The sequence below is a fragment of the Campylobacter concisus genome (assembly GCF_902460845.1).
GTDB lineage: Bacteria > Campylobacterota > Campylobacteria > Campylobacterales > Campylobacteraceae > Campylobacter_A > Campylobacter_A concisus_X.
Genome location: NZ_CABPVS010000001.1, coordinates 57672 through 115342 on the forward strand (window position 1 = coordinate 57672; position 57671 = coordinate 115342).

The 57671-nt window shown below is 38.6% G+C and carries 52 protein-coding genes, 3 tRNA genes and 3 rRNA genes (2 of these 58 cut by a window edge); 22 read left to right on the plus strand and 36 right to left on the minus strand.

Features of this window, described 5'->3' with window-relative positions; all coding sequences use genetic code 11:
• From F3H00_RS00285 to F3H00_RS00300, 4 genes are all read left to right on the plus strand, one after another.
• Positions 1–23: the 3' portion of a primosomal protein N' gene (locus tag F3H00_RS00285; RefSeq protein ID WP_148798888.1), read on the plus strand. The gene continues 1831 nt to the left of window position 1, outside the view; 23 of the gene's 1854 nt are visible here — the last part of the coding sequence; its start codon lies beyond the left edge, outside the window; it ends in the stop codon at positions 21–23.
• A 240-nt stretch (positions 24–263) separates the two neighbouring features.
• Positions 264–1322 (plus strand): flavodoxin-dependent (E)-4-hydroxy-3-methylbut-2-enyl-diphosphate synthase, encoded by a 1059-nt coding sequence (gene ispG / locus F3H00_RS00290; protein ID WP_148798886.1) that lies wholly within the window; start codon positions 264–266, stop codon positions 1320–1322.
• A gap of 11 nt (positions 1323–1333) precedes the next feature.
• Positions 1334–2746: a replicative DNA helicase gene (locus tag F3H00_RS00295; protein WP_107770219.1), complete on the plus strand. Its 1413-nt coding sequence runs from the start codon at positions 1334–1336 to the stop codon at positions 2744–2746.
• Entirely contained in the window at positions 2746–4020 is a 1275-nt protein-coding gene (locus tag F3H00_RS00300) for a ComEC/Rec2 family competence protein (protein WP_148798884.1), read from the plus strand. Before F3H00_RS00295 ends, F3H00_RS00300 begins: the two co-directional genes overlap by 1 nt.
• Here the strand turns inward: F3H00_RS00300 and F3H00_RS00305 are convergent.
• Genes F3H00_RS00305 through F3H00_RS00340 form a run of 8 tightly spaced genes read right to left on the minus strand, consistent with a single transcriptional unit; the run spans position 4017 to position 13413 of the window.
• Positions 4017–4880, minus strand: coding sequence for an EamA family transporter (locus F3H00_RS00305; protein ID WP_087586594.1), 864 nt, complete (start codon positions 4878–4880; stop codon positions 4017–4019). The two genes, F3H00_RS00300 and F3H00_RS00305, sit on opposite strands and share 4 nt — an antisense overlap.
• Positions 4873–6108, minus strand: a complete 1236-nt coding sequence (locus F3H00_RS00310) for a TolC family protein (protein WP_148798882.1) — start codon at positions 6106–6108, stop codon at positions 4873–4875. Before F3H00_RS00310 ends, F3H00_RS00305 begins: the two co-directional genes overlap by 8 nt.
• Positions 6105–9131 (minus strand): efflux RND transporter permease subunit, encoded by a 3027-nt coding sequence (locus tag F3H00_RS00315; protein WP_148798880.1) that lies wholly within the window; start codon positions 9129–9131, stop codon positions 6105–6107. Before F3H00_RS00315 ends, F3H00_RS00310 begins: the two co-directional genes overlap by 4 nt.
• A complete protein-coding gene (locus F3H00_RS00320) occupies positions 9128–9871 on the minus strand; it encodes an efflux RND transporter periplasmic adaptor subunit (protein WP_148798879.1) in 744 nt (247 codons plus the stop codon). Before F3H00_RS00320 ends, F3H00_RS00315 begins: the two co-directional genes overlap by 4 nt.
• Entirely contained in the window at positions 9868–11133 is a 1266-nt protein-coding gene (locus tag F3H00_RS00325; protein WP_103624088.1) for a TolC family protein, read from the minus strand. Before F3H00_RS00325 ends, F3H00_RS00320 begins: the two co-directional genes overlap by 4 nt.
• Positions 11133–11864, minus strand: a complete 732-nt coding sequence (gene fliP / locus F3H00_RS00330; protein WP_148798877.1) for a flagellar type III secretion system pore protein FliP — start codon at positions 11862–11864, stop codon at positions 11133–11135. Before fliP ends, F3H00_RS00325 begins: the two co-directional genes overlap by 1 nt.
• Before the next feature lie 2 nt (positions 11865–11866).
• Entirely contained in the window at positions 11867–12646 is a 780-nt protein-coding gene (locus F3H00_RS00335; RefSeq protein ID WP_087577924.1) for an OmpA/MotB family protein, read from the minus strand.
• Entirely contained in the window at positions 12646–13413 is a 768-nt protein-coding gene (locus tag F3H00_RS00340; protein WP_148798875.1) for a motility protein A, read from the minus strand. The genes F3H00_RS00335 and F3H00_RS00340 overlap by 1 nt, the downstream gene beginning before the upstream one ends.
• A 136-nt stretch (positions 13414–13549) precedes the next feature.
• Here F3H00_RS00340 and glmU point away from each other — a divergent pair, with 136 nt between their 5' ends.
• From glmU to F3H00_RS10435, 8 genes are all read left to right on the plus strand, one after another.
• Entirely contained in the window at positions 13550–14857 is a 1308-nt protein-coding gene (gene glmU / locus F3H00_RS00345; protein ID WP_148798873.1) for a bifunctional UDP-N-acetylglucosamine diphosphorylase/glucosamine-1-phosphate N-acetyltransferase GlmU, read from the plus strand.
• The gene (coaBC, locus tag F3H00_RS00350) at positions 14844–16016 is read left to right on the plus strand and encodes a bifunctional phosphopantothenoylcysteine decarboxylase/phosphopantothenate--cysteine ligase CoaBC (RefSeq protein WP_148799683.1); all 1173 of its coding nucleotides are present in this window, start codon (positions 14844–14846) and stop codon (positions 16014–16016) included. Before glmU ends, coaBC begins: the two co-directional genes overlap by 14 nt.
• Entirely contained in the window at positions 16013–16699 is a 687-nt protein-coding gene (locus F3H00_RS00355; RefSeq protein ID WP_148798871.1) for a hypothetical protein, read from the plus strand. Before coaBC ends, F3H00_RS00355 begins: the two co-directional genes overlap by 4 nt.
• A 3-nt stretch (positions 16700–16702) precedes the next feature.
• Positions 16703–17374, plus strand: coding sequence for a polyprenyl diphosphate synthase (gene uppS / locus F3H00_RS00360; RefSeq protein WP_148798869.1), 672 nt, complete (start codon positions 16703–16705; stop codon positions 17372–17374).
• 7 nt (positions 17375–17381) lie between these two features.
• On the plus strand, positions 17382–18170 hold the full coding sequence (locus F3H00_RS00365; protein ID WP_148799682.1) for a prepilin peptidase: 789 nt from the start codon (positions 17382–17384) through the stop codon (positions 18168–18170).
• Complete coding sequence (locus F3H00_RS00370) at positions 18163–19191, plus strand: LptF/LptG family permease (RefSeq protein WP_148798867.1); 1029 nt, start codon at positions 18163–18165, stop codon at positions 19189–19191. Before F3H00_RS00365 ends, F3H00_RS00370 begins: the two co-directional genes overlap by 8 nt.
• Positions 19191–19922, plus strand: coding sequence for a tRNA pseudouridine(38-40) synthase TruA (gene truA / locus F3H00_RS00375; RefSeq protein WP_148798865.1), 732 nt, complete (start codon positions 19191–19193; stop codon positions 19920–19922). Before F3H00_RS00370 ends, truA begins: the two co-directional genes overlap by 1 nt.
• A 66-nt stretch (positions 19923–19988) precedes the next feature.
• Positions 19989–20177: a helix-turn-helix domain-containing protein gene (locus F3H00_RS10435; RefSeq protein WP_223155223.1), complete on the plus strand. Its 189-nt coding sequence runs from the start codon at positions 19989–19991 to the stop codon at positions 20175–20177.
• A gap of 149 nt (positions 20178–20326) precedes the next feature.
• On the opposite strand, the gene F3H00_RS10725 is transcribed toward F3H00_RS10435, so the two are convergent.
• The 7 genes from F3H00_RS10725 to F3H00_RS00415 all read right to left on the minus strand — a co-directional run bounded on the left by F3H00_RS10725 (position 20327) and on the right by F3H00_RS00415 (position 27061).
• Positions 20327–20773: a ComEA family DNA-binding protein gene (locus tag F3H00_RS10725; RefSeq protein WP_148798958.1), complete on the minus strand. Its 447-nt coding sequence runs from the start codon at positions 20771–20773 to the stop codon at positions 20327–20329.
• A 216-nt stretch (positions 20774–20989) separates the two neighbouring features.
• Positions 20990–21108: ribosomal RNA gene (gene rrf / locus F3H00_RS00390) — 5S ribosomal RNA — on the minus strand.
• A gap of 132 nt (positions 21109–21240) precedes the next feature.
• Positions 21241–24144 (minus strand): 23S ribosomal RNA (locus F3H00_RS00395).
• Positions 24145–24471: 327 nt separating this feature from the next.
• Positions 24472–24547 (minus strand) — tRNA-Ala (locus tag F3H00_RS00400).
• A gap of 12 nt (positions 24548–24559) precedes the next feature.
• Positions 24560–24636 (minus strand) — tRNA-Ile (locus F3H00_RS00405).
• Between the two features lie 94 nt (positions 24637–24730).
• A 16S ribosomal RNA gene (locus tag F3H00_RS00410) occupies positions 24731–26241 on the minus strand.
• Together the 16S, 23S and 5S rRNA genes with 2 tRNA genes alongside form the textbook arrangement of a ribosomal RNA operon.
• A gap of 445 nt (positions 26242–26686) precedes the next feature.
• Positions 26687–27061 carry a RidA family protein gene (locus F3H00_RS00415; protein ID WP_148799626.1) on the minus strand — a complete coding sequence of 125 codons (375 nt, stop codon included), beginning with the start codon at positions 27059–27061 and terminating at the stop codon, positions 26687–26689.
• 96 nt (positions 27062–27157) lie between these two features.
• Between F3H00_RS00415 and cheQ the strand changes: the two genes are divergently transcribed.
• On the plus strand, positions 27158–27631 hold the full coding sequence (gene cheQ / locus F3H00_RS00420; RefSeq protein WP_148799624.1) for a cheVAW transcriptional regulator CheQ: 474 nt from the start codon (positions 27158–27160) through the stop codon (positions 27629–27631).
• Positions 27632–27663: 32 nt separating this feature from the next.
• On the opposite strand, the gene F3H00_RS00425 is transcribed toward cheQ, so the two are convergent.
• The 3 genes from F3H00_RS00425 to F3H00_RS00435 form a co-directional block, all read right to left on the minus strand.
• Positions 27664–28224 (minus strand): Fe-S-containing hydro-lyase, encoded by a 561-nt coding sequence (locus F3H00_RS00425; RefSeq protein WP_084109801.1) that lies wholly within the window; start codon positions 28222–28224, stop codon positions 27664–27666.
• A 9-nt stretch (positions 28225–28233) separates the two neighbouring features.
• Positions 28234–29079: a fumarate hydratase gene (locus tag F3H00_RS00430; protein WP_148799622.1), complete on the minus strand. Its 846-nt coding sequence runs from the start codon at positions 29077–29079 to the stop codon at positions 28234–28236.
• Between the two features lie 251 nt (positions 29080–29330).
• On the minus strand, positions 29331–30641 hold the full coding sequence (locus tag F3H00_RS00435) for a hemolysin family protein (protein ID WP_508610170.1): 1311 nt from the start codon (positions 30639–30641) through the stop codon (positions 29331–29333).
• Positions 30642–30842: 201 nt separating this feature from the next.
• On the opposite strand from F3H00_RS00435, the gene F3H00_RS00440 reads away from it, so the two are divergent.
• Positions 30843–32156, plus strand: coding sequence for a sodium-dependent transporter (locus tag F3H00_RS00440; protein WP_085658562.1), 1314 nt, complete (start codon positions 30843–30845; stop codon positions 32154–32156).
• 45 nt (positions 32157–32201) lie between these two features.
• Here the strand turns inward: F3H00_RS00440 and F3H00_RS00445 are convergent, their stop codons facing one another.
• Complete coding sequence (locus F3H00_RS00445; RefSeq protein ID WP_103628579.1) at positions 32202–32648, minus strand: DUF411 domain-containing protein; 447 nt, start codon at positions 32646–32648, stop codon at positions 32202–32204.
• Between the two features lie 108 nt (positions 32649–32756).
• On the opposite strand from F3H00_RS00445, the gene F3H00_RS00450 reads away from it, so the two are divergent.
• The 5 genes from F3H00_RS00450 (at position 32757) to F3H00_RS00470 (ending at position 37212) form a co-directional block, all read left to right on the plus strand.
• Entirely contained in the window at positions 32757–33725 is a 969-nt protein-coding gene (locus F3H00_RS00450) for a putative transporter (protein ID WP_148799618.1), read from the plus strand.
• Between the two features lie 494 nt (positions 33726–34219).
• Positions 34220–35023 carry a M48 family metallopeptidase gene (locus F3H00_RS00455; RefSeq protein WP_087577988.1) on the plus strand — a complete coding sequence of 268 codons (804 nt, stop codon included), beginning with the start codon at positions 34220–34222 and terminating at the stop codon, positions 35021–35023.
• Between the two features lie 191 nt (positions 35024–35214).
• The gene (locus F3H00_RS10445) at positions 35215–35337 is read left to right on the plus strand and encodes a GNAT family N-acetyltransferase (RefSeq protein ID WP_262367364.1); all 123 of its coding nucleotides are present in this window, start codon (positions 35215–35217) and stop codon (positions 35335–35337) included.
• Positions 35338–35490: 153 nt separating this feature from the next.
• A tRNA-Ser gene (locus tag F3H00_RS00465) sits at positions 35491–35578 on the plus strand.
• A 59-nt stretch (positions 35579–35637) separates the two neighbouring features.
• A complete protein-coding gene (locus tag F3H00_RS00470; RefSeq protein WP_148799616.1) occupies positions 35638–37212 on the plus strand; it encodes a Na+/H+ antiporter in 1575 nt (524 codons plus the stop codon).
• On the opposite strand, the gene F3H00_RS00475 is transcribed toward F3H00_RS00470, so the two are convergent.
• The 14 genes from F3H00_RS00475 to F3H00_RS00540 form a co-directional block, all read right to left on the minus strand.
• A complete protein-coding gene (locus F3H00_RS00475) occupies positions 37209–37721 on the minus strand; it encodes a chemotaxis protein (protein ID WP_148799614.1) in 513 nt (170 codons plus the stop codon). The two genes, F3H00_RS00470 and F3H00_RS00475, sit on opposite strands and share 4 nt — an antisense overlap.
• 96 nt (positions 37722–37817) lie before the next feature.
• Positions 37818–39932: a TonB-dependent siderophore receptor gene (locus tag F3H00_RS00480; RefSeq protein WP_148799612.1), complete on the minus strand. Its 2115-nt coding sequence runs from the start codon at positions 39930–39932 to the stop codon at positions 37818–37820.
• A complete protein-coding gene (locus tag F3H00_RS00485; protein WP_223155210.1) occupies positions 39913–40980 on the minus strand; it encodes a PepSY-associated TM helix domain-containing protein in 1068 nt (355 codons plus the stop codon). Before F3H00_RS00485 ends, F3H00_RS00480 begins: the two co-directional genes overlap by 20 nt.
• 435 nt (positions 40981–41415) lie before the next feature.
• On the minus strand, positions 41416–41757 hold the full coding sequence (locus F3H00_RS00490; RefSeq protein WP_223155211.1) for a tetratricopeptide repeat protein: 342 nt from the start codon (positions 41755–41757) through the stop codon (positions 41416–41418).
• Positions 41758–41958: 201 nt separating this feature from the next.
• Complete coding sequence (locus tag F3H00_RS00495; protein ID WP_148799605.1) at positions 41959–42786, minus strand: ABC transporter permease; 828 nt, start codon at positions 42784–42786, stop codon at positions 41959–41961.
• Positions 42779–43432, minus strand: coding sequence for an ABC transporter ATP-binding protein (locus F3H00_RS00500; protein ID WP_103579996.1), 654 nt, complete (start codon positions 43430–43432; stop codon positions 42779–42781). Before F3H00_RS00500 ends, F3H00_RS00495 begins: the two co-directional genes overlap by 8 nt.
• A 9-nt stretch (positions 43433–43441) precedes the next feature.
• Positions 43442–44341: a NapH/MauN family ferredoxin-type protein gene (locus F3H00_RS00505; RefSeq protein ID WP_107695901.1), complete on the minus strand. Its 900-nt coding sequence runs from the start codon at positions 44339–44341 to the stop codon at positions 43442–43444.
• Between the two features lie 2 nt (positions 44342–44343).
• A complete protein-coding gene (locus F3H00_RS00510; RefSeq protein WP_148799603.1) occupies positions 44344–44805 on the minus strand; it encodes a c-type cytochrome in 462 nt (153 codons plus the stop codon).
• Positions 44805–45353: a c-type cytochrome gene (locus tag F3H00_RS00515; RefSeq protein WP_148799601.1), complete on the minus strand. Its 549-nt coding sequence runs from the start codon at positions 45351–45353 to the stop codon at positions 44805–44807. The genes F3H00_RS00510 and F3H00_RS00515 overlap by 1 nt, the downstream gene beginning before the upstream one ends.
• Positions 45350–46027: a 4Fe-4S dicluster domain-containing protein gene (locus F3H00_RS00520; protein WP_087577998.1), complete on the minus strand. Its 678-nt coding sequence runs from the start codon at positions 46025–46027 to the stop codon at positions 45350–45352. Before F3H00_RS00520 ends, F3H00_RS00515 begins: the two co-directional genes overlap by 4 nt.
• The gene (locus F3H00_RS00525; RefSeq protein ID WP_103601058.1) at positions 46020–47276 is read right to left on the minus strand and encodes a nitrous oxide reductase family maturation protein NosD; all 1257 of its coding nucleotides are present in this window, start codon (positions 47274–47276) and stop codon (positions 46020–46022) included. The genes F3H00_RS00520 and F3H00_RS00525 overlap by 8 nt, the downstream gene beginning before the upstream one ends.
• Positions 47269–48024, minus strand: coding sequence for a cytochrome C (locus F3H00_RS00530; RefSeq protein ID WP_072595072.1), 756 nt, complete (start codon positions 48022–48024; stop codon positions 47269–47271). Before F3H00_RS00530 ends, F3H00_RS00525 begins: the two co-directional genes overlap by 8 nt.
• An 83-nt stretch (positions 48025–48107) precedes the next feature.
• Positions 48108–50696: a Sec-dependent nitrous-oxide reductase gene (gene nosZ / locus F3H00_RS00535; protein WP_149703646.1), complete on the minus strand. Its 2589-nt coding sequence runs from the start codon at positions 50694–50696 to the stop codon at positions 48108–48110.
• A 12-nt stretch (positions 50697–50708) separates the two neighbouring features.
• Positions 50709–51527 (minus strand): ATP-dependent protease, encoded by an 819-nt coding sequence (locus F3H00_RS00540; RefSeq protein WP_148799599.1) that lies wholly within the window; start codon positions 51525–51527, stop codon positions 50709–50711.
• Between the two features lie 418 nt (positions 51528–51945).
• On the opposite strand from F3H00_RS00540, the gene moaC reads away from it, so the two are divergent.
• Genes moaC through F3H00_RS00555 form a run of 3 tightly spaced genes read left to right on the plus strand, consistent with a single transcriptional unit; the run spans position 51946 to position 53912 of the window.
• Positions 51946–52422, plus strand: coding sequence for a cyclic pyranopterin monophosphate synthase MoaC (gene moaC / locus F3H00_RS00545; protein WP_178140250.1), 477 nt, complete (start codon positions 51946–51948; stop codon positions 52420–52422).
• The gene (locus F3H00_RS00550; protein WP_021091143.1) at positions 52397–52663 is read left to right on the plus strand and encodes an HP0495 family protein; all 267 of its coding nucleotides are present in this window, start codon (positions 52397–52399) and stop codon (positions 52661–52663) included. Before moaC ends, F3H00_RS00550 begins: the two co-directional genes overlap by 26 nt.
• 10 nt (positions 52664–52673) lie before the next feature.
• Positions 52674–53912: a hypothetical protein gene (locus tag F3H00_RS00555; protein WP_148799597.1), complete on the plus strand. Its 1239-nt coding sequence runs from the start codon at positions 52674–52676 to the stop codon at positions 53910–53912.
• Positions 53913–54020: 108 nt separating this feature from the next.
• On the opposite strand, the gene F3H00_RS00560 is transcribed toward F3H00_RS00555, so the two are convergent.
• From F3H00_RS00560 to F3H00_RS00570, 3 genes are all read right to left on the minus strand, one after another.
• Entirely contained in the window at positions 54021–54815 is a 795-nt protein-coding gene (locus tag F3H00_RS00560; protein WP_107697884.1) for an undecaprenyl-diphosphate phosphatase, read from the minus strand.
• A gap of 57 nt (positions 54816–54872) precedes the next feature.
• Positions 54873–56783 carry a transketolase gene (gene tkt, locus F3H00_RS00565; protein ID WP_148799595.1) on the minus strand — a complete coding sequence of 637 codons (1911 nt, stop codon included), beginning with the start codon at positions 56781–56783 and terminating at the stop codon, positions 54873–54875.
• 133 nt (positions 56784–56916) lie between these two features.
• Positions 56917–57671, minus strand: the 3' portion of a protein-coding gene (locus F3H00_RS00570; RefSeq protein ID WP_148799593.1) for a polyprenyl synthetase family protein. Its footprint extends 145 nt past the window's final position; the window shows 755 of its 900 coding nt (coding positions 146–900); its start codon lies beyond the right edge, outside the window — the gene reads right to left on this strand; it ends in the stop codon at positions 56917–56919.

A 57671-nucleotide genomic window follows, 5' to 3' on the forward strand; every position in this document is an offset into this window, starting at 1 on the left:
TTGATCCGGTCAATTTTAGTTAAAAATGCTAGTCTAAAAACTATCCAACAAAAACATGGTAAATTTTAAAATAGATAATAGAGAAACCTAAGGCTTATGAAAGCATTATGAAATTTGATAAGTTGGCTATAAAGAGTAAGTAAAATTTTAGAAACTACATCCAATAAAAATACTAATTTTTATAAACTATTAAAAATAAATTTTCAAGCCTTTTAAAAGCCATTTTTCTTTATAATCCCCAATAAAAATTTAAAGGCAAAATTTTGCAACGATACCCAACAAAACAGATAAAAATTCGCAATGTTTTAATAGGCGGTGACGCACCAATATCCGTGCAGTCGATGACCTTTTCAAAGACAAAAGACATAAAAGGCACGTTAGAGCAGATACAGCGGCTTTATTTTGCAGGCTGTGATATCGTGCGCTGCGCAGTTTTTGATAAAGAGGACGCCAGCGCACTAAAACAGATCGTTGCGGGCTCCCCAATACCAGTCGTTGCAGACATACATTTTAACCACACTTATGCCTTAATCGTTAGCGAATTTGTCGATGCTATCCGCATAAATCCCGGCAACATAGGCTCAGCTAAAAACATAAAAGCAGTCGTTGATGCCTGCAAGCAGAGAAATCTGCCTATCCGCATAGGCGTAAATTCTGGCTCGCTTGAAAAGCAGTTTGAAGATCGCTACGGCCGCACGGTGGAGGCTATGGTGGAGAGTGCGATGTATAACATCAAGCTTCTTGAGGATTTTGACTTTACAGACATTAAAATTTCGCTTAAATCAAGCGACGTCGAGCGTACTATGCAAGCTTATAGGGCGCTTCGCCCAAAGACAAACTATCCATTTCACCTTGGTGTTACTGAGGCAGGTACAACATTTCATGCGACTATCAAGTCCGCGATCGCTCTTGGTGGGTTACTACTTGATGGCATTGGCGATACGATGAGAGTTAGCATTACAGGCGAGCTTGAAGAGGAGATCAAAGTCGCAAAGGCGATCTTAAAAGATAGCGGGCGACAAAAAGAGGGGTTAAATATCATCTCGTGCCCAACCTGCGGGCGTTTACAAGCTGATCTAATGGCAGCAGTAAAGCTCGTAGAAGAAAAAACAAAAGGTATAAAAGAGCCGTTAAACGTCTCGGTCATGGGCTGCGTGGTAAATGCTATCGGCGAGGCAAAAGGCGCAGATGTCGCCATAGCATTTGGCAAAGGCAATGGCATGATCATGCGTCACGGCGAAGTGGTCGCAAGACTGCCTGAGAGCGAGCTTGTAGATAGATTTTTACAAGAGATCGACGATGAGATAAAAAGTAGAGACTAAAGGAAAAAGTTGTGGCAAAGCAAAGAGTTAACGAGATAGAATTTACCAACCTTTACGACATTGATATGGAGCGAGCTATACTAAGCTCCATTTTGCAAAACAACGATATTTTAGGTGAAATTTTTGACATTGTTAAGGCAAAGGATTTTTATCTAAAAGGGCATTCGCAAATATACGATGCAATGGTAGCCTGCCTAAATAGTGATGATCCCATAACTATGCCATTTTTAAAAAATAGACTTGGTGAAAAATACGACGAAGAGCTAATACTAGATATTTTGGGCACAAATTCCCTAATAGACATTCAAAAATACGCAAACGAACTAAGAGAAAAATCTATAAAACGAAGTCTTGTAAAGATCGCTCACAATATACCAAGCAAAGTAAATGAAGATAAGCCAAGCCGCGATATGGTCGATGATCTTAGCCAGGAATTTTACTCTTTGATAGAAGGTGGAAGCACTGGAGTTATAAAAGAAGGCAAAGAGATTATCATGAAAATGATGGATCACATTAATGCTCAAGCCTTGCTTGGTGAAAAAGATATCGTTGGACTTGATACTGGATTTAAGAAGCTAAATGAGATGATAAAGGGCTTTAAGAATGGAGACCTCATCATCGTCGCAGCTCGTCCAGGCATGGGAAAAACGACACTTTGTTTAAATTTTATGAGTCAGGTTCTAAAAAATAATGCTGGAGTTGTTTTCTTCTCGCTTGAAATGCCAGCTGAGCAGATAATGATGAGAATGCTGGCAAGCAAGACCTCTATCCCGCTTCAAGACATAATGACTGCTAAGATGGATGATGAAGCGTTGGCTAGATTTAGTGATGCTTGCGAGGAGTTTGCGGCTAGCAAGCTTTTTGTGCATGATAGTGGCTATGTAAATATCCATCAAGTAAGAACGCAAATGCGAAAATTAAAGGCCATGCATCCTGAAATTTCACTTTGTGTGATCGATTACATCGGTCTTATGATGAGTACAAATAACTACGCTGATCGTCACGTCCAAATAGCTGAAATTTCTCGTGGGTTAAAGCTTTTGGCACGTGAGCTAGATATGCCAATCATCGCCCTTTCTCAGCTAAACAGAAGCCTAGAATCTCGCGCAAATAAACGCCCTATGCTAAGCGATCTAAGAGAGTCAGGTGCGATCGAGCAAGATGCTGACATCATTCTTTTTGTCTATAGAGATGAGTTTTATCTAGAACAAGAAGAAAAAGAGAAAGAAAAACGCGCAAGTGCCGAGGGCAAAGAGTATAAAAGCAATCACGTCTTTAATAAGCTTCAAGAAAAGGCCGAGATCATCGTTGGCAAAAACAGAAATGGTGAAACTGGCTCAGTTGATGTGCTCTTTCAAAAGCAACACTCAAGGTTTGAAGATATGTCTGTCATGCCCGTATCTGATGTTTCATTTGAAGGCTGATGCGTTTTAAAGCTTTAAAAAATAAAGAAATTTTTACTATATTTTGTCTGTTTTGCCTTTGCATTTTTTCTATAAATTTGGCTATTAGCTATCATAAATATCAAATTTTTATGGACAAAGGCGAACAAGAGCTAACAGCAACCGTGATTTCTAGCTACGAAAAGCTTGGGGATGACGGCAAGAAAAGGCAAATTTTAAAGCTTAAGACTGATGAGTTTTCATTTTATACGCTTGGAGCTAAAACAGATGACTTTAAAGCTGGAGATAATATATTTCTAAGTGTCATAAATTTAGACGTTAGTTTTAAAGACTATCTTGCTTCCTCCTTTTATATGCCTAGCTTTTCACGCGAAAAACTGCCACAAAAAGCCACGCAAAATATCAACCAAAAACTACAATCACTAATCTACGCCCAGCATGAAAATAGCAAAATTTCACAACTCTACTCGGCTCTATTTTTAGGCACAAGCATTGACGCAGAGTTAAGAGATGACGTCTCGCACCTTGGTATAGCGCATCTTATAGCCATAAGTGGCTATCATTTAGGTTTCATAAGTGCGGTTATATTTTTTGTATTTAGGCCGCTTTTAAAATTTTTATATGCGAGATTTTTACCTTTTAGAAACTACAACTTTGATCTAGCCATTGTCGTTTTTATAGTCTTGTCATTTTACTTTTTTATAATAGGCTTTATACCAAGCTTTTTGCGAGCGTTCTTAATGAGCATTTTAGGATTTTATTGCACGTTAAAAGGTGCCAAAATTTTAAACTTCAAAATACTTTTTATAGTAGCGCTTGTTAGCATATCGCTCTTTCCGCAGCTACTTTTTAGCGTAGGTTTTTACTTTTCACTTATGGGCGTTTTTTACATATTTTTATATTTTAAACACTTAAAAGATAAATTTTCACCCTTCATCCATCTTATACTTTTAAATTTATATGTTTGCTTTGCAATGGAAATTTGCGTGCTTTATTTCTTTCCGCTCATTAGCTTACAGCAGCTTAGCGTCCTTGCTATCAACTACATCTTTAGCGTTTTTTATCCATTAAGTGCTGCACTTCATATCGCTTCGTATGGCGACATCTTTGATGAATTGCTAAATAATGTTTTAAATTTTAGACTAAGCTCAACTAAAATTTTCGTACCAGCCATTATTTTTATCTTTTATAATATTGCTTCACTTCTAGCTATAAAATTTAGATCAATATTCTACATTTTGCCGCTGCTTGGGCTTTTATGCTTCGCTATTGCTAGCTATAAAATTTACGCCTAAGCGATCTTCATACCATAAAATTTCATTATCTTGTTGTGAATTATCAAAGATATATACATTATAACAGCGCCTAAAATTAGCCTAGTTAAGTCTGTATCCTTTTGCCAAAAGACTAAATTTACGATTATGGCAGCTGGAATGAGAGCGTTATTCATGATGGCAAGCACGCCACTATCGACCTCGCAAGCACCTTTGTTCCACATAAAATACCCTAGCCCACTAGCGACCACTCCAAGCCAGAGAAGCACTAAAATTTGCGTTGAAGTAAGAGAAAATTTGGCTGGATTGCCAAGAGTAAGAAGCGCAACGACAGCTACAAAAAATGCACCAAAGTGAAAGTAACCAAAGACATTTTTTTGATCCACGTCAAATTTTTCTAAAAGTGCCTTATATGCACTCTGCCCTGCTCCAAAGCAGATATTTGCCGCTTGCACTAGCAAAAAGCCTTTTAGTACACCATCATTTATAGCGCCGTATTTTATAACCAAAGCTCCAAAAACTGCAACGCCAACGCTAAATAGGTAAAGTGGCCTAAATTTAAAGCTAAATGCGTCGTAGATGAGCGTCACATAAAACGGCGTAAAAATGGTAAAAAGTGCGACTTCTGGCACGCTTAGATACAAAAATGAATTGTAATAAAATAGATACATAAGCCCTATTTGCACCGCTCCGATCGCCATGATGCCAAATGCTAGCTTTGGGCTGATGCCACGAAATTTTGTAAATGGTAAAAAGACTAAGCTCGCAAGCGCAACCCGAATAAAAACAGCCAAATAACTATCAACCTTGCCAGCTAAAAACTCACCTATCAAACTAAAGCTAAACGCCCACAAAATGGTTACAAAAATCAGTTTATTCAATTATCACCTCATTTATTTTTCTTGCACATTCAAAAAAGTACTCAAGTTTATTTAGCTCAAGTAAATCGCCATCAAGTATGAAATTTGCCCTATCGCTAAAATTTTTCTCACTCACAAATAAAAATTCTTCATATTTTATCTCGCCATCAAGATAGCCACTTAGCAGATCAATAAAATCACTATCAAGCTTATCTTGCTTCAAATCTTGCAAATTTAACTTTGCGCTTAAGCCTTTGATCGTACTTTCTAGCTCTTTTAGGCGAGTGATTATCCTATTTTCCTCATCGCTTAGATCAAGTGCCGCCTTTTGCTCTTCAATGCGCTTAACTTGACTTTGTTTGCTAAGACTTAAGCTATCAGGTAGCTTCCACTCAAACTCCACTCTAGGCCTGTTCGCATCAGCGTAAGCGCCTATCATCTGCGAAGTCGTCCTCTCACCTTTTTTAAAGCTGTTATTATTCACACTTTGCGTATCTTTTAAGTAAATTTTTGGAGCAAATTTACTCTTTTGCTTCTCATTTTCTTGCTCTTTTATAAATTTTTCTTGCTCCATCGCCCCAAGTTTTGCGCTTATATCATCTTTACTAAAATCAGGCATCATTATCTTTGAGCCAGCGTTAAAGCCGATCTCGCCGTTTGAGAGCAAATTTATCCTTGAGTTTAGCTCAGCTAGCTTAAGCCCAAGCTCGTCAAGCTCAGCTCTTTTTTTACTAAGAGTAAAATTTATCGCATCAAACTCAGCTTTATTTATCTCGCCATACTCAAACCAAAACTCATTTTCAGCCGCAGCCTTGGCAAAGCTATCAACAAATTTTGTCTCTAAATTTATAAGAGAATTTAGTGCAATGGCGTTGAAATAGACCTTTGCGACCTGAAAAGCAGTGAGATTCATCAGCTCTTCATCTTTGTAAATTTTCTCCACGCCCTTGTGGTCTAAAATTTTATCAGCAGCCTCGCTCGCACCGCCATCAAAGATAAGATACTCGACCTTTGCCGTGATCGATCCCGCCTTTGTCATATATCCGCCCTTTATCTCGTCAGGCACAAAGGTATATCTGCCATCAAGGGATAAATTTAGCTTTTTACTCTTATTTTTATTTATATATTCATTTTTATTAAATTCTTTCAAACTCTCAAGTCTCGCACTTTGCGCTAGAGCGATGATCTCTAGTAAATTTCCAGCCCAAAGAGGCAAGGCAAAGAGCAAAACTGTTAAAATTTTCTTCAAATTCTCTCCCTTTCATAAAATTTTCTTATAAATTTATCAAGATTATAGACCCATGCAAAAAGCACTGGCACGACAAGCAAGCTTAGCAAAGTCGAGCTAATGAGCCCAAAGATGATGCTTATAGCCATAGGCGAGTTGGCCTCATAGCCAGCACCCCTGCTAAGAGCAAGAGGCAGCATGGCAAATATCATCGCAAAAGTGGTCATCAAAACAGCCCTTAGACGCTTTTTAGCAGCCATTTTCACAGCTTCGTTTGCCTCTATGCCGCTATTTGCAAAGTGGTTTGCAAAATCAACCACCAAAATGGCGTTTTTACCGACCATGCCAAAGAGCAAGATGACACCGACCATGACAAATAGGCTAAATGGATTGCCGCTTATAAAAAGTCCGATCACCACGCCACAAAAGGCAAGCGGCATGGCTAGCATGATGAGAAATGGCAGCAAAAAGCTCTCATAAAGTGCGGCTAGCACCATGTAAATAAGCACTGCGCTCGCACTTACTGTAAAGATAAAAGAAGCGTTTGTATCGTCCATGAGCTCGACAAATCCAAGAAATTTATACTTGAAATTTGCTGGCAAAATTTCATCAAGCTTCTTTGAAATTTCACTTGCCACGCTATTTAGCGGAGCATTATTTTTGGTATTTGCTAAAAATTTTATCTCATCGGCTCTATTAAACCTTGAAATACTAGCTGGCTTTTGCTCAAAACTAATCGTCGCTACATCGCCAAGTGTGACAAAAAAGCCCTCTTTGCTTCTTATCTTGGTCTTTAAGATATCATTTGTATCGCTTCTAAATTTATCATCAAGGCGCATGTAAAGCTCATACTCTTTGCCATTTTCGTTTTCAAAAACAGAGACCTCATTCTGGCTAAATGCGCTATAAACGGCGCTTGCAACGCTAGCTTTGTCTAAATTTAGCCTCTTAGCCTTATCTTCATCGATAGAGATTTGCACGCGTTTTAGCAGATCTTCTTCGGGCGAATTTACATCCGTTGCGTCATTTATCTCTTTTAGCATCTTGCTGATTTTTGGTACAAATTTCTCTAACTCTTTGCCATTTTCAGATGTGATAGTAAGCTTAACTGGCTGCACATCGCCACCTTCAACCACTGGCAGATCAGCTACTATAACGCTCATATCATCACTTTTTAGCTTGTCACGAAACCTTTGCATGATAGCGTTTTGCCGCTCATGATTAGCTCTATCTTTTAGCTCTTTTAGCCTAACGTAAGCTTTTACAAGATAAGGCTGCTTGGCGTCTGTGTAGCCAAGGATGAAGTAGGCGTAAGAGACCTGAGGATCGGCGTTTATGAGTGAAATTTTATCTTTTAGCCTCTCTTTGCTAGCTTGCAGGCTAAGCGAAGGATCGAGCTTAAAGTAGATATTAAACTCCGAGTTATCCTCGCTTGGCATGAAGTCACCGCCTACAAATTTAGCCAGTCCAAACGAGCAAACAACGACCGCAATCGTTATAGCTAAAAATATGAGCTTAAATTTAAGCGCTAAGGTCAAAAGCTTCTCATAGCCATTTTCAAGCGCCTCAAAAAAGGGCTCACTCTTTTGAAAAAAGCTGCTTTGTTTGGCATTTACAAACCTAGCACTAAGTGTCGGCACAAGAAAGATACTCACAAAAAACGAGATGACGATGCCAGCTGCCACGCTCATCGCAAAGGAGTTAAAGTACTTGCCAACGATGCCGCTCATAAAAGCTATTGGCACAAAGACGCAAAGCAGCACGAGCGAGATCGCAAAGACGCTAAATGCTATCTCTTTTATGCCTGCAAAGCTTGCTTTTAGGGCATTTGGCTCATCTTTTAGCTTGCTAGCGATATTTTCAGTGACAACTATCGCATCATCGATGAAAATTCCAATACCTAGTGTGAGCGCTATGAGGCTTAGGCGGTTGATGTCGTATCCTAGGGCATTTATGATGAAAAACGTCGCTACGATACTAGTTGGTATCGCTACGACTGAGATGATGGTGATCGAGAAATTTCTTAAAAATAGATATACGATCACGATGGTTAGCAAGACGCCAAGGATCATATCAAAGGCGGTTTGATCGATGTGCTTTTGTATCACTTCGCTCTTATCATAAGCTATTTTTACGTCGTATTCGCTACCAAGTAGGCTTTTAAACTGATCTAGCTTTGACTTAGCTAGAGCGATCACGGTTAGAGCGTTTGCGTCTGGGGCTAGCTCAAGACCAAGTAAAACGCCACTTTTTTTATCCATTATCGCTGCTTCATTTGCGTCTTTGTAAGCAAGATCAACGCTTGCGATATCTTTTAAAAAGACCCCTTGTTTGATCGTTAAATTTCTTATCTCATCTACGCTTTTGGCGCTGAAATTTGACTTGATCGCCATTTGGATTTGTTCATTTTCTATCTTGCCAAGCGGCGCTTTTAAATTTTCAACCTTTATCAAATTTGCCACTTCGTTTGCACTAAGGGCGTTTTTATCAAGCTTAAATCTATCAAGTAAAATTTTCACCGCTGGCTCTAAAAAGCCATTTGTCTTGACCTTTGAAACGCCGCTAATGCGCTCCAAAAACGGCTTTGCCACGTCATCGATCTCTTGCATGAGCTTAGTTTCATTACCATCAAGTCTTGTGATAAAAAGGCTAAATACAGATGATGAGAGCCCATTTAGCTTTTCTATCTCGTAGTTTGCGTTTAACCTTACCTTTTGCATCTTGTCACGGACGTCATTTGTTGCACCCTCTAAGTCTTTATTTAGTTCAAATTCGATGCTAACCACACTTAGGTTATCAAAGCTTGTTGAGTAAATTTTCTTGATACCTTCAATGCTTGAAATTTCATCTTCGATCTTTTGCGTGATCTTAGTTTTTATATAGTTCATATCACCGTTTGCGTAAGTCGTGATCTTAACGATTGGGATATTTACTTGTGGATATAAATTTACATTCATCGTCTTTAGAGAATAAATTCCAAAGACAATAAGGCTTAAAAAAACCATTAATGTAGTTATAGGGCGGTTGATAGCTGTTTTTATCATTTTATTTTACTAACTAGCACTCTGCCTTGACCAAACATGCCAGGTTTTAGCCCGCTGTCATAAGCCTGGGCGTAAAATTTTCTAGTCTCTCGCTTGATCTCTGGATAGATAAGCGCGATTTTTACCTCTTTTTCATCGCTTGCTGCGTCAAGTTTAAATTTAAATGTATCGCCAACTTTTACTAAATTTGCGTATTTTTCATCGATTGCTATTAAAATCTTTACCTCATTTGAATTTAAAACAAAAGCTGGACTAAGCGGTGAAACACCCTCTCCAAGCTCAATGTTTTTACTAGCGATAACGCCATCAAAAGGAGCTTTTAAAAGAGCTTTTTTAAGGCGATCTTGCGCATTTAAAATGGCGATTTGTGCACTTTGAACCCGAAGTATCGCTTCGTCAAATTTATACTTTACTTCGTCGAATTCTTGCTTTGAAGTGACTTCCCTTACTTGAGTAAATTTGTTTAAAGTATTTTTTGCAAATTCACTAGCATTTTTTGCAAGCTCAAGATCATTTTTTGCCTTTTTAAGAGCGATCTCTAGGCTTGTTTGATCAAGACTAGCTAAAACGTCACCCTTTTTAACGTGGCTTGAGACATCTACAAAAATTTTATCCACCTTGCCGCTGCTCTCAAATGCAAGCTTTGAGCTTTGCTTGGCATAGACTTCAAAATCAGCAAAAATTTCCTCCCCTGCAAATGAAAAAATACAAAATATCATTAAAATTATCAGCTTTTTCAATCTTTAATCCTCTCCAAAATCGGCTCGCCATTTTCAAAAAAGAACTCCACTTTTTTGATCTCGAGCTCATCCTTTGCGCTCTCAAAAAGACTAATGGCATCAAATTTTTGAGAGAGTGCCTCAAGCAGGTCGCTATATCCCAAAAGCCCAGAGTTATACTTCTCATAGCTAGCTTTTAATGCCAAATCGCTTGCTTTTACATATTCGTTTAGTGAAGCGATTTTTGAAGTAAGCACCACGATTTCACTTTGCAAATTTTTAAGCCTTGTCTCGTTTTCACGCTTTTTATACTCCAAATTTAGCCTTGCCTCATCAAGCGCGATCTTTTGGGCCTGACTCATCTTGCTAGTGGCGAAAAAATCAAAAATTTTCCATTTAAAAGCGATACCAAATTTATTGCCATGAGTATCTTCTTTTAAGTATTTATCCACGTATGAGCGGTAAGAACTAAATCTGCCTAGATCGATATCGTAATTATTTTTATAAAATCCATATGTGTCATAAAGCAAAATTTGAGGCAAAAAACCAGCTCTTGTCTCGCTAAGCTTGGCCTCACCTAAAAATATATCTTGGCTTAGTCTATCAAGCTCAGCATTCTTTGAAGCTAAATTTGAGCTAATATCAGCCATCTTTGCTCCAGCTACTGGCAAAATTTTCTCACCAGTCAGCAAATTTATCTCATTTAAGATTTGCTCCATTTTGTTTTTGTATTCAAGCTGCGTACTATTAGCTAAGTAATATTTAGCCCTTACATTTTCAAGCTCATCTTTTGCGGCAAGCCCTGCAATGTTTGCCTTTTCAAGCTTATCTAAAACACCTTTTAAAAAATTTGTCTGAGCCTGTTTGGCTGTGATTATATTTTCAAGTGCAGCTGCGTTAAAGTATAAATTTACGGCCTTAAGTGCAAGGTAGTTTTTAGCTTCATCACTAGCGATGGCGGCTTTGTTTTTTAAAAGCTGGTTCGTCTTTAGCCTAGCCTCTCTCGCTCCGCCGTCATAAAGCAAAAAATCTATCCTAGCTAGCACACCGGCTGACTCTTTAGCGACTACACTTGGAAAAGTGCTTGCATTTTTGCCATATGAGCCCTCTAGGCTAAGACTTGGCATATATGAGCTTAATGTGGCTTCATCGTTTAAATTTGCTCTTTTTAGCTCAAGCTCTTTGATCTTTGAAATTTCATTTTGCGTTGCCTTGTTTGCGATCACGCTTAAATTTGAACCAAGCAAAAATACCGGCAAAAAAATGAATAAAAATTTTTTCATTAGTGAAAGCTTTTTACGAGATTTCCTATTAGTAAATTCCAGCCATCAACAAGCACGAATATGAGCAGTTTAAATGGCAGTGAGATCATTACAGGAGGAAGCATCATCATACCCATGGCCATCAGTACTGAGCTTACGACCATGTCGATGACAAGAAATGGCAAATAGAGCAAAAACGCTATCTCAAAAGATGTCTTTAGCTCACTTATTATAAAAGCTGACATTGCAATACTTAGCGGTATCTCTTCGATATTTGCTGGATTTTGTAAATTTCTAATCCTAAAAAAAAGTGCAAGGTCTTTTTCTCTTGTGTTTTTTACCATAAATTCTTTAAATGGCTTTAAGCTTTTATCAAGCATCTCTTCATAGCCTATCTGCTCAGCTATATAAGGCTTTATGCCATCGTTATAGCTTCTTTGCCCAACTGGCTCCATGATAAAAAATGTAAGAACCATCGCAAGCGAGATGAGTACTGTTGAAGGAGGAACTTGCTGCGTACCCATCGCTTGGCGTAAAAATGAAAATACGATAACAAGCCTTAAAAAACTTGTCATCATAAAAATGAGCGAAGGAGCGAGTGCAAGTGCGGTGAGAATTAGTAAAACATTTAAAGAATTTACAAGCTGCTCGGCATTTGTTGGAGAATTTAGACTTAAATTTATAGTTGGTAGCGCAGGATCAGCTCCAAAAACCGTGCAAAGTAAAACCGCTAAACCAAGCAGTACCTTCACGACTAATTCCTCATATCAAGGATACTTTTCTTAGTAGCCTCTTTATTTTTTGGCTCAAGCGATATGAAGTGAATTTCTACTCTATTGTTCTTGGCTCTGCCATCTTCTGTGCTGTTACTAGCGATCGGATCAAACGAAGCTTTGCCAGAAGCTATTATTCTATTTTGTGGCACGCCATCGTTGATTAGCTCTTCAACCACGCTTAAAGCCCTTGCAGTTGAGAGCTGCCAGTTATTTTTATAAGCTGAGTCTTTGCTTGGTTCTATATTATCTGTATGACCGATGATATCGGCTTTTACATCATTAGGCATTTTCGCTACAATCATGCCTATTCGTTTTAAAAATAGCTTCGCATCTTCACCAGAAATTTCAGCACTATCTTTCTCAAAAAGCATAGCCGCTGGAAGCCTTACGATAAAGCCATCCTCGCTCTCTTCCATAGTGATCTCAGGTGCTCCGCTAGCAGCTAGTAACTCATTTATCTTTTTAACATTCATATTTAGCTCACTTTGTGAGCCCTTTTGCTTGCTTATCTTTTTTGCACGAGTATTTTCTGGATCTGTCTCTTTTTCTATCTGATTTTCAGGTCTAGCGCCACCTTCAAGCACACTTAAAGCACCAGCTAGTGAGCCAACAGCAGCCTCCATCTTTTTAGCATCCATTGTCGCCATAGAAAGCAATAAAACGAAAAAACAAAGCAAAAGTGACATGAGGTCACCAAAAGCAGCTAGCCACTCAGGCATACATTTTGGACACTCTTCTGGTTTTATTAACTTACCCATTATTCAAACTGACTTTTTCTATCTTTTGGTGGTAAAAATGCTAAGAGTTTAGCTTCAAGCGTTCTTGGATTATCGCCTGCTTGTATCGACATGATTCCCTCAAGTACGACTTGTTTTTCAAGTGCTTCATCAGCATCGCGAATAGAGAGGATGTTTGCCACAGGCGCACCTATGATATTACCTATCATCGCACCATAAAGCGTCGTAAGCAAGGCAACCGCCATTGATGGGCCAATCGCACTAGGATCTGACATGTTAAGAAGCATCGCAACAAGACCAATGAGCGTTCCTATCATACCCATAGCACCCGCAAAACCGCCAATTTGCTCAAAAATTTTAATATTATTTGAATGTCTTGTACTAGTTTGATCGATATCGATCTCCAAAAGCGCTCTGATCGCATCTGGCTCATTGCCATCGACTGCCATTGAAAGGCCTCTTTTTAAAAACTGATTTGTCTCATTATTTACTTCGCTTTCAAGCGATAAGATACCATCACGTCTAGCTTTAGTTGAATAATCGACTATTTTTTTTATAGTCTCAGGTAAATTTACTACGACTGATGGCTTAACAGCAATGCCATAAAATTTACCAATACCTTTAAGCGTCTCCATCTTGAAGCCAACCATCATAACGCCGATAGTACCACCAAAAACGATCATTATCGAAGGTACGTCGATATATGGTCCTATACCAACGCCAATTGCCATTGATCCAAACAAAAGCACCAGGGTCAAAACCCAGCCGACGACGGTTCCTAAATCCATTTAAGCTCACTTTATTTATAAATTCTTAAGAATTGCTATTTTATTAGCTTTTTGTTGAAACAATCGTTAAATTAAAAAAATTGTTTGCCATTTTTTGATACAATCTGCGAAATTTTTAACGTTAAAAGGCTTAAAAATGAACAATACTTCAATCATAATTTTAGCAGCTGGTCTTGGCACAAGAATGAAATCAAAACGTCCAAAAGTATTATTTGAACTTTGTGGTGAGCCGATGATAATTCACATCTTAAAACAAGCCTATGCCATCACAAATGATGTTAGTGTCGTGCTTCATTACGAAAAAGAGTTAATTAGCAAAAAGATAAAAGAAATTTTTCCTCAAACTAAAATTTTTGAGCAAGATCTAGCAAATTTCCCAGGCACAGCTGGCGCGATAAAAGGCGTAAATTTAAGTGGCGAAAAGGTGCTTGTCACTTGCGGCGACATGCCACTTGTTAGATCAACTGACCTTATGCGTCTAGCAAATGCCGAAGCAGACGTAGTTATGAGCTCATTTGAAGCGGCAAATCCTTTTGGCTACGGCAGAGTTATCATAAAAAACGGCAAAGTTGAGGCCATCATCGAGCAAAAAGATGCGAGCGAAGCGCAGCTTGCCATAAAAAGCGTAAATGCTGGCTGCTACTGCTTTAAACGCGAGGCATTAGAGCAAATTTTACCGCTCATAAGCAACCAAAACGCACAAAAAGAGTACTACCTAACTGACGCCATAAAAATAGCAAATGAAAAGGGTTTAAAGTGCGTTGCAGTGAATGTTAGCGAGCAAAATTTTATGGGCATAAATGATAAATTTCAGCTTAGCATCGCTGAAAAAATAATGCAAGATGAGATCAAGCAAAATTTGATGAAAGCTGGCGTTTTGATGCGCATGCCTGAGAGCATTTTCATAGACAGCAGGGCTAAATTTGAAGGCGAGTGCGTGCTCGAAGAAAACGTAAGCATCCTTGGCGAGTGCGTCATCACAGAGAGCATCATCAAAAGCTCATCGGTGATAGAAAACAGCGTCATCAAAAACTCAGACATCGGCCCACTAGCTCACATTAGGCCAAATTCCGAAATTTCTGACACACATATAGGAAATTTTGTCGAGGTAAAAAAAGGCGTTCTTAACGGCGTAAAAGCTGGACATTTGAGCTATCTTGGCGACTGCGAGATAGAAAGTGGCACAAACATCGGTTGTGGCACGATCACGTGCAACTACGACGGCAAAGCAAAATACAAAACCAAAATCGGCAAAAACGTCTTTATTGGCTCAGATACACAGCTGGTCGCCCCTGTAAATATCGCTGATAACGTCATCATTGCAGCAGGAAGCACCATCACAAAAGACGTTGAAAGCGGTGCGCTAGCGATTAGCAGAGCTCGTCAAGAGAACAAAAGTGGCTTCTTTGAGAAATTCTTTGGCAAAGACGATGTTAAAAAATAAGAAAATTTTACTAGCAGTTTGCGGCAGCATCGCCTTTTATAAGGCATTCGAAATTTTATCGCTGCTTAAAAAGAAAGGCGCTGATGTTTACGTGGCTTTAAGTGACGGAGCGCTTGAATTTTGCAGCGTAAGCGGCTTTGAAGCGTTAAGCGAGCATAAAATTTTAAGCTCACAAACGCAAAACTGGCAAGACGGCGTAAATCACATAGCCTACTCTAAAATGGATCTGGTCCTCATCGCACCTGCCTCGGTAAATACGATAAATAAGCTAACAGCTGGCATCTGTGACGATGTCTTTATGCAAACACTAATCGCCGCCTCGCACGTGCCTTTAGTCGTTGCCCCTGCTGCAAATAATAATATGATCGAGCACTTTTCTACACAAAATTCGCTTGAAATTTTAAAGAAAAACGGCGCTTTGGTGGTTGAGCCAGTTCTTAAAACTCTAGCTTGCGGTGATGTTGGCAAGGGTGCTTTAGCAAGCCCTGAGGTGATAGTAGAAGCTGCCGTTAAAAGGCTTAGCAAGCCCATTTTCGCAGGCAAAAAAGTAGTGATAACTGGTGGAGCAACAACTGAAAAGATAGATGATGTGAGAGCCATTACAAATTTCTCAAGCGGAAAGATGGCAAGAGCCTTGGCTAGAGCCTTTTATTACGCCGGTGCGGAGGTAAAACTACTTGCTAGCTTTGAAACTAGTAGCGAGCCATTTGAGATTTTAAAATTTAGCTCAAGCAGTGAGCTTTTAGAGCTTTGTAAGAGCGAGTGTGAGAGTGCAAATTTACTTGTGATGTGTGCTGCAGTAAGCGATTTTGTTCCGACAAAAATTGATGGCAAGATAAAAAAAGAGGACGTTGGCGAAATTTTAAGCTTAAGTCTAAAGAGAAATGTCGATATTTTGCAAAGCTTAAAAGAGTTTAAATGCAAAAAGATCGGCTTTAAGCTTGAAATATCAAGTGAGAGCGCACACAAAAACGCTAGAGCAATGCTAGAGCAAAAGGGGCTTGACGCAGTTTGCCTAAATGTCTTGGGTGAGAAAAATGGCTTTGCAAGCGAGCAAAATGAGGTAAATTTCATCACGAAAAATAGTGAAACTTTGCTGCCGCTTGCCGCAAAAGACGAGATCGCAAGACATATCGTGGAGCTAGCGGCAAATTTATGATAGAGAAAATTTCTCGCATTCAAAAAATAGCAAAAAATGCAAATTCACCGTTAGTAGCTATAAATTCGTCACTTCCGCTTAGTATCTTAGTAAGCCAAAAGATCGGTTTTAACAGATACATTTTAAATTTTGCAAATAGAAATTTAAACACAAAAAGCGTAAAAGAGCTAAATGTGGGCTCTAGATACTGGGGCGAGGTGCATAGTCAGGGCGAAAATATCGTCATAAAAAATTTATACGAAAAGCCAAAAATTTTAGATGAGGACGTTTTGACTGATGGGCTAAATTTGATAGAAAATTTGGTAAAAAACGAGAATTTATCGTGGCTTTACAGCTATTTATTTAAAAACTTAGGCGAAGTTAAAACAAAAGACGAGATGAGAGTGCTAGCGAAAATGCTCTTTGCTCTACAAGAAAATGTCGTGCATATACCATTTATTTATAATGGCATAAACGGCGTTTTTCAGCTAAAAAAAGAGGAGAATGATATAAAATTTTTTTTAATATTTTCAAATTTTGCTCCACTTATTTTTAAATTTAAAGATGAAGCTTTATGCGAGATCACAACTCCATTTAGCAATGTTGCGAGCTTGCTAAAAAGAGAATTTAGTGCCAACATAACAGTGCAAAATGTGAGTGCTCTTTGGAGCAAAAAAGAACAAATTATTGATATAAAAGGCTAAAGATTGAATGAATTAAACCACCTTGCTATTATCATGGATGGAAATGGGCGCTGGGCTAAAAAACGTGGATTTTTGCGGACAAATGGGCACGAAGCCGGAGCAAATGTAGTAAGCGATATGTGCGAATTTTGTATCGATAATGGAGTGAAAATTTTAAGTCTTTACGCGTTTAGTACTGAAAACTGGAAAAGGCCGCAAAAAGAGATCAAATTTTTGATAAATTTGCTTAAGAAATTTCTAATTTTAAAGCGTGCTGATTTTACAAAAAATGATATCAAATTTAATACGATCGGCGATATTTCGCCATTTAGCGATGAGCTAAAAAATGAGATAGAGATCACCAAAAATGCTACAAGAGAGAATAAAAATTTATTATTAAATTTAGCGATAAACTACGGCTCAAAAGATGAGATCATTAGAGCTGTGAAAAAGCTAAATTTAGAAGGCTGCGATATAAACGAAGCAAGCCTGAATGCAGCACTTGATGAGAGTGAGCCGGTGGATCTTCTCATTAGAACTGGCGGCGAGAGCAGGCTTTCAAATTTCATGCTTTGGCAAGCAAGCTACGCGGAGCTATTTTTTACACCAACACTTTGGCCTGACTTTAGTAAGGATGAGCTTGCAAGCATCGTTAGCAAATTTAAAAACATAGAGCGAAGATTTGGCGGAGTTTAGCGAGATAATGGATAATCTAGTCATCTTTTTTGCCCTTTTTGCTTTTGTTTTGGGTATTTGCGTGGGCTCATTTTCAAATGTGCTGATATATCGCTTGCCACGAAATGAAAGTATAAATTTTCCAGCTTCTCATTGCCCAAACTGCGATCATAAGCTAAATTTTTATCACAATATTCCAATTTTTTCATGGATATTTTTAGGCGGCAAATGCGCCTTTTGCAAGCAAAAAATAAGCCTCATATATCCAGTAATCGAGCTAGTTTCTGGGATACTTTTTTTGATCTGTTTTTTTAAAGAATGTAGCGAAATTTTAAGTGTAGAAACATTGCTTTACGCGCTATTTTTAGGGCTTTGTCTTGTTATGTTGTTAGCTCTTAGCGTCATAGATATAAGATATAAAGCTGTGCCAGATCCTCTTCTTTTTGCGGCGCTATTTTTTGCATTTACTTATGCCCTGCTACTTTTTATCTTTAAAGGAAATTTTGCCCAAATTTTAAATTTTTTCCTTTTTGCACTTATCTTTTGGGTGCTTAGATTTGTCGTAAGTTTTGCCATAAAAAAAGAAGCAATGGGTAGTGCAGATATCTTTATAGCAGCGATTATCGGAGCTATTTTACCAGCCAAGCTAGCCCTTGTGGCGATCTATCTTGCAGCACTTTTTACACTTCCAGTCTATGCGGTCGTTCAAAAAAAAGGCTATGAGCTAGCCTTTGTGCCGTTTTTAAGTCTTGGCTTACTTATTACATACGCTTTTAAAGAGCAAATTTTAGAAATTTTAAGGTTTATTTATGAGTAGAGTGAATAGATATCTTTTATTTAATTTCCTAGGGACTTTTGCGTCGCTATTTAGTACGCTTTTTTTGATCATGTCGATCGTATTTTTCATCCAGATCGCGCGCATCACTTCTTACATTGAGATCAGCTTTGGCGAGCTCTTTAAACTCTACTCTTTTATGCTTCCACGCGTGCTACTTTTTGTCGTGCCTATCGCATTTTTTGTATCACTTGCGATGACTCTTTTTAGATTATCAAAAGAGAATGAAAGTATCGTTATTTTTACGCTTGGTGGCTCACCAAATAAGATTGCTAAATTTTTCTTAATATTTTCAGCATTTTTAAGCACCGCTCTACTTGTAATCGCTACCATAATGATACCAATAGCCGCACAGCTAAATGTAAATTTTATTGATTATAAAAAGACTGTTGCAAAGCTAAATTTAAAGCCAACTCAGTTTGGACAAAAATTTTCTGACTGGATGGTCTATGTGGGTAGTGAAATGCAAGATAATAATGGCACTACTTATAAAGATATCGTGATGTTTAATCCTTACATTAAAGACTCCCAACGCTTAATCACTGCAAAAAACGCAAAGATCACTAATACAAATCAAAGCATTGAGCTCTCTTTAGTAGATGGAAAAATGTATGATATAAAAGATGAAATTTATCATCAAAGCAACTTCAAATCTATGAAGATAAGGACTGCCCAAAGTGAAGAGATAAGTGATATAGGAAGTATAAAAGAGTACTGGACGGAGGCAAATAGTAGTGAAAAAAGAAGAAAAGACCTTAGCACATATGTGCTTGTTGCGCTATTTCCACTTGCCAGTACGCTTTTTGCCATAAGCTTTGGCATCGTTACTTATAGATATGAAAAAGGCATGGTTTATGTTGGTACGTTTGGCGTTTTATTTGGGTATTTTACACTCATAATGCTATTTTCATCAAAACCAGCTTTTGCGATCCCGCTCATATTTTTCGTCTTTTTATTGGCAGGAATTTTGCTTTTTAAAGCCAAAATCATACGAAGATACTAATGAAAATCCAACTAATTTATAGCTACGATGGCTCCAAATTCCAAGGCTCGCAAACTCAGCCGCATGAAAATGGCGTAGAAGATGAGCTTTCGCGTGCTCTAGCTCACGTTGGAATATTTGAAAAAATAGTCTCTAGCTCACGTACAGATAAAAAAGTTCATGCGATTAATCAAAGCTCAAGCGTAATTTGTGGCGATCATTTTAAAAATTTAGAGCATCTAAAAGAGCTAATCAACCGCCATGCTCATCCAAATATTCATATAAAACGTATAAATTTAGTTGATGAAAATTTTCAAGCAAGATTTGACGCCGTAGCAAGGTCTTATAGATACATTATAGATCATGAAGAATTTGATGTTTTTAGCTCAAATTATAAAGTCTTTTTGCCAAAATTTGATATCAAAAAAGCAAATGAAATTTTATCTAATTTTGTTGGTGAGCATGATTTTGGCTCCTATATGAAAACAGGAAGTGATACAAAAAGCCCAGTGCGAGAAATTTTTAAGGCATTTTGTTATGAATACAAAAACCAAACTATCATCGTTTTTAAAGCGAATGGCTTTTTACGCGCTCAAGTACGGCTTATGGTTGCAAATCTACTTAAAGCCTTGAGTATAAAAAATGGTGGTGAGCTCATCAATGCTTCACTTAACGGATGTTCCGCTCTAACTCGTATCCCAGCTCCAGCTGAAGGGCTTTATCTAAATAGAGTTTTTTATAAATTTAATTAGATATTTAGAATATTCAATAGTAAGCTTATTTAAAATATTAAATAAAGAATCCTAACCCTCCTTCAAATTTTTAACGCAGTAAATAATAAAGAAAAACTTTTTAAGATCCACTCTGACTCACCTAAAGCCTGCCCGCTCGGTAGCAAGATCGAAGGACTCTTAACCAACCACTTCCTAAAAGCACAAGAAGCTTTAGAGAATAGTTTAAGAAGTATTACTTTACAAGATCTATTAGATGAGCTTATTAATTTATAAAATTTAAAAAGTAGACAAACTAGGTTATAGAATTTAAAAAGCAGGCAGATATATAAAAACCAATCTATTTTATTTATTAGGAACACTATGTGCTCCTAACTATTTTTATGTATCTCTATGTAAGAATTTTTATAAATTTCTAGCTTTTATTACTCTTTACTCTTCTCTTTTTTAGCTTTACTCTTTTTCTCTGCTTTATCTTTTAGGCTTTCTTTCTTATCTTTTATCTCTTTTATACTATCACCTTTAGCACTATCTTTTTTCTCTTTTACTTCATCACTCTTTTTACTTGCTTTTTCTTTTATCTCATCTTTTTTAGATTTTATTTTTGATTTTGTGTCATCTATCTTTGTAGCACCTGATACTGATATATCTGATTTTAAATTTTCAAATGTCTTATCACCTATACCATTTACATTTTTTATATCTTCTATTGAGTTAAATTTATTTGCTTTTCTATACTCTATTATTGCATCTGCCTTTGAAGATCCTATGCCATCTAAACTCATTAACTCTTCTTTTGTGGCGGTGTTTAAATTTATGGCTGCTAGTAATGTAGAAGCTGCTACTAATAGTGAGAATATAATCTTTTTCATTTTTGTCCTTTTTAGGTAAATTTGGGTTTGGAGTCTATCATATTTGGTGTTTTTAGTCAACACTCGTATAAAAGCATAGACTAAAAGATATTTATAAATGTAAAGATATCTAATTATTTAAAAACATAAATAAATTTAAGATTTGATATTTTGTTATAAATTAAGAAATAATATTAGAAGTTGATTGTTTAGATAAAGAAGATTAAAAATTAACAAAGCCCGCAACGACCTACTTTCCCAACATCCCAGTAAGGGAGAGTATCATCAGCCAGGACGAGCTTAGCTTCTTGGTTCGAGATGGAGCAAGGCGTTTCCTCGTCTGTATAGTCACGGGCAGTGTTAAATAAAAGATACATTAGATAAATCTCTTATTTAACACTACGTGTAAAGTTAAAAGTCATAAACAAAGTTTTATAAAAACATATCTTATTAAGTTTTTATCCTTAACAAGGAAGTGATGCTTATTAAAAGATAAGCAGACGAGCTATTAGTACTGGTCAGCTAAAGGACTTTCATCCATTACACACCCAGCCTATCAAACACATAGTCTATATGAGCTCTTAAAAGAAGATTCATCTTGGAGTTGGCTTCCTGCTTAGATGCTTTCAGCAGTTATCACATCCCAACATAGCTACCGAGCGGTGCTCTTGGCAGAACAACTCGTACACCAGTGGTTGGTTCGACCCGGTCCTCTCGTACTAGGGTCAACTCTCCTCAATCTTCTTACGCCCACGGCAGATAGGGACCGAACTGTCTCACGACGTTCTGAACCCAGCTCGCGTACCGCTTTAAATGGCGAACAGCCATACCCTTGGGACCTGCTCCAGCCCCAGGATGCGATGAGCCGACATCGAGGTGCCAAACCTCCCCGTCGATGTGAGCTCTTGGGGGAGATCAGCCTGTTATCCCCGGGGTACCTTTTATCCTTTGAGCGATGGCCCTTCCACACAGAACCACCGGATCACTAAGACCGACTTTCGTCTCTGCTTGACGTGTATGTCTCGCAGTTAAGCTGGCTTATGCCTTTATACTCTACGAACGATTTCCAACCGTTCTGAGCCAACCTTTGTAAGCCTCCGTTACATTTTGGGAGGCGACCGCCCCAGTCAAACTACCCACCAGACATTGTCCTACTTGAGGATAACTCAAGCTAGTTAGCTATCAGAATAAAAAAGAGTGGTATCTCAACAATGGCTCACCATAAACTGGCGTCTATGGATCAAAGCCTCCCACCTATCCTGCACATTTTTATCCCAATAGCAGTGTCAAGCTGTAGTAAAGGTCCACGGGGTCTTTCCGTCTTGCCGCGGGTAGGAGGAATTTTCACCTCCACTACAATTTCACTGGATCCCTCTTCGAGACAGCTCCCATCTCGTTACGCCATTCATGCAGGTCGATATTTAATCGACAAGGAATTTCGCTACCTTAGGACCGTTATAGTTACGGCCGCCGTTTACTCGGGCTTCGATCAAACGCTTCGCAGAGCTAACGTCATCAATTAACCTTCGAGCACCGGGCAGGCGTCACACCCTATACATCCTCTTACGAGTTAGCAGAGTGCTGTGTTTTTGGTAAACAGTCGGGAGGGACTCTTTGTTGTAACCTTCAATGCTTACGGAGTAAATCCTTCACAAAGTTAGGCACACCTTATACCGAAGATACGGTGCTATTTTGCAGAGTTCCTTGAAGAGAGTTCTTCCACGCGCCTTAGAATACTCATCCCACCCACCTGTGTCGGTTTACGGTACGGGCAACTATAACTAAACTTAGAAACTTTTCTTGGCTCGACAGTATCGGCAATTCGCTATCCATTCCGAAGAACTTCAAACGCCTGTGGGGTCTCGGCTTAAAAAGATCCGGATTTGCCTGGATCTTAACCTACACCTTTCGACTAGCACTACCATCCGCTAGCTTGCTTAACTCTAAGCGTCCTTCCATCGCACATTATAGTTGGCATTGGAATATTAACCAATTTTCCATCGCATACCCCTTTCGGACTTTGCTTAGGACCCGGCTAACCCTACGATGACGAGCATCGCGTAGGAAACCTTGGGTTTACGGCGTTGGGGATTCTCACCCCAATTATCGCTACTCATGCCTGCATGCTCACTTGTATTCGCTCCAGCACTCCTTACCGGTATACCTTCAACGCAAATACAACGCTCTCCTACCACTTAGTAAAACTAAGTCTAAAGCTTCGGTACTCATTTTAGCCCCGTTATATTTTCCGCGCAGAATCACTAGACCAGTGAGCTATTACGCTTTCTTTAAAGGATGGCTGCTTCTAAGCCAACCTCCTGGTTGTTTAAGTAACTCCACATCGTTTTCCACTTAAATGAGATTTAGGGACCTTAGCTGTTAGTCTGGGTTGTTCCCCTCTCGACGACGGATTTTATCACTCGCCGCCTGACTGCCATGATTACACACTAGGTATTCGGAGTTTGATAGGGTTTGGTACATTGGTGTATGCCCTAGCCCATTCAGTGCTCTACCCCCTAGTGTTACTACATGACGCTATACCTAAATATATTTCGGAGAGAACCAGCTATCACGATGTTTGATTGGCCTTTCACCCCTATCCACAAGTCATCCCATAGCTTTTCAACGCTAGCGGGTTCGGTCCTCCACCGGCTCTTACACCGGTTTCAACCTGCTCATGGATAGATCACATCGTTTCGGGTCTGCAACGTCTGACTAAACGCCCTATTAAGACTCGCTTTCGCTACGGCTCCGGGTTTCCTTAACCTTGCCAGACATCACAACTCGCAGGCTCATTATGCAAAAGGCAGTCCATCACCCTGATAAATCATAGGGCTCTGAATGATTGTAAGCAAATGGTTTCAGGTTCTATTTCACTCTGATCACCTCAGTTCTTTTCACCTTTCCCTCACGGTACTTGTGCACTATCGGTCTAGTAGTAGTATTTAGGGTTGGATAGTGGTCTACCCAGCTTCAGACAGAATATCACGTGTTCCGCCCTACTCAGGATACTGCTAAGTAAAACAAAGCTTTCATATACGGGAGTATCACCCTCTATGCTTAATCTTTCCAGATTATTCTATTAGCTAAGTTTAGTCTATATCACAGTCCTACAACCCCGTTAGTAAACTAACGGTTTGCCCTCTTACGCGTTCGCTCGCCGCTACTAGCGTAATCTCTTTTGATTTCTTTTCCTGAGGGTACTAAGATGTTTCAATTCCCCTCGTTCGCTCCATATTAGGTAGTTAAGCTCGCGCTTAACTGGGTTGCCCCATTCAGAAATTCCCGGATCAAAGCCCCTTGACGGCTCCCCGAGACTTATCGCAGCCTGGCACGTCTTTCATCGCCTCTACTAGCCAAGGCATCCACCACTTGCTCTTTGTAGCTTACCTTTTCTATATTAGATTATTCTAATTCGCATCACTTCCTTGTTAAAGATAACTTTATGTTACTATATTTAAATTCTAGCTCTCAAGACGGAAAGCATTGACTACTATTTAGATAAGTTTTAAATCCTAAATAGATTGTGATATCAAACTTTTGCATTAAATGCAAAGAGAATAGAAATTTAAATCTTTAACAAGTCCTGTAAAATTGTTTTTAAAACTTGCTTGTGACTATTAACAATATTAATTAAAAGAACATTTAGACAAAAGTCTAATTAGAAAGTTTAAATTTTTAAGCTCTCTAATTAGACTTAATATAGTTAAACTATTTTATGGTGGAGAATAGCGGGATCGAACCGCTGACCTCCTGCGTGCAAAGCAGGCGCTCTCCCAGCTGAGCTAATTCCCCAATTAAATTCTCTGGTGGGCCTAACAAGACTTGAACTTGTGACCTCACCCTTATCAGGGGTGCACTCTAACCAGCTGAGCTATAGGCCCCTATAGGTCTATCAATCTTTCAAAACTAAACAAGGATGATTGAGAATATCTTTCTTATAGATATCTTGTGAGAGAATATCTATATGTACTCTAGAAAGGAGGTGATCCAACCGCAGGTTCTCCTACGGTTACCTTGTTACGACTTCACCCCAGTCGCTGATTCCACTGTGGACGGTAACTAATTTAGTATTCCGGCTTCGAGTGAAATCAACTCCCATGGTGTGACGGGCGGTGAGTACAAGACCCGGGAACGTATTCACCGTAGCATGGCTGATCTACGATTACTAGCGATTCCGGCTTCATGGAGTCGAGTTGCAGACTCCAATCCGAACTGGGACATATTTTATAGATTTGCTCCATCTCGCGATATTGCTTCTCATTGTATATGCCATTGTAGCACGTGTGTCGCCCCGGACATAAGGGCCATGATGACTTGACGTCGTCCACACCTTCCTCCTCCTTACGAAGGCAGTCTCATTAGAGTGCTCAGCCGAACTGTTAGCAACTAATGACGTGGGTTGCGCTCGTTGCGGGACTTAACCCAACATCTCACGACACGAGCTGACGACAGCCGTGCAGCACCTGTCTTAACATTTCTGCAAGCAGACACTCTTCTATCTCTAGATGATTTGTTAGATATCAAGTCCGGGTAAGGTTCTTCGCGTATCTTCGAATTAAACCACATGCTCCACCGCTTGTGCGGGTCCCCGTCTATTCCTTTGAGTTTTAATCTTGCGACCGTACTCCCCAGGCGGTATACTTAATCCGTTAGGTGCATTACTGCCAAGACTAGCTTAGCAACAACTAGTATACATCGTTTAGGGCGTGGACTACCAGGGTATCTAATCCTGTTTGCTCCCCACGCTTTCACGCATTAGCGTCAGTTGAGTTCCAGCAGATCGCCTTCGCAATGGGTATTCCTGGTGATCTCTACGGATTTTACCCCTACACCACCAATTCCATCTGCCTCTCCCTCACTCTAGATTACCAGTTTCTCAAGCAGTTCTATGGTTAAGCCATAGGATTTCACAAGAGACTTGATAATCCGCCTACGCGTCCTTTACGCCCAGTGATTCCGAGTAACGCTTGCACCCTCCGTATTACCGCGGCTGCTGGCACGGAGTTAGCCGGTGCTTATTCGTTAGGTACCGTCATTATTCTTCCCTAACAAAAGGAGTTTACGCTCCGAAAAGTGTCATCCTCCACGCGGCGTTGCTGCTTCAGGGTTTCCCCCATTGAGCAATATTCCCTACTGCTGCCTCCCGTAGGAGTCTGGACCGTGTCTCAGTTCCAGTGTGACTGATCATCCTCTCAGACCAGTTATGCGTCATAGCCTTGGTGAGCCATTACCTCACCAACTAGCTGATACAATATAGCCTCATCCTACACCGAAAAACTTTCCCTATCTAACTTATGTAAAACAGGAGTATAGAGTATTAGCAGCCGTTTCCAACTGTTGTCCTCTAGTGTAGGGCAGATTAGCTATACATTACTCACCCGTGCGCCACTAACTCATAAGAGCAAGCTCTTACTTGTCCGTTCGACTTGCATGTATTAGGCACGCCGCCAGCGTTCACTCTGAGCCAGGATCAAACTCTCCATATTAATTACCTAGCAAAATTTATTTGATAGGATTTTATTATGAAGTTTTTAATCAAAAAAACTTTTAGTTTTATTTATTAATTTGTCTAATCTATTATAAATTATAAAATAATAGACTGGCTCAATCGATCACTTGTTTAGATTTCAAAGATTGACTAATAGTTTAACAATTGTAAGTTAAAAGAACAACGATAAAAAGAAAAGGCTTTATTAACCAATGAAGTTAAAGGTGGTTTCTCGTTTCGTGAGCTGGAATTATATACGAGCAATACTTAAAGATAGTTGAAATAATTAGGGGATTTTAGAAAAAATTGTTAGGCGCTTAAAAATTTTAAAGTATGTATTTTTGTTATAGGTTTAAGGGGTTAGTTTTTGAAATATAAATTTGGAGAGTTTTTACTCTCCATTATTTAAACATTAAATTATGTGAACTTTTGCACAATGTCTATTAATAAGCCGCGATGAGCTCTATTTCCACAAGTGCTTTTTTTGGCAAGGTTTTAACAGCTACTGTACTTCTAGCAGGATAAGGCTCTTTAAAAAATTTAGCATACACAGTATTTACTTTAACAAAATCTGCCATATCTGCTAGAAATATTGTAGTCTTTACAGCATTATCAAAAGTAAGTCCTGCCTCAGCCAAGATATTTTTTAAATTTTCAAGTGATTGCTCAGCTTGGGCCTCTACGCTACTACCTGCAAACTCACCCACTGGTGTGACACCAAGCTGACCTGAGATAAATAAAAATCCATTTGCGCTAATAGCTTGAGAATATGGCCCAATCGCTTGTGGAGCATTTTTTGTTGAGATTTGTTTTTTCATATTTTCTCCTTTTGAAATTTTTTAAAATCCTACTATAAATTTTCTAAATTTTTAGTCTCCAAAAGCTATAATGGGCAAAATTTCAAAAGGATGAAGATGCAAAATATACTCGCACCAAATGAGTTTTTAGATGATTATATACTCGGTGCTGAATTGGCTAAAAATGCCGGCATCTCATCAAATGCTTATCTTTTTTGGAAAAACGTCATAAGTGCTAAATTTGAAAACTCAAGAATAGTTTTTCTTAGAAAAAATAGCATTCCAGCCAAATTTCAAAACATTATAAAAACTTGCACGCCTTTAAATGGCCTTATTCCAACAGGCGTATTTTGCTCTTTTACCTCGCTTGCTCCTTCTCATCTTGTAGCAAAAAATGGCTCTAAGATCTACGAGCTCTTTAAATTTTATGAGATTTGCGGCATCAAATTTATAGACTTGAAGAAATTTTATGATGATTTTAATCTTAGCTATTCTTATAGAATTTACATTGAAAAGTGTAAATTTTTCTCACCTGCTCCATTTGAAAAACGCATAAAATTAACTGAAACGATGTGTCTTGGATATTATTAAAGTCCGCTAGCTTGCTTGCTAGCGGAATAAATTTAGATCTTTTTGTAAGGTGCTTGGCCAACTTCATAGAAGTTATTACCTTCGCAGTCAATGGCTACTATTGCTGGGAAATCCTCAACTGTAAGCCTAGCAACTGCCTCTGGTCCTAGCTCTGGATAAGCTAACACTTCATATTTTTTGATACTTTGGCTAATGAGCGCTCCGATACCACCGATAGCAACCATATAAACACAGCATGATTTTTTCATAGCCTCGACTACTGCGTCACTCCTGTAGCCTTTACCAATCATACCATTTATACCAACTTCATTTATCATAGTTGGGGTGTATTTATCCATTCTACCACTTGTTGTTGGGCCTGCTGCGCCGATAGCTTGATTTGGCTTGGCTGGAGTTGGTCCGACGTAGTAGATAGTCTCACCCTTTAGTTCAACTGGTAGTTTTTCGCCGCGTGCCAATGTTTCAGTAAGTGCCTTATGTGCAGCGTCACGAGCCGCTATGATAGTGCCTGATATTAGGACATTATCTCCTGCCTTTAGGCTTTTTACCACCTCTTTATCAAATGGTGCTGTTATTCTTTTTACTTCTGACATTTTCTCTCCTTAAAGCTCAGCTTCTGCGTGGCGTGCAGCATGGCAGTTAATGTTTATAGCAACAGGAAGACCTGCTATGTGAGTTGGATACCACTCGACATTTACTTTAACAGCAGTGGTGTCACCACCAAGTCCTTGAGGACCAACACCAGTTTTGCAAGCAAGCTCTAGTAGCTCGTCTTCTAATTTGGCATATCTTGGATCAGAATTTTTACTATCGACTGAACGAACTGCTGCTTCTTTTGCCAAAAGTGCTGCCTTATCCATCGTACCGCCTATGCCAACGCCTATTGTTAGTGGAGGACAGGCGTTTGGTCCAGCGTATTTTACAGCCTCTAAAAAGACTTTTTTTACACCCTCTATACCATCAGCTGGTACAAGCATTTTTAAAACCGATTTATTCTCACTACCAAAACCTTTTGGAGCTACTTTTATCTTTAGCTTATCTCCTGGCACGATTCTAGTGTGGATGACGGCTGGAGTGTTATTTGTGGTATTTTTTCTCTCAAAGAGTGGCTCAGCAACGACTGACTTTCTTAGATAACCTTCAGTGTAGCCTTCCGCAATGCCCTCATTTATCGCATCTTCAATATAACCACCCTCGATATGCACATCTTGGCCGATCTGCACAAAAACAACCGTCATGCCTGTATCTTGGCATATAGGCGCAACGCCCTCTTCTGCTAGCTTAGCATTTTGTAAAATTTTGCCCAAAATATCTTTACCTAGAGACGAGCTTTCGCTACTTTGAGCCTTTGTAAAAGCAGCCTTTAAATCTGGCGTCACAACATAACAGGCCTGTTTGCAAAGCTTGGCAACGACTTCTCTTATATCTTTTACATTTATTATTCTCATCTTTACTCCTCGTAAAAAACAATTTTTAATTATATTAACTATATTTAAAATTTAAGATTAAATTTTACTGCTAGATATCTGCTAAAAAATTTATATGGATTTATTTTACTTGACTATAACTAGAAGACTTATCTAAAACAAAAATTTAGTGAAATAAGAGATGACAAATTTATACTAGAGCACCGTAATGTTTATAGAAATTTATATAGCATGGCTTATGTGAAAACAGTTAAAGCCATAAATACATAAATTTAAGACTGAATACTTTCCTCTTCATTTCTTATCTTTTTTCTAACTTTGACTCGTGAGATACTAGCTCCATCCATCTTTCTTACTTCGTAGTAGCAGTTTTCGTCCTCGATCTTATCACCTACAACTGGCAAACGACCGATTAGGTTGAAGACATATCCACCGATCGTTACTTGATCGGTCTCTTCATCAAAGCTTATACCAAGAACCTCTTCAACGCTCTCTAGGTCGTATCTGCCTTGAAATTCGTAAATATTGTCATTTATCTTTTTATAGTGCTGATCGACCTCGTCGTGCTCGTCATTAAAATCACCAAGCACCTCTTCCATTATATCTTCCATCGTAAGAAGTCCGGCTGTGCCGCCATACTCATCGACTACGAGTGCAGCCGAAATTTGCTCTTTATTCATCATTACAAGCACTTTTGAAATAGAAAGGCTCTCAGGCACTATGACAAATTTACGAACAATTGAGTCAAAACTCTTCTCTTTGTCTTTGCTAAAGTGAAGTTGCAAAATATCTCTAATGTGTATCATGCCCAAAATAATATCTTTTGAGCCGTCTATATAAGGAAAGCGAGTATATTTTGACTCAAATACGACTTGTAAATTCTCTTCAAAACTCTTTTGTTTATTTATGCAGATCATATCGCGCCTTGGCGTCATGATCTCTTTTGCGACTGTGTCACTAAAATCAACCGCATTTTTAATGATCTCAGTCTCAAAACTATCAAGCACACCGCCCTTTAAGCTCTCGCCAACGATGATTTTTATCTCTTCTTCAGAGTGCGCTAGTTCATTTTCTTTGGCTGGCTGGATGCCTAAAATTTTAAGTCCGATAGTTGCTAAAATATCAAAAAGCTTAATTACAGGCGAAAATAGCACCCAGAAAAAGTGAAGCGGACGGGCGATTTTAAGCACTGCTGATTCTGATTTGGCTATGGCGACTGACTTTGGCACAAGCTCACCGATAACCACGTGAAGTAGCGTGATAAGCGTAAATGCGATCGCAAAACCGACTGTATGAACTAAGATATCGCTAAAATTGAAAACATTTTTAAGTGGGGCTTCTATGAGTCTTGCGACTGCTGGCTCACCGATCCAACCAAGGGCAAGTGAGCTTAGCGTGATGCCAAGCTGAGTGGCGCTAAGATAAGTATCAAGCTTGTTTGACATCTCAAAAGCAAGCTGGGCGTTTGGCTTTTTCTCTTTGATAAGCTCTTCAAGTCTAGACTTGCGAACCTTGACAATGGAAAATTCCGACAAAACAAAAAATGCGTTTAGTAAAATGAATACAATGGCAAGTATTACCATTAAAAGCGAATTATCGCTACTGGGGTTCAATTATGATCCTTAAGAGTTAAAAATTTTTGCCTGATTATAGCGAATTTATATTTAGCGGTCAAATTATCCACGCCCAAAAGTAACAACATTTCTTAAATTTAAGATTTATAAAAAGTTCTTAAATCATATTTTGATAACATTATTTTTATCAATAAATTTATGGATTTCATAATGAGTAAAAAGAATTTTTCATCGCGTTGGGCGTTTATCTTGGCTTGCGTTGGATCCGCCGTTGGCATGGCAAATGTCTGGGGCTTTCCTTACAAACTTGGCACAAATGGCGGTGCAGCGTTTTTACTCATCTATGTTTTTTTCATAGCTCTTTTTTCATACGTTGGTCTAAGTGCGGAGTATGCGATCGGCAGACGTGCAAAAACTGGTACGCTTGGATCATATAAATATGCTTGGCAAAGTAGAAATTTAGGCGTATTTGGCAGTATCATCGGCTGGCTTCCACTTGCTGGCTCACTTTGTATAGCCATCGGCTATGCAGTCATCATCGCCTACGTACTAAAAGCCCTTACTCAGGCGCTTACTGGCTCATTTATGAGCGTTGATACGAACGTTTGGTTTAACTCATTTGCACTTCAAGATTACTCAGTCTTGCCTTATCATTTTATCATCGTTGTTGGTACGCTTCTTACACTATTTTTTGGGGCAAAAAGTATCGAAAAAACAAATCAAATAATGATGCCACTGTTTTTCGTATTGTTTAGCATCTTGGCTATAAATGTCGCAATGCTACCAAATGCATTTGATGGATATAAATTCCTTTTTATCCCTGACTTTAGTAAGCTTGCGGACCCAATGGTATGGGTTTCTGCGATGGGCCAAGCCTTTTTCTCACTCTCTATCACTGGTTCTGGCATGATCGTTTATGGGGCTTACCTTTCAAAAGATGAAGATATCGTTGAAAGTGCTAAAACTACGGCTTTTTTTGATACTATCGCAGCGCTTGTAGCAGCGCTTGTCATGATCCCAGCAGTCTTTGCCTACGCTATGGATCCAGCCGAAGGTCCAAAGCTGCTTTTTGTAACGCTTCCAAAAATTTTACAAAACATGATCGGTGGACAAATTTTTGCCATTATTTTATTTACAGCTGTTATCTTTGGCGGTATCACCTCGCTTCAAAATATGTTTGAAGTAGTCGCCGAGTCACTAATGCATAAATTTCCGTTTCTTAGTAGATTTTGGACACTCACGCTACTTTGTGCAGTTTGCTTTGGCATAGGAGCATTTATGGAGCCTATTAGCAGTTGGGGGCCTTGGATGGACTTTGTGTCGATCTATATTATTCCAATCGGTGCGGTAATCGGTGCTATTTCTTGGTTTTGGATTATTAAAAAAGAAGAAATTTTAGACGAGATAAATTCTGGAGCAAATAAATCTTATGGTAATTTCTGGTATTTTGTAGGCAAATTTATCTACGTTCCGCTAACATTTTTACTTTGTATCATAGCCGTAAGTAAGGGAATTTCTTTTTAAATTTAGCTCGCTAAAAAATGAGCTAAATTTAAAAATTTTTTGAAGTTATCTTAGTTTTTTTGTGCCGATGTAAGTAGCAAAAATTTCTTGCGAGCCATCTTTTTTAAATAAAATAACATCGTATTGCTCAGCTTTACTGCCTTGCTCCATACCTTGACTCTCCATCGGCATGCCAGGTACTGCGATACCAACTACATCTTTTGGCTTAAGCTCTAGTAGGCGCTTTACCTCATCGGCTGGAACATGACCTTCTATGATATATCCATCGATAATTGCTGTATGGCAGCTTGAAAGCTCTAGCGGTACGTTAAATTCTTTCTTAACTTTAGCTATATCATCTACTTTTATGACCTCTTCGCTAAATCCAGCCTTCTGCATCGCCTCACCCCAGCTAGTACAACATCCACAAGTTGGGCTTTTATAGACCTTCATATCAGCCGCGAACGCAAGTGTTGCAAAAAAACCAAGAGCCAAGAATACTAATTTCTTCATCATTTTCCTTTACGTAAAATTTGCAAAATGATATAGCTCACATTTAAATTTTATATAAATGCTTAATATTGCTTGCTATAATTCGACAAAATTTACAAAAGGCACTTTATGTTTTCATCATTTTTTAAAGATAAAAAATGGGCACTCTGGGCTTATGGCGGAGCGATATTTATCATCTTACTTCTTGTTTATCAAACACACCTAAATGTCCGTATAAACGAGTGGTATAAAAATTTCTACGACATCGTGCAAAACTCAAAAGATCATGATGTAAGTGAGTTTTGGCGAGAAATTTTTAACTTTATAAAAATCGCTATGCCTTACGTCGTGACTTATACTGTGATCTCGTTTTTTGCTAGCCACTGGGTCTTTCGCTGGAGAGAGGCGATGACGTTTAGATATCTAAAATTTTGGCAAAACTGCGAAAGTGATATCGAGGGCAGCTCACAGCGTATCCAAGAAGATATCTACCGCTTTGCCAAAATAATGGAAAGCCTTGGCGTGCAGGTTTTAAGGGCGATCATGACGCTAATTGCTTTTATACCAGTGCTTTGGGAGCTAAGCAAGAGCGTGAGCTTGCCTTACATCAAAGATATTGAAGGTTCACTGGTCTACATCGCACTTGTAATTAGTATCGGAGGTCTCATCATATCGTGGTTTGTAGGCATTAAGCTGCCACACCTTGAGTATAACAACCAAAAAGCAGAGGCGGCATTTAGAAAAGAGCTGGTTTACGGCGAAGATGATAAGATCAAATTTTGCGGGCCAAACGTCATGCTAGAGCTTTTTACAGGCGTCAAACTAAACTACTACAAGCTATTTTTGCATTATGGCTACTTTAATCTCTGGCTTATCTCCTTTTCACAAATTCTTGTCATCGTGCCTTATATCATCATGGGAAACGGCCTATTTAGTGGAGTCATCACGCTTGGCATTTTGATCCAAGCCAGCAACGCTTTTTCTCAAGTAAGAGAGAGCTTTAGCGTCTTTATTGACAACTGGACGACGATAACAGAGCTAAGATCAGTAAATAAACGTTTGAGAGAATTTGAGAGAAATATAGACTATAAGGCATAGGCGTAAATTTACATACCAAATAAACTCTAGTAAATTTTAAAATTTCATGAGCGAGTAATTTCGGCTCTAAAATTTGAGCTAAGCTATAAGCGAAGCCAAGAGAAAAACGAAACAAGACAAGTAAATTCTCTTTGATTTTATGGAAGTATCATACAAATTTTAGTAGTCAATTCTTGCGAGTGAATGAGATTTTAAAATTTGCAAAATAGCTTTATTAAATTCGTAAATTTCTTTTTATTTAAAAGGGAGACAAGGGGACTTGAATTACGAAGCCATCCCCTTATCCCCCTTTTTAATCCCCTAAACCCCTCGCACGTTAGGAGTGGCATGCAATCGTGCTGGCGCACTGCATGCGTTTTATTTTAGAAAATTTCTGACAAATTTTAAAATTTGCAAGCCGTTTCAGCTCCAAAAATTAAATTTCTCTCATCGTTTAACAATGCATATCTAACTCAGGCTATAATACGCAGAATTTTAGTCCAAAAAGGATAAAAATGAAAAAATTTCTACTTACATTGTTAGCAACTAGTTTGCTCTTCACTGGCTGCTCAAGCGTTACAAAAGCAGGCGTTGTTGGTGCTGATCGTAAGCAGTTTATGCTAGTCTCATCAGAAGCTATGGAGCAAAGCTCAGCCCAAGCCTACGTCAAGACGCTAACAGCTGCTAGGAGTAAAGGCGAGCTAAATGTTGATCCGATCCTTACAAAAAGAGTTCAAGATATCGCTAAAAGGCTCATCGCCCAAACTGGTGTTTTTAGAGATGACGCTCTAAAATGGAAGTGGCAAGTGAATGTCATTAATGAAGATACGCTAAATGCTTGGTGCATGCCAGGGGGCAGGATAGTCGTTTATAGCGGCATCATAAAAAGGCTAAATTTAACAGATGCACAGCTAGCTGCGGTCATGGGTCACGAGATCGCACACGCTCTTAGAGAGCACAGCAGGGAGCAAGCAAGTGCTGATCAGATGAAAAGTATCGGCATCTTTGCAATAGCCACAGCTACTGGCCTTGGCGATCTTGGAGCTAATGCTCTAAATTTAGCTAGCGAATACACCATATCTCTGCCCTTTTCTCGCTCACATGAAACTGAAGCTGATCACATCGGCACTGAGCTAATGGCAAGAGCCGGATACGATCCAAAAGAAGCGGTCGAAGTCTGGGTAAAAATGAGCAAGATGAGTGGCGGAAAGGTGCCTGAAATTTTAAGCACACACCCATCAAACGAGAGTAGGATAAAAGATCTAAAAGAGATCGCAGCAAAGCTTGAGCCAGTCTATCAAGCTGCTAAAAGAGGCTAGGCTTGCTCAAATTTATAATTAGTGTATTTTAGAAAAATTACGACTGCTTAATATGCAGCCAGTCGGCACAAAGAGCAAGAGCCTTGGTTTAAAGCTCATAACAACTCTCGCTTAATCTTTGTCTATAAAAAAATGGTGAAATTTTAGGTTACTGCTCGCTAAGTGACTTTAATCCCAAGATCGCTTACGATATAAGCGTAGGGATAAGCATATATGTCGCTAAAAAGACTCTTGACATGGGTATTGGTAAGCAGCTTTTAAGCCAAAGTCTAGATGAGGCAAAGAGGCTAAATTTAAAAAAATTATCGCTCTAATATTTAGTGAAAATGAAGAAACTCTTAGGCTATTTTTAAAATTTGGCTTTGATAATATAGTGAACTACCTAGAGTGCAAGGATGTTATTATCTTGGGGCTAAACTTTAAAAACCAAGCATTAAGCAAATAAAGATATAATTCCACTTCTTCATGGGTAGATGTCCGAGCGGTTTAAGGAGCACGCCTGGAACGCGTGTGTGGGGCAACTCACCGAGAGTTCGAATCTCTCTCTACCCGCCATAAATTTTGACAAAATTTACTCTATTGTTATAATACAAAAAGAAATTTAAAGGATAAAAATGATCGAACATTTACTGCTATTTTTGGCTTTGCTAGCTATCATTATCGCTTTAGTGATGATCTCAAACAGCCTAAAAGTAGCCTATCCGGTGCTTTTAGTTTTGGGCGGTCTTGCCATTAGTTTTGTGCCAAATTTACCCACCATCAGGATCGATCCAGAGCTTATTTTCATCATATTTTTACCGCCGCTTCTTTACGAGGCCGCATGGGCAAACTCGATAAAAGAGCTCTATAAATGGCGCCGAGTGATTGGAAGTTTTGCATTTATCGTCGTTTTTATCAGCGCAGCAGCTGTTGCCGTGATAGCAAATTTAGTGATCCCTGGCTTCTCGCTCGCCCTTGGCTTCATGCTTGGCGCCATCGTCTCACCACCAGATGCGGTGAGTACGGCTGCGATCCTTAAATTTGTCAAAGCACCGCGCAGGATCAGCGCTATTTTAGAAGGTGAGAGCCTTTTAAACGACGCATCATCGCTCATCATCTTTCGCTTTGCCGCAGTGGCCGTGACGACTGGGCAGTTTATCTGGTACAAGGCGGCTGCGAGCTTTGTCTGGATGGTGGCTGGCGGTGTTTTGGTCGGTCTTGTGGTGGCATTAGTAGCCTACTTTTTGCATAGGATCTTGCCAACCGATGAGAACAGCGATACGATCATGACGATCACGACGCCTTATGTCATGTATACTTTGGCTGAGGAGCTTGGCGCGAGCGGCGTTTTGGCGGTGGTTTGCGGCGGACTTTACCTCTCGACAAAACGAAACGAAATTCTCACCGCTTCAACAATGATCCACGCTGTGCCCGTTTGGAGCAACTTTATCTTCTTGCTAAACGGCCTTGCCTTTACCATGATCGGCCTTGATCTGCCTCAAATTTTAGACGGACTAAAGCATAGTGGCGTATCGCTGCTTGAGGCGCTATCTTACGGCGTTTTGGTGACTGCCGTGCTCATCGTCGTTCGCCTCATGGCATCATACGGAGCCGTTTATATCACGATGTTTATGAAGCGCTTTATCAGCGTGGCGGATGATCGCAATCCAGGCAAAGCTACGCCGTTTATAGTCGGTTGGGCGGGTATGAGGGGCGTAGTCTCGCTAGCTGCGGCGCTCTCTATCCCCGCTATGGCTGGTAGCGAGCCGTTTCCGCATAGAGATCTCATCTTGTTTATCACATTTGTCGTTATCTTGCTAACGCTCGTAGTTCAGGGACTAACTCTGCCGCTACTTATAAAAAGTGTCAAATTTCCAGACTTTAACGACCACATGCCAAACGAGCTAGCCAGAATCAAGATAAAAAAGGCGATCGCCGAGGCTTCGCTTAAATTTCAAAGCGAGAAATTTTTTAATGAGGAGATTTTCTTGTTTCAGAAACTCAAAGAAGTTTGGAATTTCGAGCTTTCAAATGAAAATTTCGAGATCAGCGACGAGGCCTGGCAGACCTATTTTGAGATCCTAAATGAGCAGCGAAAGGCGCTACTTGAGCTAAACAAAGACCCAAAAATCGACGAAGAGATCATCAGGACCTTTTTGTATCGCATCGACCTTGAAGAGCAGAGATGGCGGCCGAATAGCGAGCACTAAAATTTTCTTCCGACATTGCAACTTGCCGCACCGCAAAATCTCTTGCCAAATTTGGCCTCGACGATGAGCACGAGCACGAAAAATATCTTCTCATCGTTCATGCGTGCGATCTGACGCAAAGTCTGGCTGGGACTATTAAATTTAATATCATTTTCGCGCAAGCTCTTGCAAAACTCAGCTTCATCAAAGCCAAGCATGCGTGAAATTTCACTGATAGAGTAAGGCTCAAGCGAGGCGATGATGCGGTCCATGTTGCACATAGTTGGATTTTTGCGGTGCGTGGTGACGTCGATCATCTCATTTATGAGCTTTACTAGCTTTCTTCTACGGTTAAAAAGGTGCAAGATCGCCACGTAAAAGATCAAAATCCCTGCAAATTTGTGCGCGCTCATCATCCACTCATTATACTCGCCCATGGCGAAATTTAGCCCAGTAAATGCAAGCAGGCAGATCCCACAGGCAAGAGCACAGACGATACAAAATTTATATATCACTTCTACTTTAAGCAATGCAAATTCCTTATTTTTTTTGAAATTATACACCTACTATGCAAAAAATGAAGGGCGCCAACTAGAAATTTAGCTGGCGCATTAGAGTAAATTTAGCTAAAACTTATAGTTAAAGCTGAGATTAAAGGTGCGTGGATCGCCATAAACCATCATGTTTTTGCCGATGCCCTCGTAGTATTTTTTATTAAAGAGATTGTCGATATTTAGCTGCACGTCAAAGTTTTTGGCAAATTTATATCCAAACATCAAATTTGCCAAAGTGTAGCCCTTTTGTGTGATCTCACCTACGCCTTTGCCAGTGTAAATTTTGCTCTTATACATAGCTCCAGCCCCTACTCTAAAGTCCCTAAATTCATACTTTGCAAATAAATTTGCCGTGCTTCTTGATGAGTCGGTGGCGTATTTCTCACCACTAGCATCTTTTGCATTAAAGTGCGTTGCACCAAAGCTTAGGCTTAAGTTTTTAGTGATCTCGCCGTTTAGATCTAGCTCGACGCCCCTGCTTGTCACGCCTTTGCCAGATTCATATATTTTGGCATTTGTTGCTGGATTTATCTTGCCAGTATCTACGCCAAGCTTGTCTTGCACGATCTTAAAGACGCCAAGACTTGCTTGAAGCGCTCCGTCAAGATACTCGCCTTTGATGCCCACCTCATAGTCCTTGCCTTGGATCGGATCAAGATATTTGTCGTTTGCGTCCTTTACGCTTTGGGGTTTAAATATACTCGTGTAGCTAGCATATAGAGTGTGGTTTGCTCCGATGTCGTAAGTTATGCCAAGATATGGCGTGATCTCATTTGTGAAATTTCTATTGTCCTTGCCACCTTCGATCTCGTATTTGTAGTAGCTCACCCTAGCACCTAGCAAAAATTTAAGCTCATCGGTGATTGATAGTTTATTTGCCGCGTAAAATGCCTTTTGTATCGTTTTGTCTTTGTTGTTTTGATCTTCGTAAGGGAGCTTTGGATCATCAAGGTGTAAATTTTTAAAGTCTATCCTGCTTCTAGCCGTATAAGCAAGCCCAGCTGGCGTGGTCTTTTGTAGCCAGTAGCTACTTACCTTATCGCTACTTTTTTTATAGTTGTTATACATCGCGCCAAAGACAAACTCATGAGATAAATTTGCTATCTCATAAGGGATATTTGCGTATGCATCGACGTTGTGGATATTCTCCTCTCTTTTGTTTGCATAAACGCTAAGATCATTCATATTGCCAGTACCGTCTAAATTTACCGCTCCGCCGTAGTAGAGTAGATTTGAGTCAGTGTTTGCCCGTCTGAATGAGTAGCTTAAATTTAAGCTCGCTTCATTTTCAAAGTAGTGCTTAAAATCAGCATAAAAATCAAGCGTCTTTATGTCCCACCTAGTCCAAGGCTGAGAGAAAATTTCATTTTTACTAAAATTTGTCCTAGAGCCATCTGTGTAAAATGCTGGCATACCACCCCACCTAACCCCGTGGCGTCTTAGCTCTTGATAAAATGCACCAAGACTAAGCCATGAGTTATCACCTATGTCGCTATCGACTACGCCATAAATCGCGCTATTTTTTCGGTTGTAATAATCCATATAAGAGTGCGACTTCTCATGCATAAAAGAAAGCCTGGCCCTAACGCTTCCGCTCTCATTTACAGGCGTTTGCACATCGCCATTTACGCCGTATCTATCGTATGAGCCAGCACTTACGCCAAAATTTCCTTTAAGCTCCTTTGAGTCTGCCCTTTTTCTTATGAAATTTAAGCTTGCAGCTGGGTTACCAGCGCCTGCAAGCAGGCCATTTGCCCCTTTTACCACCTCAACTCTTTCATAAGGCAGCAAGCTCATATCATTTGCACCAAGGCTAAAGCCGCCAAAGCTAGGCATCGAATCAAGCAAGTAATAATCTATCGCAAAGCCACGAGCCGTCGGATATACGCGCTCGTCCCATTTATTTAGCGTGACGCCAGGGACATTTCTAAGAAGCACCTGATAGTCTTTGATACCTTGATCTTTTAGCCTAGCCTCTGTTAGTACAGTTAGTGATTGTGGTGTTTGGCGAGAGGTTAAATTTAGCCTAGTTGTGCTCTTTACAAGCTCTTTTGCAAAGTAGTTTGCGTCGTCTCTTCGCTCGCTTTCTACGACATCGATTGCCTCTAAAATTTTATCGCTTTGGCTAGCAAAAATTTGAGGTTGCATCAAATTTAATGCAACCAAACTAATTAAAAATTTTTTCATTTTTTCTCCTTTTAAAGTTTCTTTTAATCCACAAATAAAGCCCTGAGATACTCAAAACTAGCGGCGAGATGCCCACTATAAACCAGATAAATTTTGTGAATTGGTTGTAGTTGCCAAAGTGCGATTTTCTAAATGCTGAGAGAATTTCTTCGTTTAGATTTGCATTTTTTATGTCCAAAATGCTTACTAGTTCGCCGCTATTTTTATCGTAAGTTAATATGCTTGAATATTCGTTATGCAAGAAATTTTGATCTTTTACGTAGCCAAAAAGGCGTATATTTGCTCCTTGCATGAAAGGTAGCGAGATGAAGTGTGGCTCAAAGCCAGCAAGATCATTTTTTGAGCGGGCTACCAGCTCATCAAGAGATAGGTTTTTATTATAAATTTTTGCATCTATTACAAAGTCATTTTTAAACTCTGGCGCGCGTGCCATCTGAAATTCCCACCAAACACCACTTATGCAAATGAGTAGTAAAATAGGCGTAGAAAAAATTCCTATCATTTTATGAATGTCGCTCATAAAAACATTTAGCCTATTTACACGAAGCCTAAGTAGTGTCAGCCAAAATTTTCTATAAATCACAAAACCGCTTATGCAGATAAAAAATGTAAAAATGGCGGTTAAAGCAAGGATAACGTGACCGCTCTTTTCTAGAAATAGTGACTCATGAAGCTCGGTTAAAACTCCAAGAAATCCCTCATCATGTGCGAGTGGCTCGCTCTTTATCTTACCGCTAAAAGCGTCAAAATAGATAAATTTCCACTCTTTTTGGCTGTCATTGTGCTCGATCAACCAAATTTTGTCGCATCTTTTAGGGTCTGTATCAATATTGATGCCGACCATCTCGTAGCCGCCAAGCTCGCTTGCGATGATCTCTCTTTGCTCATCAAAGCTGATCCTTTTGCTTAAATTTTCTTTGTTTAAATTTACATTTACGACATTTGGAGCAAGAAGGCTGTTTAGCTCATCTTTATAAACGAGGATCGCACCGCTAAAACAAACTACTGCAAGTGGAATGAAAAATAAAAGAGATAAATAAGTGTGCACTTTATAAAAAAAAATTTTGATTTAGAAATTTCACCTTGTTTTAAAGCCTTTTAGTAGTAGGTTTTGATAATGGCTCGCAATCTTACACAAAATTTACTTTGATAATATTTAAAACTATTATCAATTATGATTTCAAAAAAGAAAAATTTTTATAGAATGTAAATTGAAAAAAATAAATAGATTTGATTTTCAAAAGAATAAACAACTCCTCTTTGTGTATACGAAAAGCCAGAAAAGGGGGAAGCAAAGACTTATCAGTTACAAAAAGGAGGGTCCATTTAGGACGATGAAATAGTATTATTTAAGCATAAATTTTAATAAAATTTTTAGTTAATAAAAAAGAAATTCCAAGTAATACCAAAGTAAATTTAACTTTAAAGAAGCTATATTTAAGAAATTTCTATTTTAATTAGCACAAGTATAAAACTAAAATAGCTAATTTTTAGATACAAGCTCTAATACATTGCAAGCTCGCTTACTGCCCATCTTGCAAGCTTTATCAAGAGCGTTTGCAGAAAGATCAAAGCTTTGCTCAGTACCATTTCCTTGAAGATACTTTGTCGCTAGCTCATAGCAAGCCTCACTACTACCATTATCACAAAGCGATTTAAATATCTCAAAAGATTTTTGCGTATCTTTCTCTGCGCCAAGGCCGCGTCCTAGCATATCTGCATAGATAAAGCAAGAAATTTTATCTTTATTTTCACATTCACTTGAAAGCTTTTTTGTAAAACTCTCGCAAGCTTTAGCGTTACTTTTATTAATGCACTCTTGCACATTTATATCCCAGTTTGCATTCAAAGATAGAAGTGTAAATGCTAAAAATAAAATGTATTTTTTAATAAATTTCCTTGGAAGAAGTTAGCCCCCTTTGGGGGAAAGGGAGCTATTACAAAAAGGAGGTTTCTTGTTGGACAAGTGGAATAATACAAGTTTCGTCTAAATTTAAAACCAACTTTTCTTTAACAAAAAACAATCTCAAACCAAATCTTTTTTACTAAAGGCAAAATAGCCACAAACTAGCAAAATAATGCCTAGTGCGAGCGGATAAATAATCGCGTAAGCTACAAATGTCGCCTTTGGAAAGGTGCTTAAAATAAAATAAGATGCAGTACCGATAACTGCTAAATTTGGATCAAAAAGACTAAGCGCTGCTATCCTGAAAAGCTCTATCGGATTTAGTATAGCAATAGCGTAAATAACGTACTCATCAACCGAGCTTTGCATAAGAAGTCCAATTAATGCTAGATCAATAAATGCAAGCATTATAAGCCAAAGTAAAAACGCTACGCCCTGGCCTGTCTCTTGATTTTTAATCACGCTTGAGATAAAAAATCCAAGCGATAAAAAAATGATACTTAAGCTAAAAAGTAGTCCAAAATAAAGTATTAATACACCCCAAGGTATCGCAACACCTTTTATAAGACCAACAACAACACAAAGCAAAAGAGCAAACAAAAGTGGTACAAAAACAACAAATGTACGGCCCAGTGCCTTGCCAAAGTAATACTCTCTAAGGCTTAGTGGGAAGCTAAGGATGTATTCAAGCAAATTTGTATCTCTATCTTGATTTATGCTTCTTACGGTTGAGATGAGAATAAAAATGGGCACAATGATGACACAAATTTGAATAAACAAAAGCAGCGCTCTAGTAAGCCCAGAAAAGCCGAGCACACGTGAGTCAGTCACGCCGCTAAATAAAAATCCTATCATCAAAGCAGAAAAAAGCGCAGCATATATCACAAACCATCTTGAGCGAAAAGACTCTTTTACATCAAGCTTTGCTATTAAAAAAAGATTATTCACCCTTGCTCCTTAAATTTTCCTCTTTGATTATCTTGCCAAGATCCATATAGACGCATCTATCTAATAAATTTGCTATCTCATCGATACGGTGTGAAATAAAAACAAGTGTTTTGTTTTGCGTGAAGTTATCAAGTAAATTTTTAAAAGAAAGCCTTGCTTTCACATCAAGATTTGCCGTTGGCTCATCAAACATCAAAATTTCACTATCCTTAGCAAATGCGATGGCTATTAGCATCTTTTGTTTCATTCCGCCAGAGAGCTTATAAAATGGCTTATTTAAATTTGCATGTAGATCAAGCTCTAAAAGCTTGCTAAATTTCTCAATCTCTTCAAATTTTACATTTGAGCTTTTGCAAACAAACTCACAAAGCTCACGCAAGTTAAATTTAAGCGGTGGTGGGGTTTGTGGCACAAATGAGATAAATTTCAAAGCCCCTTTTCTATCTTTTAGAGTATTTACGCCATTTATCGCGATACTTCCACTATTTGGGATAAACTCGCCTAAAATGATACGCATGAGCGAGCTTTTGCCAGCTCCATTTTGTCCAAGTATTGCTATTTTTTCACCAGATTTTACGTTTAGGCTAACATTGTCAAGTATCCTTTGCGAGCCAAAAATTTTAGTTACTTCTTTTATATCTATCAAAAATTTTCCTTATATTAGTTTTTTAAAGCCGTTGTCAAATTTCAGTGCATCTTGATGACACACATCAATACACCTACCACAAAGCGTACAATCAGCGCCAGCTATCCTAAAGATATTTTTGCTCTCGTCAAGCTTTGCTCCCTTTTTTGTCATAAAAAGTACGTGAGGCACTAGACAAACATCAGTGCAAACTAAGCAGTGATCGCATTTTTCTTTATCCCAGCTAACTTTTATGGCGTTTGGTTTAGCTAGCACCGAGTAAGTCGCTCCGATAGGACAGACATACCTGCACCAAGCTCTACGTGAGAAGAAAATTTCAACCATAAGCATGGCCACAACGAACCAAATAGCATGAAAATAGCCATAGATAATAAATCTTGAAAAAATCCCAACAACATTAAAAATTTCAAATGTAAGGCTTGCACTAGCAAAGCTAAGGGTTAAAAATAAAATGGTGAAAACATATCGCCACTTTGTGTCAAAAACTCGTGGTTTTACTATCTTTTTAGCGCGTAAATTTTCATGGATCTTCTCAGCTATTTCGCTTATTAATGAATATGGGCAGATCCAAGAACAAAAGCCTCTACCGCCAAAAATGATATAAAAGGCCAAGATACTAAGTGAGCCAATTATTAAATTTACGTGGATTTCATGTGTCGCCAAAAAGACTTGCAGGCTCATAAAAGCATCTGCCAAGTGAAAACCAAATATCCTTGAGGCACTGATGTCGCCTTCTAAAATTTGTATATCAACTCTATATGAAAGCACAAATAAAAGATGGACTAGAATAATGCTAAATATGCGCCAAAAACGTATACTAGGACGCTTTTTGCCATCTTTTGTAGTTGTGATTAACGTGCTTAGAAAGCTTACATTTCTAACCGTCGCACGAGTGTTATATTTGTCCATTTTTACTTTTTAAATTTAGAAATTTCATCAGCAAGGCTTTCAAGCTCGCTATCACTAACATTTGTAAGTAGCCCCTTCATAAGCGAGTTTTGCACCTTACCAGCTTTATAATCAGCTAGTTTTTTAAGTAATTCATTCTTACTTAGGTGTGTTATATCAGGAGCTACGACGCCTTTTGCATTTGCACCATGACACGGAGCACAAGTTGTTAGATATTGCTTGCTAACGCCTTCATTGTGTACTTTAGCCACACTTAGACTTAGCTCTTTTACCTTTTTTAGCTCATCTTCGCTGGCAAATTCTTCACTAGACTTTGGCTGCTCTTTTGTAAAATTTTGCTCTACTTTTGGCTGAGCATTAGTTGCTACTTTTTCCTTTTTAGGCGGAGTCTGGCTTAACATAAAAACCATGATACCGCAAATTGCTACCGCTAAAATAATGGTTATAATCTTTCCTACTTTCATTATTTGCTCCTAAATTGTGTATTAAAATCACTGATTTCTTTAGCTAAATTTCTGATTTCACTATCATCCATTTTTTTAACAAGGTCTCGCATCAAGACATTGACTTTCTCTTTATTTTTATAAGCATTTATCATTGTATAAATTTCATTTTCACTTTTTGTTAAAAGAGATGGCCCGATGATGCCATTTGCGTAATCATCGTGACAAGATGAACATTTTGTAATGAAATTTTTGCTAAGTCTGCCCTTTATAAGTCTTAAATTTATAGTTTGAAGAGGGGTTCTTACCATTGCTAAAGCACCGATTTGACGGCTTACGTTATTATCTTCAAGTCCAAATTTTACGCTCTTTTCGCCGTGCATATCGTATTTTATGAAGTCATTTTGTTTATTTGTACTTTGATTATTTTCTTTCTTTTCAACCTTTATGCTAGCGCTCGTGGCTACATTTATTGGTTGCTCGCTAGCTGCTTTTTGCGCCTTGTCATCACTCTTTTCACAGCCGACAAATAGCAAAGCAGCAGCCACTAAAGACATTATTAATCTCATTCTTTCTCCTTATAAATTTCATCATAACTCATTTTTGGGGCAATATTTATAATTTTTACAGGGCAAACCTCAGCACACACCCCACACCCAACACAGCCATGCTTTATGAGTGGCAAATTTGCTTCGCTCATTACTATTGCACTATCGCCAACTGGGCAAATGCTGGCGCAAAGGTCACAAATTTGACCGATTTTGCCTTTTATCTTATCTTTTTCTGCCTCTTCCCTATCGTTATAAACTTTGCGAACAAGCAAATCTTCAACGCTATCTTCGCTTAGTTTTTCTCTTTTTAGGCACATACAGGCATTTGCATTACTCAAGACAGCAACGCCCATTTTCACATCATCAACAACTTTTGTAGCATGATCTAACGCACCACTTGGACAGGCGAGCACACATGGGAAAAGATCACATAAATAGCAACCTCTCTTTTTAGGATCGATGTATGCTGTACCATTTGAATATCCATCTTTTATATCAAGCAAACTTATACTGTGATAAGGGCATACCTGCACACACTGACCACATTTAACACAAAGATCATCAAAGTCATCAACCGCACCTGGTGGTCTAAGATAGAGTTTATCGCCACTACTTTTTGGCAAAATTTTACCTATGCCATATCCTGCGGCAGCTGCGACTGAGCCTAAGATTATAAATTTTCTTCTATCCACGCTTTGCCTTTAACGCGTTAAAATTTGAAGCATCAAGTGGTTTTATCCTTGGCGTGCTATCTTCAAGTAGCTTTACTGGCTCAGAAAATGGCGCGAGTTTAGCTAAGAAATTTAAGATACTAAAGACACTTGAGCCATAAAAAAACTGCAAATTCGGATAGTACTGCCAAAGCTGATCGGCATACGATAGGTGCATAAACGGCGTATCGCCATAGCCATCTTTATCTCTATCAAAGCTCTCATACTCATCATAATAATTTTTACTCCACCGATTTAATGCCATTTTATCGCCTGGAGTGTCGTTCGCAACGATATCCATATTGCCTATAAAATCATTATTTTCAAATATACTTGTCCCCTGAGTAGCGTGAAAATATACGCCAACTACGTTGTGTAAAATTTTATTGCCTAAGAAATTTATCGTTGAGCCTGGCTGAAAAGGCGAGTTATCAAGCAAAATTCCTCTCGCATTATAGATAAGTGTGTTATTTTCGATAGTAAAATTTGAAACATCCTTTAGACCGATACCGATACCAAAAGCGCCGTCACTATCCATAACAAGATTATTTTTTATATTTGAGCCAGCTGAATACATAAAAAACATTCCGACCGCATTGCCGATAAAATCATTGTTTTCGACTAAATTTTGATTTGCATACATAAAATGAAGCGAATATCTGCCGCGGATCGCTTTATTTTTTAAAAATTTATTGTGACTTGCATACCATGCAACCATATCGCGACTATCATAAATATAATTACCCTCGATTAAATTTTCATGGCTATACCAGAGTCTAACCGCATCACCTCTAAAGCCAAGACTGGCCCCTTTTTTAGAAGTGATGTTATTTTCAGTGATCTTTGAGCTACTGCACTCTTTAAAATCAACCCCAAAAAGCACATCACTCAAGTCATTTTGCGTAATCAAGACATTATTTGCTTTATCACAGCCAATGCCAGCATCAAGCTCACCAAGGTCATTTCCGCTACCGCTTATCTTTAAATTTCTAAGCGTAACATTTGAGGCAATAATCTTTACAACTGTGCCTTTACCATTTCCTTTTATGTGAGCGTTTTTGCCCTCACCAACGATACTAAGCGGCTTATTTATAGTTATGCTTCCTTCATAGATGCCGTCCCCTAGCTTTATAACATCGCCAGGGCTAGCGTTGTTTATTGCATCTTGAAGTATATTTGCAGAGCTAAAAATAGGCAAGAAAGCAAGGGCAAAAATAAAAATTTTACGCATTTAGCTCTTTTTTCTTTGAAAATACTGCAAGTATGCAAAATACACTCATAGCAATCATAACCCAAAATCCGATACTTGGATAAGAGTGCGTTGTAAATTGTGCGACGCTACCATCACCTAGAACTGTTGGCATAAATGGTTTAATCTTAAATGCACCCCACTCTTGCATATTGTGTCCATACCAATAAAGCCATCCTGCAAATGCACTCATAAATAACACAGGCGCGATAATGGTTGGAACCATAAGAAGTGAGTTAAATTTACCATTGTAATACAAAAATGCAAGCATACAAAGCGTTGAAATAAGCAAATAATAAGGCGCTATCGCTCGCTCTAAATTTCCGCCATGCTCCATAGGATACATACCAATGTAGTGATTTATCGTATTCATCTCATGCACGTCACCACTATATCCATCTACATGAAAATATACAGGAATTCCATCAGGAAAGGCTGATTTTGGATAATTTGGAGCTTCAAGAGAGACGTACCAGATAGGAAAAGATGGCGTACCTATCTCTGCTTTTTGCTCGATCATCTTATGAAGATCGCTTGCTACATCTTTTGATAAAAGGTGATTTTTATACTGAAATGAGCTATAAAGATTATAGATACCGTAAGTATAAGATGGTAGTTCATCACCATCAGCTATACGCTCTTTTGCTCCGTGCCAACCAAGAACAGGCAAAGTAAAACAAACAGTCATTAAGACAAGTGCAACAATGGTATAAATTTTATATTTACTCATGATCTCTCCTTTAAATTTTAAAATTTCATCTGCTAAAAATAAAATTTTAAAATTTAAAAAGGGGCAAAATGCCCCTTTAAAAACTACATACCAGCATTTTCATCTACCCATTTTAGGTATTCGATGATATTTTTGATCTCTTCATCACTCATATGCTGATTTGGCATTCTAAGGTTAAAGTAATCAATCATTGATTTAATGTAGTCGTCATTATAGAACTTAGCAGGATCTTTGATAAATTCTGCTACCCATTTTTCGCCGTTTTCATGTCTTAGTAAAACGCCTGTTAGGTCTGGACCTGAGCTTACTTGACCGATAACGTGACAACCATTACAACCGCCTTTTAGATAAGCCTCTTCACCTTTTGCAACAGCTGGACTCATCGGAGTTGCGATCTCTTTAGCTAGGTTATTTTTAGCTTTTAAGCCAACGTCAGCTGTTTTTACCATGTATTGCCATACTTGGTACTCCCAAAGGATAGCGCCGTTTACGTCGCCTTTTTTATAAGCTTCGTCAGCTTTAGCTTTTACCTCTTTGATGTGACCGTATTGATCAAGTGCGTCATCAACTAAAGCTTTTACTTTTGGATATTTCTCATAATGTTTCTCTTTTAGGTACTTAACAACCTCTTGGATAACATCATCAGTTGCTTTATTAGTTGCGATTACTTTGTCGTATTCGGCTTTTAAAGCTTCTGGACTTAGAGTTTTTAGCTTGTTATTCTTAGCAGATTCATATTTTTTATTTGGATCTTTAACAAGTAAATAACCCATCATCTCTAGGTGAAGCGCTGAACAAAACTCGGTGCAGTAGTATGGGAAGACACCTTCCATATCAGCTACGAAATTTACTGAAGCAGTTTTGCCAGGTTCAAGTGAAGCGTGAATGTTGTAAAGGTCGATGCCAAATCCGTGAGTCTCATCTTGAGCGCGCTCTAGGTTTGTTAAGTGAATTGTTACATTATCGCCTTTATTTACCTCGATGTGCTCTGGGTTGATGTGGCTTCTGATCATCGTCGCATAGACAGTTACATTTTTGCCATTTCTTTCAACTCTTTCTTGACCAGCTAGAGTTGCGTATGGGCTAGCCTCGCCTGTTCTTGAGTTTGTACCCATATTGTAAGTAAGCGCTGGAGCTAGTTTGCTAGCAGCGATTGATACAACATCGTGTGGCTCACCAAGTGGTATTGGCATATCATAGATTAGATCCATTTTTGCACCAGTGATGTCTATTAGCTGGTGATTTTGTGGATGAAGTGGGCCAACTGGGCTAAAGCGATCGATTGAAAGTTTATCAAGAGCGATTGCATATTTGCCAACTGGTTTTGCTGATTTGCCCTCCATTGTATCAAGGTGTCCGATATTGTAGTGAACATTTATCTTATCAAGCACTTTTAAATTTTTATAGTCCCATTTTACGATTTGACTATCAACGTAAAGTGAAGTATAAAGTACGCCATCTTGTGAGTCAAATGATGTATGCAGTGGTCCAAGGCCAAGTTCAACTTGTCCGTGCATTGACTTTTCTCTATCTAAGATAGGAATTCCGTATGGGTCAGTGCCAGTATACTCTTTTTTATCAATTAGCTCTTTGATCTTTCTAAAGTCATAAACTGATGCGTGAGTATCAAGCTTACCGCCAATAATGATATATCTACCATCTGGGCTTACATCACAACCGTGTGGACTCTTTGACTCTGGGATCAAAAATAGCGCACCTGCTTTTACAGCAGCGTCTATTGTAACTACCTTGTGGCCATTTATAACTTTATAGTTTTTCTTGTCTTGAACAAGTTTTTCTAAAATTTTCCAGTTATAAACGTGCAAGAAGTCAGTGTCATTTCTACTTGCACCTGCTTCAAATGGAGGGAGACCTTTTTCGATACCGCCAGTATACATCTCAGTATTTATTGAGTTTGTAAAGCCCCAGCCGTAGCTCTCGCCCTTACCAGCATCACTTAGATCTTGCCAGTATGGTGGAAGCTCAAGAGAAAATGACTCTTTCTCATCGATCTTGCCTTTTGGATAGTCAAATTTCCAAAATGTTACAGCACCTCTATAGACTGCTTCATAGTCGTCTATTGAGTGGTAGTTGTTATCAAGTGGAGCTGCATATTGGCTAGCTTCGATAACGTACTCGCTATTTGGAGTAATGAAGCTACCGCCGTGCTCACTCTTCATGATAGGGTTTACAACGATTTGAGTTGTCTCAAAGTCATGCAAATTTATAACTGCGATTCTTGGGTTAGCTTTATCGTTGATAAATAGATAATCACCAACATACTCACCATTTTTCTCACTAAAATTTGGGTGGTGTGTATCGCCCCATGTTATCTCTTTGCCCCTGATGTTGCCTTGTTTCAAAACAGCTTTTGACTCATTGTCATAGCCATATCCTTGCCAAGGCTCTGGCGTGAAAACGCCGATGTATTTATAAATTCTCATCGACGGAACGCCATAAACTAGCACTTGACCGCTTTGCCCGCCAGATGAAAAGACGATGAAATCATCTTTTTTACCGCTAGGCTGATAAGTTTTAGCAGCTGCAAGGACATCTTTTTCGCTTAGCCCACGCTCTTTCATGACTTTTTCAAGGTCACTACTAGCAGCACAAGCAGTCGTTAAAGATAGCCCAAGCAACGCAGCACTTGCGACACAAAATAACTTTTGCATTTACTCTCCTTTTTAAAATGAATTTATCTTTAAACTCTTTATCTCATTGTCTAAATTTACGCCATTTAAGACGCCTTTATCTATAAAAATTCTTTTTATCTCATTGCTAAAAAGAGCCTTTTGCCCTTTTAGCTTAAGATCTTTGTCAAATTTATAGACTACTCCATCCCCATCACCTATGAAAATTTCATCCTCCATACACGCAAGAGCTGAAATTTTAGATTTTAAAACTTGTTTTTTGATTCCACTTTTAAAATCTAAAATTTCTCCATCTCTAAAGCCAAGCAAAATATCATTCCCTTTAAATTTACAGGCACTAAGTGGAGCAAAACCAACACGCTTTTTCTCTTTTAAATTAAGCTCTTTATCAAGCAAAAATGCTTTGCCATTAAAGCTCGTAAAAAATAGTTCATCATCAATTGGCAAAAGGCTTGAAATTTTATAAACATCTTTATAATTTTTAGTTAAAAGTTTATTTAGACTTTTATCAAAAACGCCTATGCTGACTTCATTTGCCATATCGCAAGCTACGTAAATTTTATTTTTAATTGCCGTAATTTGCGAAATTTTACAGCCGACATTTGGCATGGCAAATAAGAAATTTCTCTCATTTGCCACCTTAATAATCTCATTATTTAAATTTGCGATATAAAAGAATTCTCCATCATTTCCGCACTCTTGATTTTTATAAATCGTCTCTTTTAGATCCAAATTTTTAATCTGCCCATCTTTTATAAAAACGATGCTTTGGTTGCTTTCATTAATAAAGCAGCCTAATTGCTGGGCAAAAGCTGTTATCAAAAACAAACTTATACAAAGCAGAAATCTCATAATCCAAGGCACTTTCATCATAAATTTAATAAGCAAAAAAACTATACATACTTAACTCTTAAAAGCAAATTAGCGATTAATTTATTTTTTTAAGCTTTTAAAGAAAAATATCAATAAATTTTTTTAAATTTTATTATTTACATTATATAGACATTATGATTTAATCAATACTAATATAGTTTTAATAAAATTTATTATCTATAAAACTCTTTATTTTAGGTATTTTATACATTAAAAATTAAATTATAAATAATTTATTAAAAAAATTATTTAAATTAAATAATTATATTAAGTAATGAGAATTTTTCTCAGCGTTTAAGTAAAAAGCTAAATTTTATGTGTTTGATATATTTTTAACTTAAAGCCATTGGTAATTTAAATTTGTTTAAATAAGCTATAATCCGCCAAAAAAGGAGAGATAATGCTAACGCATTTAGATGAGAAAGATCGTCCAAAAATGGTCGATGTGAGCCCAAAAGATCCTACAAAAAGAGTAGCAACTGCTAGCGGGATCATCAAGATGAGTAAAGAGGCTTTTAGAGCGATAAAAGAAAATACTGGCAAAAAAGGCCCAGTTATCCAAACGGCTGTCGTTGCTGCGATAATGGGAGCAAAAAAGACAAGCGAACTAATCCCGATGTGCCATCCACTAGCTATTTTAGGCGTGGATTGTGATATCGAAGAGCTATCTGAAATTTGTGCTTTTAAGCTTTATGTGAGCGTAAAAATAGAGGGCAAAACAGGCGTTGAGATGGAGGCATTAACTGGCGTAAGCGTGGGACTTTTGACCATTTATGATATGGTAAAAGCTATAGATAAAAGCATGGAAATAAGTAATATCGTGTTAGAGAGTAAAACAGGAGGAAAAAGTGGCGAGTATATGCGATCTAAATAACAAAAAAGCAAAAATTGATTACCCAACGCATTGGGAATACAAAATAATATTTGACGCAGATGTCAATGTAGAAGAAAAGGTAAAAGAGATAGTAAAAGATAGAGAATTTAAGCTAGTCTTTTCAAAATTTAGCAAAGATAAAAAGTACGCTAGCTATGACTTAGCCGTACTTGTTTTAAGCGAAGAAGAGAGGCTAGAGATATTTTCAGCACTAAAACACGAAGCAAAATACGTTTTATAAGGTAAAAGATATGAACAATTTAGAACAAAATTTACATGATTATAAAAACAGTGATGGCTTATTAATAAGCATAAAAGCTCTTTGCAATAACTTCTTTCAAGATGCTGCGAGCAAAGATATAAATGCTTTGCCAGAAATTTTAAAGGCTAAAATGAACGAGCTTTATGACAAAATGAACAAAGAAGATCTCATAAATGCAAAAAATCTAAAAAGTGCCATGGAGGGAATAAATCAGGCCATTGTCGGCACTGAAGAAAAGGCACTTTACGAGCTACTTGATAAAAAAGATGAGCTAAATCGTGCAATAGAAGCAAAACGTGAAGAGATAAAAAATAGGCTCAAAATTTCATTTGAAGCAGCTGAAGAGGTCGTAAAAGATAGAAATTTTAGTGAAAAAGAGGAAATTTTAGAGCTTTTAAATAATGCGATCATTAGAGAAACAAGGCTTCTTGGTATCTTAAAAGAAAGTGCTCAAATCGCATTTTTAACAACTCTTGAAGGTGCAAAAGATGTCGAGGAAACAGCTGGCGCGATAGCTAAAAATATGACTTATGTTGCGATAATTGGAGGAGAGTTTAGCAAAGAGCGGATACTTGAAATTTCAAAAAACATCATCATAGCAGCAGCAAATTTAGCAGATGAGGGTCATATCTTTGCAAAAGAGCTGATAAGTGGAGCGATAAGTGGTACAAGAGATGGCATTTTAAGAGCCATAGAAAAGCTTAAAGATGAGGCGAAATTTGCTCCAGATGAGCTTAGGCTAAACTCACAACTACTAAACTTAAAAAATATTGATGAAGAATTTATAGCCTTGCTTAGGGAACTTGAAAAGGAATTTGAAGGTGTAGCAAGAAATGAGATCGAAAATGTGATAAATAGCGAGCTAGATACAAATCTAGCAAAATTTAAACGCATTAGCGATCAAGCAAGAGAGCAGATCATTTCAAGGATAGAAGAGTTAAGGTCAAACGGCATGGTAAAGCTTATGAGTGAGGCAAATAATAAATTTGAAGCCTTAAAACAAGAGCTAAATGACAAGAGTAAAAAGCTAAAGCTAAATTTTGATACAAATGACAAAATCGAAGAGATCAAACAAGAGATCGCTAATCTTGAGAAGAAAGCCAATGAAAAATTTGAAGACATTAAGCAAATAGACATCAAATCAGAAGCCAAGAAATTTGGAGATAGGGCTTATCAAGCTGCAAAAGATCTATTAAATGTTATTAAAAAAGATAAAAAAGAGGATTAAATTATCAAGCTTATCTTGAAATTTTTCCTGAAAGATACTCGAGTTATATATTCTTGCCAAGTGTGAAAATTTTTCTACACTTGGCTTTTACTTTCTAAAGCCTTAAAATCACAAAAATAGATAAAGTAAAAATGCTCCCAAAATCAAGCGGTAGATGACAAAGGGCAACATCCTGATTCTTGAGATGATCCCCATAAATAGCTTAACGCAAAGATAAGCACTAACAGCACTTATGATAACACCAAGGGCGATGTCGCTCCATGGCAGAGCATTTGGGTCTTTTATGAGCTTGATACTCTCGAGTCCGCCGGCTAGGATGATGACTGGGATCGACATCAAAAATGAGAAATTTGCACTACCCTTGTGGCTAAATCCTAAAAAAAGTGCTGCTGTCATCGTCACACCTGATCTTGAGACGCCAGGGATGAGCGCCACAGCTTGAGCAAGGCCAATAATAAGCGCAAATTTTATGGTCATTTCATATTCGCTTTTGTTTGATGAGCGAAGATCAGCAAAGTAAAGTGCTATGCCAAAGACGATCGTAGTAATAGCGATCACAACGCCGCTTCTTGCGTATTCTTCGATAATGTTGTTAAATAAAAGCCCAAAGATCCCCACTGGAATGGTAGCAAAGCCGACACACCAAACAAGCAAGCTATCGCCTACCATCTTTCGTTGTGCGATTGAGGCAAAAAAGTCACGAAGTAGCTTAAAAATCGTATCTTTAAAATAAAAAAGTATCGCGCTTAACGTACCAACGTGCACTGCCACATCAAAAGCAAGACCTTGATCTGGCCAGCCAAGTAGCTTTGGCACCAAGATAAGATGAGCCGAGCTTGAAATGGGCAAAAATTCGCTTATGCCTTGCACTAAGGCCAAAACAATAACATGAGAAATTTCCATAAAATGCCTTTTTTGATTTTAGATTGCAGTTGGGGATTTTACTCCCCAAGATTAAACTTATATAAGTTCGCTAGCAAAATTTGCAAGTTTTTGTGGCGTAAATCCAAAGTGATCAAATAGCTCGTTCGCCTTGCCACTAGCGCCAAAGCTATTCATACCATAAACTGCGTCGGCAAATTTATACCACTCATAGCCAGTTGCAGCTTCAACTGCGATGATAGTCGTGTTTTTATCTAAAATTTTAGCCACATACTCATCTGGCTGCTCGCAAAGTAGGTCAAAACAAGGAGCTGACACGATGTTTACGCCAATGCCTTGTTGGCTAAGAATTTCAGCTGCCTTTACACAGAGTGAGACCTCGCTACCGCTTGCTATAAATGTTATCTTTGCATCTTTTGCCGAGCTTAAAAGATATGCGCCGTTACTAACCTCGCCAAATTCGCCTTTTGCAAGTGGCTCAAGCCCTTGACGGCTAAGCACAAAGGCACTTGGAGCGTTTAAATTTAGCGCTGCGCGCCAGCTAGCTGCATTTTCATTGCCATCAGCTGGGCGGAAAGTGTAGAAATTTGGCATCGCTCTAAATGTGCTAAGCTGCTCGATAGGTTGATGTGTCGGACCATCTTCGCCAACGCCGATACTATCGTGCGTGAAGACAAAAAAGTGCTTGATGCCCATGAGTGCTGCTATCCTTGCACTTGGCTTTAGATAGTCGCTAAAGATGAAAAATGTCGCTGAAAATGGCAAGAAAAGGCCGTATCTAGCGATACCGTTGTTGATGGCCGCCATAGCGTGCTCTCTGATGCCGTAGTGGATATTTTTACCATTTGGGAAGTCGCCCATACCCTTTAGCTCAGTCTTATTTGAAGGAGCTAAGTCAGCGCTACCGCCGATAAAGCCAGGGAGTTTTTTCGCTATCTCATTTAAAATGACATGGTTTGTATCTCTTGTGGCTAGCTTTTTGTCGCTAAAGTCTGAAAATTCGATCTTGTTAAAGTCTGGATTAAGAAGTGAATTTAATAAATTTTTGCCTTCAATGCTTAGTGCCTCAACCTTTTTGTTCCACATCGCCTCTTCTAAATCGCCCTTTTCAACTGCGCCTATAAACCTTAAAAGCACGTCCTCATCAATGGCAAATTTCTTCTCAGGATCAAAACCAGCTGCAGCCTTTGCCTTTTTGATGATCTCTTCGCCAAGTGGCGCGCCGTGGCTATGATGTGAGCCCTCAAGCTCCATTGCACCACGTGCTATGCGTGTGTTTGCGATGATTAAATATGGTGACTCTTTCTCGTTTGCCTGCTCTAGTGCAAATTCGATCTGGTCATAGTCGTGTCCGTCGATACGTGCGACCTCCCAGCCCTGCGCCTCAAACCTGGCTTTGACATCCTCGCTAAATGCGATCGCTGTGTCGCCCTCGATCGTGATGTTGTTTGAGTCGTAGATGAGCACAAGGTTATCTAATCTTAAATTTCCGGCTACCGAACATGCCTCGTAGCTTATGCCCTCTTCTAGGTCGCCGTCGCCGCAAAGGCAGTAAATTTTATGATCGATTATTTTATTGTCTGGCTCGTTTAGCACGTTTGCAGCGTATTTTTCTGCCATGGCTAGACCGACTGCATTTGCCACGCCTTGGCCAAGTGGGCCAGTGGCCACCTCAACGCCTGGAGTGTGAATTTCTGGGTGTCCTGGAGTATTTGAGCCAAGTTGGCGAAAATTTTTAAGCTCATCAAGGCTTAAATCGTAGCCGCTTAAGTGCAAGAAGCTATAGACCAAGCTTGATGCGTGACCACCGCTAAAAACGAGCCTATCTCTATTTAGCCATTTTGGATTTTTTGGATTGTGTTTTAAAAAGCTGCTTAAAACCACCATAATATCAGCTAGGCCCATAGGAGCACCTGGGTGTCCGCTGTTAGCGTTTTGCACCATATCAGCGCACAAAAATCTTATAGTATCGGCTTGTTTTTTTAGCATACCATCTCCTTTTATTGCTTTGGATTATACAAAAAAGTGATTAAAACTTGCCTTGCGTTTTGGTTTAAAATGTCCAAAAAGTGATATAAATTTTCTAAATTTTTAGTAGCAAAAAGCTAGAAATTTCTAGCTTTTATCTGAGGTGTTTATCTGTAAGCTCTAAGATCATCTTAGCGATGCTTGCATCTATCTGCTTTAGCGCCTCTTCTATCTCGCAAATTAGCTCATCTTTTTTCTTTTTTGCGCCAGATAGACCAAGTAAATTTGTAAATGAGTTTTTAGCTAGGTCATTGTGCACGGGTTTTCCAGCAGCTAGCTCGTCGCTTGTAAGATCGATGATATCGTCTTGTATCTGAAAAGCAAGCCCAAGCTTTAGGCCGATATCATAAATTTTCTCGCACTCTATTTCATTTAAATTTACTATCACAGCGCCCATTTTTAGGCTAGCAGCGATCAGCTTTGCGGTCTTGTGGATGTGCAAAAAGACCAGCTCATCAAGGCTTAGCATCTTGCCAGAGAGACCAAATTTAGCTTTTGCTCTTTTGATGTCCTCTTTGTTTGTATTTTCAAAAAAACAATCCAGCGCCTGACCTAGCACCATGCCGCTAACGCCAGCATTCTCGCTTAAAATTTCCACGCATTTTATACGCGTGTCGGCTGGTAAATCGGCATGTGAAATTTCATAAAAAGCATGCGTATTTAGTGCATCTCCTGCAAGTATCGCAGTAGTCTCGTCATAGGTTACATGAAGCGTTGGTGTGCCACGTCTTAGGCTTGCGTTATCCATAGATGGCAAGTCATCATGAATGAGCGAATAAGTGTGCATCATCTCAAGCCCCAAAGCCACTCTCATGGCCCTTTGCGTGAGGCTTTTATCCACGTTTTCCA

Bases quoted from the DNA above. Each gene is read 5' to 3' on its own strand.
- F3H00_RS00300 (WP_148798884.1), top strand. From the start codon at position 2,746: ATGCGTTTTAAAGCTTTAAAAAATAAAGAAATTTTTACTATATTTTGT.
- F3H00_RS00315 (WP_148798880.1), bottom strand. From the start codon at position 9,131: ATGATAAAAACAGCTATCAACCGCCCTATAACTACATTAATGGTTTTT.
- F3H00_RS00325 (WP_103624088.1), bottom strand. From the start codon at position 11,133: ATGAAAAAATTTTTATTCATTTTTTTGCCGGTATTTTTGCTTGGTTCA.
- F3H00_RS00335 (WP_087577924.1), bottom strand. From the start codon at position 12,646: ATGGGTAAGTTAATAAAACCAGAAGAGTGTCCAAAATGTATGCCTGAG.
- F3H00_RS00340 (WP_148798875.1), bottom strand. From the start codon at position 13,413: ATGGATTTAGGAACCGTCGTCGGCTGGGTTTTGACCCTGGTGCTTTTG.
- glmU (WP_148798873.1), top strand. From the start codon at position 13,550: ATGAACAATACTTCAATCATAATTTTAGCAGCTGGTCTTGGCACAAGA.
- coaBC (WP_148799683.1), top strand. From the start codon at position 14,844: ATGTTAAAAAATAAGAAAATTTTACTAGCAGTTTGCGGCAGCATCGCC.
- F3H00_RS00355 (WP_148798871.1), top strand. From the start codon at position 16,013: ATGATAGAGAAAATTTCTCGCATTCAAAAAATAGCAAAAAATGCAAAT.
- F3H00_RS00365 (WP_148799682.1), top strand. From the start codon at position 17,382: ATGGATAATCTAGTCATCTTTTTTGCCCTTTTTGCTTTTGTTTTGGGT.
- F3H00_RS00370 (WP_148798867.1), top strand. From the start codon at position 18,163: ATGAGTAGAGTGAATAGATATCTTTTATTTAATTTCCTAGGGACTTTT.
- truA (WP_148798865.1), top strand. From the start codon at position 19,191: ATGAAAATCCAACTAATTTATAGCTACGATGGCTCCAAATTCCAAGGC.
- F3H00_RS10725 (WP_148798958.1), bottom strand. From the start codon at position 20,773: ATGAAAAAGATTATATTCTCACTATTAGTAGCAGCTTCTACATTACTA.
- F3H00_RS00415 (WP_148799626.1), bottom strand. From the start codon at position 27,061: ATGAAAAAACAAATCTCAACAAAAAATGCTCCACAAGCGATTGGGCCA.
- cheQ (WP_148799624.1), top strand. From the start codon at position 27,158: ATGCAAAATATACTCGCACCAAATGAGTTTTTAGATGATTATATACTC.
- F3H00_RS00425 (WP_084109801.1), bottom strand. From the start codon at position 28,224: ATGTCAGAAGTAAAAAGAATAACAGCACCATTTGATAAAGAGGTGGTA.
- F3H00_RS00430 (WP_148799622.1), bottom strand. From the start codon at position 29,079: ATGAGAATAATAAATGTAAAAGATATAAGAGAAGTCGTTGCCAAGCTT.
- F3H00_RS00435 (WP_508610170.1), bottom strand. From the start codon at position 30,641: ATGGTAATACTTGCCATTGTATTCATTTTACTAAACGCATTTTTTGTT.
- F3H00_RS00440 (WP_085658562.1), top strand. From the start codon at position 30,843: ATGAGTAAAAAGAATTTTTCATCGCGTTGGGCGTTTATCTTGGCTTGC.
- F3H00_RS00445 (WP_103628579.1), bottom strand. From the start codon at position 32,648: ATGAAGAAATTAGTATTCTTGGCTCTTGGTTTTTTTGCAACACTTGCG.
- F3H00_RS00450 (WP_148799618.1), top strand. From the start codon at position 32,757: ATGTTTTCATCATTTTTTAAAGATAAAAAATGGGCACTCTGGGCTTAT.
- F3H00_RS00455 (WP_087577988.1), top strand. From the start codon at position 34,220: ATGAAAAAATTTCTACTTACATTGTTAGCAACTAGTTTGCTCTTCACT.
- F3H00_RS00470 (WP_148799616.1), top strand. From the start codon at position 35,638: ATGATCGAACATTTACTGCTATTTTTGGCTTTGCTAGCTATCATTATC.
- F3H00_RS00480 (WP_148799612.1), bottom strand. From the start codon at position 39,932: ATGAAAAAATTTTTAATTAGTTTGGTTGCATTAAATTTGATGCAACCT.
- F3H00_RS00505 (WP_107695901.1), bottom strand. From the start codon at position 44,341: ATGGACAAATATAACACTCGTGCGACGGTTAGAAATGTAAGCTTTCTA.
- F3H00_RS00510 (WP_148799603.1), bottom strand. From the start codon at position 44,805: ATGAAAGTAGGAAAGATTATAACCATTATTTTAGCGGTAGCAATTTGC.
- F3H00_RS00515 (WP_148799601.1), bottom strand. From the start codon at position 45,353: ATGAGATTAATAATGTCTTTAGTGGCTGCTGCTTTGCTATTTGTCGGC.
- F3H00_RS00525 (WP_103601058.1), bottom strand. From the start codon at position 47,276: ATGCGTAAAATTTTTATTTTTGCCCTTGCTTTCTTGCCTATTTTTAGC.
- F3H00_RS00530 (WP_072595072.1), bottom strand. From the start codon at position 48,024: ATGAGTAAATATAAAATTTATACCATTGTTGCACTTGTCTTAATGACT.
- nosZ (WP_149703646.1), bottom strand. From the start codon at position 50,696: ATGCAAAAGTTATTTTGTGTCGCAAGTGCTGCGTTGCTTGGGCTATCT.
- F3H00_RS00540 (WP_148799599.1), bottom strand. From the start codon at position 51,527: ATGAGATTTCTGCTTTGTATAAGTTTGTTTTTGATAACAGCTTTTGCC.
- F3H00_RS00555 (WP_148799597.1), top strand. From the start codon at position 52,674: ATGAACAATTTAGAACAAAATTTACATGATTATAAAAACAGTGATGGC.
- F3H00_RS00560 (WP_107697884.1), bottom strand. From the start codon at position 54,815: ATGGAAATTTCTCATGTTATTGTTTTGGCCTTAGTGCAAGGCATAAGC.
- tkt (WP_148799595.1), bottom strand. From the start codon at position 56,783: ATGCTAAAAAAACAAGCCGATACTATAAGATTTTTGTGCGCTGATATG.